Source organism: Polaromonas sp. (genome assembly GCF_029945925.1).
GTDB lineage: Bacteria > Pseudomonadota > Gammaproteobacteria > Burkholderiales > Burkholderiaceae_C > Polaromonas.
Genome location: NZ_JAQSDN010000048.1, coordinates 54580 through 112250, shown reverse-complemented (window position 1 = coordinate 112250; position 57671 = coordinate 54580). Strand labels below are relative to the sequence as shown.

Below are 57671 nucleotides of genomic sequence, written 5' to 3'. Positions count from 1 at the left end.
AGCTTGGCCGCTGCGGGCATGGGTACGCCGGCCATACTGCCCCCAGCCGCGGCGGGCGCGGCTGCCGGGGTGGCTGCGACGGCGGCCGCAGGCGCTGCTGCGGCAGCAGAGGCCTTGCCTTCGGTATCGATTCTGGCAATCAGCTGTTCGGCCGTGACCGTGCCGCCGTCGGCGACCAGGATCTCGGACAGGACACCGGCGGCAGGCGCGGGCACTTCCAGCACCACCTTGTCGGTTTCGATCTCGATCAGGATTTCGTCGATGGCGATGGAATCGCCAACTTTTTTCTTCCACTGCAGCATGGTGGCTTCCGCCACGGATTCGGACAACTGCGGGACCTTGACTTCTACGATAGCCATGTGAATTCTTTCGGGTTGTGGGTTCGATGGGGTGCGCCAGCCGGCGCAGCCCTCTTATTTGGTCAGGACAAAGCCCTTGAGCTTGCCGAAAGCGCCGTCTACCAGCGCTTTTTGCTGTTCCTGGTGCAGGTGCGAATACCCCACGGCCGGGGACGCCGAGGCCGCACGGCCCGAGTAACCCAGCTTCTGGCCTTCGGCCATGTTTTCATGGATGTAATGCTGCACGAAGAACCAGGCGCCCTGGTTCTGCGGCTCGTCCTGGCACCAGACGATGTCGGTGACATTCGGGTACTTCTTCAGCTCGGCCGCGAAGGCCTTGTGCGGGAAGGGATAGAGCTGCTCCACGCGCAGGATGGCGACGTCGTCGGCGCCCTTTTCCTCGCGCTTCTTGGCCAGGTCGTAGTAGACCTTGCCGGAACAGGCGACGACACGCTTGACCTTGTCGGCCTTGAGCCCACCGCTGTCGGGAATCACCGTCTGGAAGCCCCCCTTGGTGAACTCGGACAGTGGCGAGGTGGCATCCTTGTTGCGCAGCAGCGACTTGGGCGTCATGATGACCAGCGGCTTGCGCAGGTTGCGCACCATCTGGCGGCGCAGCACATGGAAGATCTGGCTGGCCGTGGTCGGCTGGACCACCTGCATGTTGGTGTCGGCCGACAGCTGCATGAAGCGCTCCAGGCGCGCCGAGCTGTGCTCCGGCCCCTGGCCTTCGTAACCGTGCGGCAGCATCAGCGTGATGCCGTTGACACGGCCCCACTTGACCTCGCCCGAGGCGATGAACTGGTCGATCACGACCTGCGCGCCGTTGGCGAAGTCGCCGAACTGGGCTTCCCAGATCACCAGCGTGTTGGGATCGTTGGAGGCATAGCCGTATTCGAACGCCAGCACCGCCTCTTCCGACAGGATGGAGTCGATGACCACAAACGGGGCCTGGTTCTCGGCCACGTTCTGCAGCGGCACGTAGGTGCCGGTATCCCACTTCTCGCGGCTCTGGTCGTGGATCACCGAGTGGCGGTGGGTGAAGGTGCCGCGTCCGCAGTCCTCACCGGACAGGCGCACCGGGTAGCCGCTGGCCACCAGCGAAGCCAGCGCCATGTGTTCGCCCATGCCCCAGTCCACCGGGATGTCACCGCGGCCCATGGCAGCGCGGTCGTCGTACACCTTCCTGACGAGCTGGTGGGCGGTGACCGTCGTCGGTATGGTGCTGATTTTTTCGGACAGGCGCTTCCACTCGGCCATCGGAATGGCGGTGTCGCCGGCGTCGGTCCACTTCTTGCCCAGGTAAGGGCTCCAGTCCACCGCGTACTTGCTCTTGAAGTTGGTGATCACCGGGTCAAAGGTGCTTTTGCCGGCGTCCAGCGCGGCGCGCACGGCCTTGACCATGTCGTCACCCAGCGTCTCGCCCATGCCCTGCGCCGCCAGCTTGTCGGCGTACAGCTTGCGGGTACCGGGGTGTTGCGCAATTTTCTTGTACATCAGCGGCTGCGTGAGCGCCGGCGTGTCCTGCTCGTTGTGGCCCAGCTTGCGGAAACAGATGATGTCCACCACGACGTCCTTCTGGAACTCCATGCGGAACTCGAGCGCGAGCTGGGTCGCCAGCACCACCGCCTCCGGATCGTCGCCGTTGACGTGCAGCACGGGCGCCTCGATCATCTTGACGACGTCCGTGCAGTACAGCGTGGAACGGCTGTCGCGCGGGTCGCTGGTGGTGAAACCGATCTGGTTGTTGATCACGATGTGCACCGTGCCGCCGGTGGAGTAACCCCGGGTCTCGGCCAGGGCCAGGGTTTCCATGACCACGCCCTGCCCGGCAAACGCCGCATCGCCGTGCACCAGCACCGGCAGCACCTGCAGGCCCTTGGGGTCGGCGCGGCGGTCCATGCGGGCGCGCACCGAGCCCTCAACCACCGGGTTGACGATCTCCAGGTGCGAGGGATTGAATGCCAGGCTCAGGTGCACCGGCCCACCGGGGGTGGTCACGTCGGAACTGAAGCCCTGGTGGTACTTGACGTCGCCGCTGGGCAGGTCTTCGGGGGCGGTGTGTTCAAACTCGGCAAACAGGTCGGCCGGCACTTTGCCCAGGGAGTTGACCAGCACGTTCAGGCGTCCGCGATGGGCCATGCCGATCACGATTTCCTGCACGCCGATGCTGCCGCCACGCTGGATCAGCTCGTCCATGCTGGCGATGAAGCTTTCGCCGCCTTCGAGCGAGAAGCGTTTTTGCCCGACATATTTGGTGTGAAGGAAGCGCTCCAGGCCTTCCGCCGCCGACAGGCGATCCAGGATGTGGCGTTTTTTCTCCGGCGTGAAATTGGGCTTGCTGCGGATGGCTTCGAGTTTTTGCTGCCACCAGCGCTTCTGGTTCTGGTCCGTCATGTACATGTACTCGGCACCGATGGTGCCGCAGTAGGTCTCGCGCAGCGCATTGAGCAGCTCGCGCAGGCTCATGGTGTCCTTGCCGAAGAAGGTGTTGCTGGTGTTGAACACCGTTTCCTGGTCGGCATCGCTGAAACCGTAGAAAGACGGGTCCAGTTCGGGAATGTTGTCGCGCTCGGCGCGTTTGAGGGGGTCGAGGTCGGCCCATCGGGCGCCGACGTTGCGGTAGGCGGCGATCAGCTGCTGGACGGCCGTGCGTTTGCGGCCCATCTCGGAGTCGGCACCGCTGGCCACCACCACGCGGGTCTGGCCCTGCTTGGCGCGTTCGGCGAAGGCGTTGACGACCGGCAGGTGCGGCACGTCTTTGGCGTTGCTGCCATCGACGGCAGGGACGTTCTGCAGGGCGTCAAAATACTCGCGCCAGTTGTCGGGCACGCTGCCGGGATTGGCGAGGTAGTTTTCGTACATCTCTTCGACATAGGGCGCGTTGCCGCCGAAGAGATAGGTGTTGCCTTGATAGGCCGAATAGACGGACGATGCCGCCGGAATTGAACTCATTACGCTGACCTCCGTTTCCCTTGGGGAAACATTAGCTGGCCACAGCAGGATGTGGCTGGTTGATTAACCTTCCGCAACACGGCTGGACCGATTAGCGGATGCGACTGTGGCAAGGAAGGGCCTTCAGAAACACGCTCGATTGTGCCACCGAATGCCGAAATGCTGAAAACCGGACCGCCAACCGGGCGCCCGGGTTTTGTCGTGAATCTGTCAGTTGACGGCTGGACCGAGACACCAGGCGCCCCAGTCCAGGCCGGTATACCGAAACATCGGCAAGCGTGGCCAAAGTCACCGTAATACATGCTGCCTTTTTGTTACGCGTGATATAAAACCATCGGCGTCCAATGGTTTTTCCTGGGTCAGTTGCCTATGTCATTCAAACGCTTCGTTTTTCTAATGTCCGCCGCCTGGTTTTCCGCAGCGCTTGCCGGCGCGGTGCATGCCGAAGCCGACGTACTGGTTCGTGAATCGCTGACGCTGGTGGAACAAGGCAAGGCGCAGCAAGCGTTTGACCGGCTCGCCGCTGTGGAGGCAGAACGCGCGGGCGACCCTGACTTTGACACCGTCCTTGGCATCGCCGCCAATGACACCGGCCAGTTCACGCGTGCCGTGTTTGCGCTCGAACGGGTGCTGACGGTCCAGCCGGGCAACTCGCGCGCCCGCGCCGAATTGGGCCGCGCCCTGTTTGCGCTGGGCGACTACCAGGCCGCGCGGCAAGTGCTGCGGGACACAAAACGGGACGCCATCCCTGCCGAAGTGGCCCGCAGGATCGACGAATTTCTGCAAGCCATTGACCGCAATGAAGAGGCCGCCAGGTCTTCTGTCAGGACCTATGTCGAAACCGCCGCCGGCATCGACAGCAACATCAACAGCGGTCCCGGCAATGCCAACGTGGCCGTGCCATCGCTCGGGGGACTGGTACTGACCCTGGGTCCGGCGGGTGTCAAACTGAAAGACGATTTTTACAGCCTGGGCGCCGGGGTCTCCGGACGTTTCGTGATCGACCCGCGCCTGTCGCTGATTGCCAGCGCCTCCGGCAATTACCGCTTCAATCAGGATCACAACGATTTCGACACCCGCCAGTTTGACGTGAGCGGCGGGGCCAGCTACCGGATCGGCAAGGACGAGTTCACCGCGGCAGCCCAGATCGGTACCTATGCCGCCGACAACACCACCGTGCGCGACCAGCGCGGCGTGGTGGGCGAATGGACCCACAGGCCGGACGGCGCCAGCCAGTGGACCACCTACCTGCAGCTGTCCACCCTGCGTTACCCCGGCCAGAATCTGCGCGATGCCTACCGCCATGTGCTGGGCACGTCCTACGCCAGGGCGTTCCGTGGCGGCCTGCTGGCCTTCGGCGGCGTGTATGCCGGCACTGAAAACGAGCGCGCGGCCAATGTACCCCACCTCGGGCACCGGCTCGCAGGCCTGCGCGCCGGGCTGCAGCAATCCATCAACGCGGACGTGGACCTGTTCGCCAACGCCGGGTATGAAACGCGCCACTACGGCGGCGCCGACCCGCTTTTCCTGGTGAAGCGCCGTGACCGGCAGACCAACCTGAATCTGGGCCTGACCTGGGTTCCTGTCGTGAGCTGGCGCGTGACACCGCAACTGTCGCTGCTGAGGACAAACTCCAACATCGCCACTTCAGACTTCAGCAAGCGCGTGCTGTCCGTGACCGTGCGCAAGGATTTTTAGGCAGCCGCACCCGCCGTTGCCGTTTTACCCAAGCTCCGCCATCAAACGATCCGCCAGGGCCACACCATGAAACATCCCTTCCAGCTGAAAAATGTCGCCCTGCTGATGGTGCTGGCGGTCGCCTGGCCGCTGCAGGTCCAGGCGCTGGCCGGGATCGCCCAGTTCACTGCCGGTGAAGTCAACGTCCGGCAGGCGGATGGGCGGATCACTGCCCTTGCGAAAGGCGGGAACATAGACAGCGGCCATGCCATCGTCACCGGGGGTGATGGCCGGGCCCAGGTCCGGTTCACCGACGGTGGCCTGGTTTCACTGCAACCGAACACGGAGTTCAGGATCGCCAGCTATGTCGACCAGAACAACCCCAGGGAAGACCGCTTCCTCGTTGACCTGCTGCGTGGCAGCATGCGCGCCATCACCGGCCTGATCGGCAAACGCAACCGCGACAACTACAAACTCACCACCACCACGGCCACCATCGGTATCCGCGGCTCGGGCTTCAAGGTCGGTTATAACCCGGACGGTTCACTGGGCATCACCAGCGAACTCGACAAAATCGAGGTCTGCAACCAGAGCGGCTGTATCGGCCTGGTGGCAGGCGAGTCGGTCAAGGTTCTCGACAACGTGACGCCGCCGGTGCGTACCAGCGAACAGCCCAAGGTCGCGACACCCGACACCCGGAAGGAGCCTGTCGTGGCGGGTGACAAGGTGGACGACGCCGGCAAAGCAAAAATTGTCACGGAGAAGGCGGCAACGACAACGACCACGACCACGACCACGACCACCACCAATACCACCACCACGCAGCCCGTAGAGCGCACCTTCACGGACATCAAGGTCGCCACAGTCGGCGTCAACAGTGGCTCGCCGCACACCCTGTCGACCGGCGCCGGAGCCACGACCGTTTTCAGCGACAACAAGCTGCTCAAGCTGCAGGACACCTCGGCCAACACGCCGAAGTGGTCGGAAGCCGGCACAGCGCAGCCGGTGACCAGTTTCAAGTCTGTCGGCAATGTGAGCGACGCCAACTTTATCGGCTGGGGAATGTGGACCACCGGTCAGAAAGAAGATCCGAGCGTCCTCTCGCTGGCTAACGTGCACTACGTCGCAGGACGGCCCACGGCACAGGCAGAACTTTCATCCCTGTTCTACACCGGCGTTGCCAACTACACGCTGTTGGGCAACACGGCCCCCACGCAAAACGGTGTTGCCGGCACGCTCAACAGCGCGACCTTCTCGGTCAATTTCCAGACGGGTTATGCCATCACGGTGGCCATCAACACCTCGTTCGGCAACTTCACGGACTCGGCATCCGGCAGCACGCCGTCTTTCAATGGCACCTATATCCAGGGCATGTTCGTCGGCACCAATGCAGCCTATGCGGGCCTGACCTATGCCAGGAACCCCGGCGCCGGCATGATCACCGGCGCTGTGGTTTTCAAGAAATAGCCGCGGTCCGGTCGCAGGCGACCGCGACGGCGTGCCTGCACCTGCTCGAGGCCGTTGAAACAGCCGAAGTGCTACATTTTTCATAGCTTATGGCGCACGCACCATCAGCGCCAGCACCACTTTTTGCATCAAAAAGCGCGCCCCGGGCTGTCAGGCTGCGCCCATCAGGTCCCTGATCTGCTGCAGCGCCGCCGGGTCGTCCATGGTGGTCAGGTCGCCTGCGTCGCGCCCCTCACACACAGCCTGGATCGCGCGCCGCAGCAGCTTGCCGCTGCGGGTTTTCGGCAGCACCGACACAAAACGCACACGTGAGGGCCGCGCCAGCGCGCCCAGGTCCTGGTCCACGCGCTTCATGATCTCGCCTTCGAGCTTGAGCGCGGCACCGCTGTCCGTCAGCACGCCGCTGTCCTTGGGCACCACAAACGCCATGGCCACCTGCCCCTTGAGGCTGTCAGCCACACCGACCACCGCCACCTCCGCTGCACCGGCATGGCCGGAAATGCTTTCCTCGATCTCGCGCGTGCCCAGGCGGTGTCCCGCCACGTTGATCACGTCGTCGGTGCGGCCCAGGATGAAGTAGTAACCGTCCTCGTCGCGTATGCCCCAGTCGAAGGTGCTGTAGACCATCTTGCCGGGCACGCTTTTCCAGTAGGTATTGACGAAACGGGCATCGTCTTTCCAGATGGTCTGCATGAAGCCCGGTGGTGTCGGGCCCTCCAGAACAACGACGCCCTTTTCGTTCGGCTGTGTCAGCTCTTCCCCGGTCGATTCATGCAGCAGCTTGACGTTGTAGCCGTACATCGGAATGCCTGGACTGCCGAACTTGCTGGCCTTTTTCTCGACCGCGTTGGCAATCGTCAGAATCGGCCAGCCGCTTTCGGTCTGCCAGTAGTTGTCGATGATGGGTACCTGCAGGCCTTCGCTGATCCAGCGCGCGGTCGGCTCGTCCAGCGGCTCGCCGGCCAGGAACAAGGCACGCAGGCTGGACAGGTCGTATTTCTTGAGCAGCGCCGGGTCCTGCTTCTTTAAAACGCGCACCGCTGTCGGCGCACTGAACATGGCCGTGACCTTGTACTTCTCGACCAGGCGCCACCAGATGCCGCCGTCGGGCTGCTTGTCCAGGCCCTGCGTCGGCAGGCCCTCGTACATCAGCGTCGCCATGCCGGCAATCAGCGGGCCGTAGATGATGTAGCTGTGGCCGACGACCCAGCCAATGTCGCTGGTCGAAAAATAGGTTTCGCCCGGCCGGCCGTCGAAAATGTGTTTCATGCTGGCGGCCAGCGCTACCGCATAACCACCGGTATCCCGCTGCACGCCCTTGGGCTTGCCCGTGGTGCCACTGGTGTAAATCGTGTAGCTGATGTCGGTGGAGTTCATCCACTCGCAAGGCACCTGATCGTCCAGGTGCCTGGCACGCAGATCCGACCACAACTGGTCACGTCCAGCCACCAGCTCCATGGGCGAAAGCCCGCGGTCCACCAGCAGCACCGCCTCGGGCTTGTGGCTGGACAGGCGGATCGCCTCGTCAAGCAGCGGCTTGTAGGGAACAATCTTGCCGCCGCGCGAACCCGCATCGGCACTGACGATGACCTTGGGCGTCGCATCCTCGATCCGCGAGGCGAGCGAGCCGCTGGCAAACCCGCCGAATACCACGCAGTGGATGGCGCCTATGCGCGCGCAGGCCAGCATCGCAAACGCGGCCTCGGCAATCATGGGCATGTAGATCAGCACGCGGTCACCCTTTTGCACACCGAGCGCCTTGAGGCTGGCCGCCATGCGCTGCACTTCGCCGTGGAGCTCGGCAAAGCTGTAGATTTTTTCGATGCCGGTTTCGGTCGACACGTAAATCAGCGCCGCCTGGCTGGCCCGGTCTTTCAGGTGCCGGTCCACCGCGTTGTGGCACAGATTGGTGGTACCGCCTTCAAACCAGTGGACAAACGGCGGCTTGTCGTAATTGCAGACACGCGTGAAAGGCTGCTGCCAGTCAATCAGTCGGGCCTGCTCGGCCCAGAAGGCGTCGGGCTGGTCTATCGACTGGTGGTAAAAATCGGCGTAACTTGTCATGCGTTGTCTCCAGTTTTTTGTTCTACGGTTCAGATTTTGACCACGATGCGGCCGCGAACCTTGCCCGCCATCAAGTCGGCGGCTTTTTCAACCACACGGCTCAACGGCACCTCTTCCACGATGGCTTCGAGTTTGGCCGGGTCCAGGTCCGTTGCCAGTCTGTCCCAGGCCTGCTGGCGGCGCACCAGCGGAGCCATCACGCTGTCAATGCCAGCCAGCGTCACCCCCCGCAGGATGAAAGGCATCACCGTGACCGGAAAGTCCGCCCCTTGGGCCAGCCCGCAGGCCGCCACGACGCCGCCGTAACGCGTTTGCGCGCAGGCATTGGCCAGCGTGTGCGATCCCACTGCGTCCACCACCCCAGCCCAGCGTTCCTTTTGCAGCGGCTTGCCCGGTGCAGCCAGCTCGGCCCGGTCCATCACGGCGCCCGCGCCCAGCTGTTTCAGATAACTCTCCTCACTGGCCTTGCCCGTGGCAGCCACCACGCGGTAACCGAGCTTGCCCAGCAGCGCCACCGCCACGCTGCCGACGCCGCCGGTGGCACCCGTGACCAGCACCTCGCCGTCGCCGGGCTTCAGGCCATGTTTTTCCAGCGCCAGCACACACAGCATGGCCGTGTAACCCGCCGTGCCAATGGCCATCGCCTGCCGCGTGGTGAAGGCGGCCGGCAACCTGACCAGCCAGTCGCCCTGCAGGCGGGCCCGCTCGGCCATCAGGCCCCAGCGCGTCTCGCCCAGGCCCCAGCCGTTGTGGATGAAGGGGTCGCCGGTTTTCCAGCCCGCGTGGCTGGATTCGAGCACCGTGCCCGCACCGTCAATGCCCGCCACCATGGGCCAACTGCGCACCACCGGACCGGTGTTGGTGATGGCCAGCCCATCCTTGTAGTTGAGGGTCGAATACTCGACCTGCACCAGCACATCGCCGACGGGCAGCTCGGCTTCATCGAGGGAAACAAGCGCGGCTGAAAAGCCGGCGTCGGACTTGTTGAGTTGCAGGGCTTTGAACAAGGCTGTCTCCGGTTATTTCAAAACTGAATTCATAATTATTTATAACAGACTTGCATGGGGCTGACAGGGTCTTACAGGACAGTCCGATGACGCCGTCGGTACACCGGAAATGGCCAGCTCCGATAAAAAGCGGGTCCCCGACCACGGCCAGAACAGCAAGGTGCCCTTTGCCGTGGAGAGGCCCATGCCATGGAGCCCGCAACCCTTGGGGCAGACAGGGCCCCTTCGATGACGTTAGAACTCCAGCGCGCCGGCGATCGCCTTGATGCCGGCCTGAGCGCATACCTCATCGACTTCGCCGCCAGGGGCGCCGGAGACACCGATGGCGCCATAAATGGAGCCGCCGCCCTCGATCAGAAGACCACCGCCCACCGCGAGCATGCGCGGCACGCCGCGAATGCCGCTCATGGGCCTGCCCGCCTGGGTTTCCGCCGCCAGCGCCAGGGTGGAGGTGCGGAAACTGACGGCGGTCCACGCCTTGCTCGTGGCAACGTCCACGGTGTGGGGACCCGCGAAACGGTCACGCAGAAAGACCTGGGTCAGGCCGGCACGGTCAACCACGGCAACGCCGACCTGGTAGCCCTGCTTGCGGCAAGCCTCCATGGCGGCGCTGGCCGCGACAAGCGCCGTTTCCGGCGTGAGCGACTTGGTCTGAAACGTTGCCTGTTGTGCAAAGGTGAGACCGGTCAGCCCGAAGAGTACAGGGGCCAGAAGGGTTGAAGTACGCATGGATGTATCTCCTACAGATCGCTGGGTTGACGAATAGACGGAACTTCCATAGGCCTGGCGAGCCGCGCGTGAGAGTTCCAGCTTTTCATCCCCCACGCCGGAAGGACACGTCCACCGCCATCTTAGCGGCCGGAGCCGATTTGGCCAAAGCCGCTTCACCAGCCCCGCCACGACCCTGAACGCTGGCGGCTCCGCCGCCAGGAGTCAGCGTGTCACTTGTGCGCGATGGGCTTGTCCGTAAAGAGATAGTCTTTCATCTCACTGGAAAACTTCGGATCCTTCCTGCGGATCCACTCGAGCACCATGGCCGCATGTTCCTTTTCCTCGTCACGGTTGTGCTGGAGGATGGCCTTGAGGTCGGGGTCCTTGCAGGCATCGGCGCGCTGGTTGTACCAGTCCACCGCTTCCAGCTCTTCCATGAGCGAGACGATGGCGCGATGCATGTCCCGGGTTTCGTCGGACAGTTCGTTGACGGGTTCGTGGTAACCAACACTGGACATGGCGTTTCTCCTGTTGCTATGACTTCTTATAGCAGACCCCGGCCAACGGATGGCGGTCAGGGGTCTCGTTCGGCAGCTTCGCCGGGTGGGTTACGGCGCGCCCTACTTCACCAGCGCCAACACGTCCCTGAACGCCGGATGGTCCGCGGTGCGCAGCCACTCGAAGGCCACCATCTCGGTCGTCACCAGTTCGGCGCCGGCGCCGGCCAGGCGGTCGAAGGCGGCATCGCGGTTGCGTTCGGTGCGCGAGCTGCAGGCGTCGGTGACGACCCAGACCTCGAACTCTTCTTCCAGCAGGCCCAGCGCGGTCTGCAGCAGACACACGTGCGCCTCGCAGCCGGCCATCACAATGACGCCCCGCCCTTCTTCTTCCGCCGGCGCGGCTTTCTGCAGGTGTTTGGGCAGGCTGCGGGCATTGCCTCCCGCGGGGGCCTTGCGCGCGGGTGGCCGCAGCCACTCGGCCAGGCCATCGTCCACGGCGTTGAAATGCATCTTGTCCAGCGTCCGGCCGCCGGCCGCCGCGATGGCAGCGCTGACCCCGGGCACGTTGGGGCCCAGCTTGTCGGGCGTCTGCGCCGTGCCCCACACCGGCACGGCCAACAAGCTGGCCATGCCCGCCAGGCGCAGCGCATTGGCGAGCACAAGCTCACCTTCAAAAATGGCGGGCATCAGGCGGACCTGGTAGTCCACCAGAACCAGTTGGGAGTCATCGGCATCAAGCAACATGTTTATTCCTGAAAGTTTTTGTTCAAAGATGGCTTCCGGCAAACACGGCAAGAGCAGCAAGGCCTCTTCGCCGCAAGCCGGGGAATGTCAGGGCGTCGGCGGTTGTATCGGCAGTTGCGCAAACTTGAGCAGGCGCGTCGCCAGCAGGGTCTCGGCCAGGAAACACAGCAGCGCGAGCAGGAAAAAGAATACGCCGGAGAGAAAACACACGGTGGCGATCTTGAGCGCCGGCAGGTCGCTGGTTTCGCCCAGAAACAGCACCACAATCGTCACCCCGATCAGAATCGCGCAAAAGGTCAGCAGGGCCAGGCAGCCGTTGACCAGCCAGCCGCGGTGCCTGAGTTCGCCCAGTTCCGCATACATCCTCACGGCCCGGGCTTCCTCCACGCCACCACTTTCCAGCCGGTTTTCCAGAAAACGCGCACGGTCGATGATGCGGGCGAGGCGGCCGGCCACGGCGGCGATCATGCCGGAAACGGCCGTGAGCAGGAACACGGGAGCCACAGCGAGCTGTATGCCGTGGGTGACCGTCGCGAGGTCGGGGGCAAAATTCATCCGGGGCTCCATCGGCGTCAGGGGGACCGCCGTATTTTGTCATGCAAAAGGCGAAGCACCCGCAACTGCAACGCCGGGGGCGCAGCCTTCCTACGGCAAACTGTCGCCACTGTCTGACAGGCAGCGCGGGCGGCGCAGGCCACACTGGGCACTCAGCCGCTGCACTGCCACCCTCCCGCGAACCAAGGAAACCCCATGCTGCCCAACCGAGAGGGACAACATGTCCCCAACGTCACCTTCAAGACCCGCCGGAACAACCAGTGGGTGGACGTGTCCTCCGCCGAACTGTTCGACGGAAAAACCGTGGTCCTGTTTGCCCTGCCCGGCGCCTACACCCCGACCTGCTCCACCAGCCACCTGCCCGGCTTCAACATGCTGGCGCCGGTGTTCAAGGCCCATGGCGTGGATGACGTGATCTGCCTGTCGGTCAACGACGCCTTTGTCATGAATGAATGGGCCGCCGCGCAGGAGGCCGACCAGTTGACGCTGCTGCCCGACGGCAATGGCCAGTTCTCCGAAGGCATGGGCATGCTGGTCGACAAGACCAACCTGGGCTTCGGCAAGCGTTCCTGGCGTTATTCCATGCTGGTGAAAAACGGCGTGATCGAAAAAATGTTCATCGAACCCGAGAAGGACGGCGACCCCTTTGAGGTGTCCGATGCCGAAACCCTTCTGCGTTACCTCACCCCCGGCACGCCGCCGCCGGCGCCGGTCACGATGTTCACCAAACCGGGTTGCCAGTTCTGCGCCCAGGCCAGGGGCCTGCTGGAAAAAGCCGGCATGCCTTTCGAGGAAATTGCCCTCGGTCAAGGCATCACCTCGCGCAGCCTGCAGGCCGTGGCCGGCGCCAGCACCACGCCGCAGGTGTTCATCGGCGGACAGAAGATAGGCGGCCATGACGCCCTGCAAGCCTGGCTTGCCGACCAAAGTGCGGCCGGCAAGCCTGCCGCGCAGGCGCGGCCCTGAACCGCCCCGTTGCCGCCAGGTCCTCCAGACCGAAACGCACGCGCAGGCCCGATGATAGGATGCGCGAGTTGCCCCCCGACCTGAGTGAAGTGTGATGACCCCACCTGATGTTCCCCTGACAAGCGCCTCTCCCACCCCGGACCTGCTGCGCGAGGAGGCTGCCCGCTATGCACTGCTACGCCGCATCGCGCCCGCCATCCGTCACCACATGGCCGGCACACTGCAGCCCATCGGCATGATTGCCGCCATTCTCGACCGGCGGCTGCAGGCCGAGGCACCCGACCTGGCCGTGCTGCGCGACAACAGCAAGTCGATCAGCACGCTGTCGCGCTCTGCATCCACCGCCAGCATGAACCTGATCACCTGGGTCGTCCCCAAGGAAAACGGCAGCATCGCGCTGGAAGCCGGCATCGAGGAAGCGCTGGGCATGCTGGCGACCGATCTGGCCTTTCGCGGCTTCACGGTCGCCAATCAGGTCAACGCGCCCGATGTGATCACCTCTGTTTTTGCGCTGCGCACCGTGTTCACCGCCTGCCTGATTGCGCTGACCGACGTGGCGCAGGCCCCCGCCAGCGTGGTGCTCAGCAGCGAACCCGCCGGTGACCAGACCCGGGTGTGCATCACGGTCACCCGCACCGAGGGCACAGCGGCGACGGACGAGGGACGCGGCTACCGCGCCCTGGGCTGGGACGATGTGCAGGCCCTGGCGGACGCCGAGCAGATCAGCATCCACTACAGCGCGGCACACGCCGACATGCTGTTCAGCGGGATCGAGCAGACGCTTGTGATCATCTGAAGAAGGCCTCATTTGCTCTTTTTTTAATAGCTGCCAACGCCCAGTACATAAGGGCTGGAAGCCATTTTCAGCCTTGAATCCTGAAAAGGCAGCTGGCCGGCAGGCCAGTCTGATCGCATGGACGACCGCATTGGCGCCCGCAATGGTTATGCTTGGAGGGAGAGAACCTGGTCCGCACGGCCAGCCGTCATCTTCACCAAGCCCTGCTCCAGCCCTCCCGTCCCCACCCTGCTCCCTGGCTTCATGAACAAAAGCGGCATTCTTCTTCACATCGCCGGCCTGTGGCTGCTCTCGGCCCTCGACGCCTCCGGAAAATGGCTGGTCATGGCCGGCGTGTCGGTCCTGATGGTCGCCTGGATGCGTTATGCCGTGCATACCGCGCTGATGACGGCCGTGGTGCTGCCCTCGCGCGGCAGGGCCATCTTCCAGACCAAGTCGCTGCCGCGCCAGCTGGTCCGCGGCCTCCTGATGATCGCCACCACCGTGCTGTTTTTTTCGGTGCTGGGCCGCCTGCCGCTGGCCGAGGCCACGGCCATCAACTTCATGGCCCCCCTGTTCCTGATGATGATGGCGCCGTGGCTGCTGCACGAGGCGCACCGGCTGCACCGCTGGCTGGGCGTGCTGGCCGGTTTTGCCGGCATGCTGATCGTGGTGCGGCCCGGTGCGCAGCTGGACCCGATCGGTGTGGCGCTGGGCCTGGCCACGGCCCTGGCCTTTGCGTTTTTCCAGATCGCCACCCGCCGCGTGGCTCACGACGATCCGCTGACGACCAACTATTACGGCGGCCTGTTCGGCACCATCGCCCTGACACTGGCTCTGCCCTGGTTCTGGACCACACCCGACTTGTCCTTCTGGGAGTGGGTGCTGCTGGTGTCCACCGGTCTCACCGGCTTTCTCGGTCACTGGCTGCAGATTGCCGCCTTCCGCCACAGCCCGGCCACCCTGCTGGCGCCCTTCAGCTACCTGCAAATTGTGGCCGCTGCCACGCTGGGCTGGCTGGTGTTTGGCCAGGCCCCGGGCCGAACCACGGCGCTGGGCATCGCGCTGATCTGCCTGGCCGGCCTGGGCGTGGCGCTGACCGAGGCACGCCTGGCCTGGGTCCGCTCCCGCGCGCTGCGCGAGGCCCGCTGACGCGTCAGGCCTGAAACAGCGGCAGGTCTGCTTTTTTCAGCGTGCGCAGCACGAAGCTGGACTTGCTGTGGCGTACGCCCTTGATCTTGTAGAGGCGCTCGCGCAGCAGGTAGTCGTAGTCGCCCGAGACCAGGTAGACCTCGATCACCTCGGGAATTTTCGCCAGCGTTTCGCCGAATTTTTCCAGCGTGTTGTCCGAGTGGCTGGCCAGCATGATCTGCACCAGCACCATGTCGCTGAGCCGCTGCCGTCTTCCCGGCTTGAGACTCAAGCAAACTTGCGCAGCGCATCAAGCGCCAGCCCGGCGCCAATGCTGCCGAACAGATCCCCCTCGACGCGGCGCGCCTGCGGCAGCAGCGCCGCGATGCGGGCCCGCAGCAGCGGCACGCTGCTCGAACCGCCGGTAAAAAACACCGTATCCACCGCGTCGGCCGGCACGCCGGCATCACGCAACAGGCCGGTCACGCTGCGCTGCACCGCGCCGACCAGTTCCCCGATGGCGGTGTCGAAATCCGCGCGCTGCAATACCAGCGTTTCGCCGGGGGCGATGCGGCCCAGGTCCATGGACGTGCGGGGCGCGTCCGACAGCGCGATCTTGGCTTCCTCCACCTGCATCGCCAGCCAGTGCCCGGCGCGTTCGCTCACCAGGCGCTGCAGGCGCGCGAGTTTGTCTTTCTCCTGCGCCTCGCGGTGCAGTTCGCCGATCTGCGACCACGCCTGCCGGGTGTAGGCGAAGTTGATGGTGTGCCAGGTCGCCAGGTTGAAATAAATCGACGACGGCATCTGCAGGCCATTCCCGAGCCGGCTGCCCAGGCCCAGCATCGGCATCACGCTGGCCAGGCTCAGGACCTTGTCGAAGTCGGTGCCGCCTATGTGCACGCCGCTGCTGGCCAGGATGTCGCTCCGCCGGTCGGCCCGGCCCGCGCGTTCGGGCGCCAGACGCACCAATGCAAAGTCCGAGGTGCCGCCGCCGATGTCGACCACCAGCACCAGCTCTTCGCGCGTGACCTGCGACTCGTAGTCGAAGGCCGCGGCAATCGGTTCGTACTGGAAGGCGATGTCGCGCAGGCCCACGCCGCGCGCGATCTCCGCCAGCGTGTTTTCCGCCTGCCGGTCGGCCGCCGCGTCGCCGTCGACAAAAAACACCGGCCGCCCGAGCACGGCGCGGCTGAAGTCACGGCCGGCCGCGTGTTCAGCGCGGCGCTTGAGTTCGCCGATGAACTGCGCCAGCAGCGCGCGAAACGGCAGCGCGCGGCCGGCGACTTCGGTCTGCTCGTCAATCAGCGAGGTGCCGAGCAGGCTTTTGAGCGAGCGCATCAGCCGCCCTTCGTCGCCCGCCAGGTAGTCGGCCAGCGCCGCGCGGCCGTAACTGGTGCGCCCGTCCTCTGCATGAAAAAACACGACCGATGGCAGGGTGGGCTTGCCGTCCTCCAGCGGCAGCAGGACCACCTGCCCCGGGGCGGCGCCGCCGCAGCCCGCGGTGGAGTTGGAGGTCCCGAAGTCGATGCCGCAGGCATCGATCCACGCGGGAGAAGCGCCCGCCATCAGGGCTTGGGAAAGCCGCTGTCGGCCCAGGCCGTGGCGCTGGCGCGGCTCAGCTTGAAGGCCGGCGACACGCGCACCTGCGCGAGTTGTTCGCCGGCCTCGTCTCGCGCGGCCAGCACGGCGTAGGGGTTGTCTTCATCGGGCACGATGTCCAGCGACACGGTGATACGCGCGCCGCGCGAGTCCACTTCCAGGCGCTGGTGCAGCGTGGCATGCAGCTGCTGCTCATGCCTGCGCACAAACTCCGACGCGGTCTTGACCAGGGTGCTGAAGGCCGGGCCGTCGAGTGGCTTGGGGTTTTTCTTGTCGCGCCCCATGGTCCAGGGGCCCACCAGCGCGGGCTCGGGTTCGCCATCCTTGATCATGGCCACCGCCCAGCCGTCGTCGTCTTCGTTCTTGAGCACGCGGGCCGTCCAACCGTCGCCGCACCACAGGCGCGGCTGCTGGACAGGGGTGTCGGGATCGGGACGATGGTCGGAGGAGGAAGGGTCGGACGGGAGGCTGGCGGTATCGGTCACAGGGGGTCGTTTCAATCAAAAAAAGAGCGCTGCGGTGCGCTGTCTGCAGGCGTCCATTTTACCGCCTGCATCCCGCGGCCCGGCCCCGCGCCGGCCGGCTGTTCTGCCTTGCAGAATACGCTCCCCGCGTAAACCTTGATGACACGCCGACAGCGGGCCGCTACGCTTGAAACTTCAGATGTTCTGCAACCTCCGGAGACTTATCAATGACCAACCGCCGCGCGTTTATTGCCAGCACCACAGCGGCCGTGGCCGGTGTGGCCCTGCCCTCCCTGGCCCGTGCGCAACAGGCCTTTCCGTCGCGCCCCATCAAATACATCTGCCCCTGGCCGGCAGGCGGCTCCACCGACGCGGTCATCCGTTCGCTGGCCGAAAGCGCCGGCAAGACCCTGGGCCAGACCATCATCGTCGAAAACAAGCCCGGCGCCGGCGGCATGCTGGGCGCCATCGAGATGCTGAGCGCCAAACCCGACGGCTACACGCTGACGCAACTACCGCACGGCGTGTTCCGCATTCCGCACATGCAGAAAGTCGCTTACGACCCGCTCAAGGACTTCACCTGGATCGCCTGCCTGACCGGCTACACCTTTGGCCTGGTCGTGCCCGCCGATTCACCAATCAAAAGCATCAAGGACCTGGTGGCCTACGCCAAGGCCAACCCCGAAAAATTCACCTACGGCTCGACCGGCACCGGCACCAGCCCGCATCTGGCGGTCGAGGAGTTTGCACAACGCGCCGGCATCAAGCTCACCCATGTGCCGTTCAAGGGCAACGCCGACAACATGCAGGCCATCCTGGGCGGCCACGTGATGGGTGCGAGCGACGCCACCGGCTGGGGCCCGCACGTCGAATCGGGCAAGCTGCGCCTGATCGCCACCTACGGCAGCAAACGCACCAAGCGCTGGCCCAACGTGCCCACGCTGACCGAGCTGGGCTACGACACCGTGTCGGACTCGCCTTTCGGTGTGTGCGGCCCCAAGGGCATGGACCCGGCCATCGTGGCGACACTGCACGAAGCCTTCCGGAAAACGCTGAACGACCCGGCCGTACTGGCCACCTTCGACAAATACGACCAGTCGGTGATCTACATGAACACCGCGCAATACACCAAGTTCGCCCGCGAAACCTTTGTCGCTGAAAAAGCGACGATAGAGCGGCTGGGCATGAGCTTCAAGGGCTGAGCCCGGCCGGCCGGCGCTTGCCGGCGCTTAATTGGCAGGCAAACTGTCGCAAGCCACGACTGGCAAGCCTTTCGTGGCTTTTTTACGTGCTTATCCACAGATTCGTGCACAGGATGCGTGGGCAACTGGGTACCGCATTGGCGGGAGCACCCGGCGCTGGGTCTGCCCACGGGAAAAAATGCCATCCTTGGGGGAAAGCCGCTTCGTGTCATGATTTTTGACTCTATTTTCATTTTGTTTCAATTTTGGCTGCGCCTGTCGCCGGACCCTTGTCCCCAGAAGCCGTGCAGCGGCGAGCACGTCCCCAGGATCGGCCTGCGTTATGCTGACTGTCTCCCTTTTTTCCGGTGTCGACATGACCTTTCAAGCTTTCCAGATCCTCCCGGCCATGCTGGTGGCGGCCACGCTGCTGTTGACCGCCTGCAAGGACACGCCCGCGCCTGACGTTCCGGCCAAAGCCGGCACCACCCCGGTTTCAACCGCCGCCGTTGCCGCCGAGGCCAAGGGCTTCAGTGTCGGTTCGACCATGAGCGCACGCACGGTGTATGTGTTCTTCGATGCCCAGTGCCCGCACTGCACCGCGCTGTGGATGGCGGCCAAACCCCTGAAGTCGCAAGCCAAATTTGTCTGGATTCCCGTGGGCTTGCTGAACGCCTCGAGCACCGCGCAGGGCGCCACCCTGCTGGCCGCGAAGGACCCGGTGGCGGCGATGGATGAGCATGAAGCCTCCATGCAGGCCAAGGGCGGCGGCATCAGTGCCGGCAGCAACATCGCCGCGCAAAAAGAAATGGTGGAGAAAAACACCGCGCTGCTGACCCGCCTGGGTTTTGCGTCGATCCCGACCATCATCGGCACCCATGCCCAGAGCGGCGCATTGGTGACCCAGGAAGGCTCCATGCCAACCGCCGCCCTGGCCGCGCTGCTTGGCCTGCAGGTGCCGGCCGCGCCATAGCAACATTTTCTTGCTTCCTCTCCCTATGGGAGAGGGTTGGGGTGAGGGTAGGAGGCATACCTCGAGCTATAACTTATCAATGGGGCGCAGGCCCTCACCCTGCCCTCTCCCACAAGGAGAGGGGGTAAAACCGCGTTCAGCTCACATCAGAACAACACGCGGCTGCGGATGGTGCCCGGCACGCCGGCGAGTTTGGCCAGCGCCATGTCCGAGGAAGCGGCGTCGATGTCGATCACCACATAACCGATGGCTTCGTTGGTCTGCAGGTACTGCGACGCGATGTTGATGTTGTTGTCGGAAAACACGCGGTTGATCTCCGCCAGCACACCGGGCACATTGCGGTGGATGTGCAGCAGCCGGTGTTTGCCCGGGTGCGCCGGCAGCGCCACCTCGGGAAAGTTGACGGACGAGGTCGAGGTGCCGTTGTCGCTGTACTTGACCAGCTTTTCCGCCACTTCGACGCCGATGTTCTCCTGAGCCTCCATGGTGGAGCCGCCGACGTGCGGCGTCAGGATCACGTTGTCCAGGCCACGCAGCGGCGACTCGAACACATCCTTGTTGCTGCGCGGCTCGACGGGAAACACGTCGATCGCCGCACCCAGCAGTTTTTTCTGGCGCAGGGCTTCGGCCAGCGGCTCGATTTCAACCACGGTGCCGCGCGACGCATTGATCAGCACGCTGCCGGGCTTCATCGCGGCAATCTCGGCCGCGCCTATCATCCACTGCGTGGCCTGGGTCTCGGGCACATGCAGGCTGACAACGTCGGACTGGGCCAGCAGATCCGTGAGCTTGCCGGCCTGGCGCGCATTGCCCAGCGGCAGCTTGGTGACCACGTCGAAAAAAACCACCTGCATGCCCAGCGCCTCGGCCAGCACCGACAGCTGCGTGCCGATGGAGCCGTAACCGATGATGCCCAGCGTCTTGCCGCGGATCTCGAAAGCGTTCTCGGCCGACTTGAGCCAGCCGCCGCGGTGGGCGACGGCGCTTTTTTCGGGCACGCCGCGCAGCAGCAGGATCGCCTCGGCCAGCACCAGTTCGGCCACCGAACGGGTGTTGGAAAACGGCGCGTTGAACACCGCAATGCCGCGCTCGCGCGCCGCGTTCAGGTCGACCTGGTTGGTGCCTATGCAAAAGCAGCCGACCGCCGCCAGTTTGGCCGCATGGGAAAACACGTCGGCGGTCAGCTGGGTGCGCGACCGGATGCCGACAAAATGGGCGTCGGCGATCTTGCGCTTGAGCTCGTCGCCTTCCAGGGCGCCCGTGAGGCTTTCGATCTGCGTGTAACCCGCCGCCTGAAGCACCGCCACAGCCGAGGGATGGATGCCCTCCAGCAGGAGAAACTTGATCTTTTTCTTGTCGGTCGAGGTTTTGCTCATGGCACTCAGGCAGGTGGTGGAGCACCGAAGTATGAACCAAGGCCTGCGGGCGGGTCGTTCAGACCGTTTTTGCCCGCCCGCCCAAAAGGTTGTCGCGACCGCCCGGTCGCGCTTTGTCAGTCCACCGGTGCGGGCGCCTCACGGGCCAGGGCCTGCCGCCGGCTGGTGAACTGGGCCAGCGCCACGCCGACCAGCGTCAGCGCCGCGCCGGCCAGCTTGATGGCGGTGTACTGCTCGCCGGCGAACAGCCAGGCCACGAGGCCGGCGACCGGCGGCATCAAATACATCAGCGGCGCGGTGCGGGCCACACCGCGCACCGCGTTGACCCAGCCCCAGACCAGCCAGCCGAGAAAAGCCGACACCGTGACCGACCAGACCAGGCTGGCCCACACCGCCAGCGAGGCATCGCCCCAGGGCGCGGACAAACCGGCCGGCAGCGACAGCAGCAGCACCGGCACGCTGCCGAGCAGGGTCGCGTAGGCCATGGTCACGACGCCGCCATGGCGCTCGATCAGCGGTTTGGCGGCCACCGTGTACCAGGAGAAAAAACTCGCCGCGACCAGCAGGAACAGGTCGCCGCCGGTGGCACGCCAGTTGCCGCCCAACAGCTTGTCGGACAGGAAAATCAGCACGCCGGCAAAAGCCACGGCCACGCCGATGATCTGCGCCTTGTGCAGTTTTTCCACCCCCATGAAACGCAGGATCAGCAGCGTGAAGATGGGGCCGCAGGCCAGGATCAGCGAGCTCGAAAACGCGGTGGACCAGTGGATGCCATAGGTCACCATGCCGACATGCAGGAAATGCCCGGCAAAACCCAGGCGCGCGAGTTGCCAGAACTCCCGGCGCGTGATGCGCGGAAACTGCGTGCCGAAACGCCAGACCAGCAAGGCCAGCGCGCACAGCGGCATGATCAGGTAGCGGGCAAACAGGAAGCCGCCGGGGCCCACCACGTTGAAGACAAACTTCTGCAGCGAAAAGTTGATGCCCCAGATCACCACCAGCACCAGCGCAGCGGCCAGGGCGATGGACGCACGGCGGAGTTTTTTCTGTTCGGAGGTCATCGCGCCGTGTTCCGTGAAAGTTTGGGGTCAAACAGGCCTGCAGCCCAATGGATACGGGCGCAAGCAGCTATCAATTTGGAAGCATACCAGCTTCCGGCCAGGTCCGCAGGGTCGCCGTCACGGCGCCGGGCAGGGCTTCAGAAGTTGCTGCCGACCAGCGCCTCCAGGCGGGCCGGGTCCACCGGCTTGGTGAAATGGTGGTCAAAGCCGGCCTCCTGCGCCTTGCGTTTGTCTTCGGCCTGGCCCCAGCCGGTCAGGGCGACGATGACCGGGGCAGGCGCCTGGCCGAGAGCGCGAATCCTGCGGCAGGCTTCATAACCGTCCATACGCGGCATGCCGATGTCCAGAAAAATGACGTCGGGCCTGAAGGCCGCAGCCGCCTCGATGGCCTCGGCGCCGTCGTGCGCGGTGCGCACCTCGTGCCCCAGCATGCCCAGCAGGCTCGCCAGCGTCAGCGCGGCATCGACATTGTCGTCGGTGACCAGAATGCGGCGCGGCTCGAAAACGCCCGCGGGGTGCGGGACCGGAGCCACCGCCGCAGCCGCGACCGGAACCGCGCCTGACTCTGCTGCGGTCAGCGTGGCTGCGGCGTCGGCCACGGGCAGCCAGACGATGAAGCGGCTGCCGGGGCCGTCACTGCGGCTTTCGGCCCGAATGCTGCCGCCATGCATCTCGACAATCTTGCGCACCAGCGTCAGGCCGATGCCCAGCCCGCCCTGGGCCTTCGGCGTGGCCGGGCTGGGCTCGCCCTGAACGAACATGTCGAAGATGCGGGCGCTCAGGTGCTCCGGTACACCGATGCCGTTGTCCTCGATGCTGATGGTCACGCCTTGTGCGTCGGCGGCCACATGCAGCTCGACCGAGCCGCCTTCGGGCGTGTATTTGGCGGCGTTGTTGAGCAGGTTGGTGAAGGCCTGCGACAGCCGCACCAGGTCGGCCGTGATGGCAATCGGCTGCTCAGGCATGGTGACGGTGAACACATGCTGCCGCTCCAGGAGGACCGGCCGGCTGGTTTCCGCCGCACTGCTGATGGCGTCCGCGAGCCGGATCGGCTCGAGGCGCAGCTCCAGCTTGCCGCGGCTGATGCGGCTGACATCGAGCAGGTCATCGACCAGGCGTGTCATGTGCGCGATCTGGCGCTCCATGATGGCTCGGGTGCGCTCCAGGACGGCCGGATCACCCACCCCCAGCCGCAGGATTTCCGCGCTGGCGCGCAGCGGCGCCAGCGGGTTGCGCAACTCATGGGCCAGCATGGCCAGGAACTCGTCCTTCATCTGGCTCATCTGTTCGGCCTCACTGCGCGCGGCGCGTTCGTTGTCGAGCAGCTTTTCGCGTTCCTGCGCGGCCTGCCTTGCCACTTCATACAGCCGGGCGTTGTCGATGGACACGCCGGCCTGCGCCGCAATGCCGGTCACCAGCCGTTCGGCCCGGTCGTCGAAAACGCCGGCATCCGGGTGACCGAGAAACAGGCCCCCTATCACCTCCGCAGAACCCGAAGCAACCGGCACGGCCAGGTAGCTGCGCAGCGGCACCACCCCCGGCGGGGCCGTCGCTTCATGACGCGTGTCTTTGAGCAGGTCGTCGAGATGGACCAGCGGCGCGCCACTGAGCGTGAGGTTGAACAGCGCACCGGCCTGCGGCAGACCGCAGCTGTCGAAGTCCTGCGCGGCGATGCCAGCCACCGTCCGCAGGAAAGGGCCGTCCCCACCCGGGGCGGCGGTGGTGTAGAAGAAGGCGCCGACCTTCGCGCCGCTGGCCTCGGTGGCCGCGTCAATGACCGCCTGCGCCAGCATGTGCACGTCCAGCTTGGCCGTCAGGATGGTGCCGGTTTTGTTGAGCAGTTCCAGCACGCGGGCCTTCTTGCGCAGGGCATCCTCGGTGCGCCGCTGCTCGGTGATGTCGCGAAAAACCCAGACCCGCCCGACATGCTGGCCTTCCACGATCTGGATCTTGGAAGAACGCTCATAGACCCGGCCATCGAGCAGCTTGAGCAGGTCAAAACTTTCCGCCGGCGAGTGGCGGTAGATCTCATGAACCCGGTCCAGAAAGCCCTGCGCATCCTTGACCTGCCGGCTCGCCACCGGGAGCAGCCTTTCGTGGTCGCGAAAGGCCATGAGTTCGTCGGACAGACCCCACATCCGGACGTACTGCTGGTTGAAGCCGGTGACGTGCGCGTTGTCGTCGGTGACCAGGATGCCGTCGCGGCTGGCCTCCAGGGTGGCCCGGACCATGGACAGCGACAGCGCCAGCTCCGTCGTTTTCTGCTCCAGCCCGTCCCTGGCGGCCACCAGCACACCCTCGGCCCGCTGGCGTGCCCGCAGAATGCTCTGCGCATTCTGCAGGGCGACTGAGCGCAGCAGGCGGTCTTCGTCGTCGTTGGCCTTCATCATCGTCCTTCTTCAGGCATCTGTGCCTCGGGATGAACCGGCGGCACCGCGCCGGCCAATACGTGCCGGGCCGCCCGGAAGTGCAAGGGCCAGAAAATGCTGCCAACAGGCGGGGCCGGAATATGCATGGTGCTTTACTATAAGTAAGTCTGCCCGGCACAGATGTAGGCAAAAGGCGAATTGTGAGGGCAAGCCCCGCTTTTCAGCCATGCGCCCCCAATTCCGGCCCGGCCCGTCCCCTCACCCGAAAGGAAAACCTTGAAATTCAAAATGGCTGAAAAGTCACTTTTTGCCATCCTGCTGCGCTCGCCATGGTGGATCAGCTTTGCCATTGCCGTCGCCTTCGGGCTGGCATCCAAAGCCCTGCTGCCCGCGCAGTATTTTGTGTTTGGCGCCCTCGGCGGCCTCCCCTTTGCGGTAATCGGCGTGATCGCTGCCTGGAGGCAGTTCAGCGCGCCCAGCACCGCCCATGTCGAGGGCACGCTGGCGCAGCTGGAGGCCATGACCTGGCGCGATTTCTCGGCCGCCGTCGAGCAGGCTTTTGTCCGCGAGGGCTACGCGGTGCGGCGCCTGAACGGCGCGGCGGCTGATTTTGTTCTGGTCAAGGCCGGCCACACCACGCTGCTCGCTTGCAAGCGCTGGAAAGCCGCACACCTGGGCATCGAGCCCTTCCAGGGCCTGCAGGCCGCGCTGGGCGGCCATCAGGCCGACAGTGCCCTGTGCATCGCCACCGGGCAGGTGACGGAGAAGGCGCGCCAGTTTGCGGCCGAGCACCGGATCCGCGTTTTGCAGGGCACCGAGCTGGCCCAGCTGCTCAAACCGGTGCTGGCGAAAATCGCCAGGGCCTGAGCCCGGATTTGCTCCTGTTTTGGTAGCTGCCAGCGCAGGTAGCTATTGGGCCAGAGGCCGTTTTCGCTACAAGACTCCAGCCAGCCGGGTTCAGCGCTGCCGCACGGCCTTCATCACCGGATAGGCACTGGCCATCCACAGGTACATCAGCGCGCCGGCCAGCAAGGCCGCCGCGGCGATTTCCAGCGACAGCGTGAAACCTTCGCCCAGGCTGCGGCTGTGCCGCAGCAGCACGGCGACCAGCGGGGGGCCGGCAATCTGGCCGATGCCGTACATGGCGGTCAGCAGGCCCATGTAACTGGCGGCCGCGGCCGGCCGCAGCCGCCGCACCTCCTGCATCGCAAAAAAAGTGATGGCGGTGAACGGAATGCCCAGCAGCAGGCTGCCGATCGCAAAACCGGCCAGGTTGGGACTGAACACGCTGGCCCCAATGCCCAGTGCCTGCACCGTGTAGGCGCCGGCCAGCAGGTAGCGGAAATCGCCGGTGGCCGGGATGCGGGTGGCCAGCAAGGCGCCGGTCACCACGCCGAGGCCGAAGATGGGCCAGAAAAAATCGATCCAGACCGAGCCCGGCATGGCTTCGCGTGCGATCACCGGCAAAAAGGTGGCGGTGATGATGTAGCCGAAACCGGCCAGCCCGTAAGCCAGGGCCAGCAGCAGCATCTGCTTCCTGCCGGCCGGCGCATGGCTGGTGGCTGGCGTGCTGACCGGCGCGTTGGCTGCACTGCCGCCCTGCCCGGCTCCGCGCTCCTGAAAGGTGCGCCACACGGTGGCCGTCAGCACGGCGGCGAGCACGCCAAAAATCAACCAGCCGGTGGCAGCTTTCCACTGCAGCGCCACCATGGCGCTGGCAAACAGCCCGCTCAGGGCGATGCCCGCGCCGGGGCCGGCGTACATGATGCCGCCCAGCGCCGGCGCGCCCAGCCTGGCCAGTTGCGCCAGACACCAGCCCGAGGTGTAGACAAACACCAGCGCACTGGCCACACCGGCCGCAAAACGCAGCAGCGGCCACACGGCCGGCAGGTGCAGGGCCATGCCCAGGGTCAGCAGCGCGGTGGCGACCAGACCCGCACGCACCCAGCTTGAGGCGGCGACGGCCGGCAGAAAACGCAGGTGTTTCCAGATCCAGGGCTGGAAGGTGCACAGCAGCGCGCCGACGAGGTAACCGAGGTAATTGGCGCTGGCCAGCCAGCTGGCCGACGGGAGGTCGATCACGCCATCGCTGAGCATCATGGGCAGCAGCGGTGTGAAGGCAAAACGGCCTATGCCCATGGCCGCGGCCAGCGACAACATGCCGGCGATGGCAATCGCCCAGCGGCTCACGGGCGCCCGGCTCAAGGCTTGCTGCCTGCGGCCGGGTTTTGCGTCAGCGCAATGCGGCGGCGCAGGCGCTCGGCCGCCTCCATGTCACCACCCTTTTCTGCAAGCTGGAGTTGCACGCCCAGCCAGGCCAGCAGCGGCCGGCGCCAGCCCTGGCCGGAAGCTGTGTCCACCGCCTGCTGCAGCACCGCCGGGCTGGCACGGCCGGCGCGAAACAGCACGCCGGCAGCGACCAGTTGCGACAGCGGGTCGCTCATGGCTTTCAGCGCCGCGGCATCCGCACCGGCGGCGGCGGCGGCACGTTGCGGTGCGGGCAACAGGGCCATGTCCTGCGGCTGCAACTGGCCGGCGAGGTAGTCGGCATAGGCGCGCTCGGCGGTCGGTGCGTCCTGCCGCAGAACCTCAAACCCGGCGCAAGGTTCCAGCACCAGGCTGGCCACACGGCTGGCACAACGCAGCAGTTCGGCCCGCGCCATCAGGTCGCTGCGGCCGGTGCTGGAGAGTTCGCTGCGCACGCGCGCAAACTCCTGCGCCTCGACCCGCGAATTGCCTTCGAGGTAGGCGGCGACCGACCGCTCCATCGCGGTCTTGGCCTCCATCTGCCAGTCGGGTGCCTTGGGCCCGCCGCTGCAGGCCGCCAGCAAGAGCAGCGCGAGGACGAACAGGACAGGTGTAAAAAGTCTCATGGCAGCTTGATCTCCGTGTCGCGGGCAAACGGCCACTTGCGGTTGATCTCGTTGATCAGGCCATCCACCTTGCGCAGGCTGGCCTCGACCTCGCCGCGCAGTGCCCCCAGATCGTCGGTGGCGGCCCGGGCGTTGGCGCCCACGGCCTGGGCTTCGACGAGCACCGCGTCGACTTTTTTCAGGCTGGTGCGCGCTTCGCCGAGCAGGGTGTTGAGTTGCACCACCGTGGCCCGGGCTTCAGGCATCACGCCGTTGGCGCCGAACACCTGGGTGTCGGTCTTGGCTGCCAGGCCGTCGAGTTTGGTCAGCAAGGCGTTGGTGCGGTCCAGCGTGGCGATCAGCTTTTTGGCCTCGGCGTCGTTGCCCAGCAGCACGCTGAGCGCCCCGCCGGGGCCGTTGAGCCGCTCTGTCAGCTTCTGGAAATTGCCCAGACTGGCGCCCACGGAGCCTTCGCTGGCGGTCAGGCTGTTGAGGTTTTCCAGCAACTCTTTCGCCGCGGCCATCAGCTTCGGGATCTCCGCGCCCGTGTCGCCGCGCAGCACCTCGCGCACCGCGCCGTCCGGCAGCAGCGGGTCCTGGAGCATGCCGGTGTAAGCGCGGATGTTGGTGCTGCCCACCAGCCCGCGCACCAGGGTGAACACGCTGGACGTGCGCAGCCAGTGCGCGTCCTTGGTCGGCACATCCACGATGATGCGGGCCTTGCCGTCTTCAGCCAGCTCGATGCGGCGCACGCGGCCAATCGGAAAACCCGCAAACGTCATGTCCATGCCGACCACCACGCCTTCGGAGTCGTCGGACAGCAGCACCAGTTTCTGGGTGCTCTCAAAGGCGCCGCGCGCATACAGCACGTAAAGCGCCGAGCCCACCACCAGCACCGCCATGAAGACCAGCAGCAGCAGCGCCTTGAATTCGAGGTTGGCGACGGGCGGCATGGCCACACTGCTGCCGGGCGGCGGTTCCGGCGGCTCAGGCGGGGAGGGGGGTGGCAGGGCTTGGCTCATGGCTTGGAAGGAATGGGGGGGGTCGGGACGAAAGATTGGTCAGTGCTTAGTAGTAGTTGCCCACGAGGGACACCACCTCGATGAGCAGGATGACCGCAAACATGCGCACCAGCATGCGCAGTTCGGCGCTGGCACGAAAACGCAGCTCTGCCGTGTCGTACAGGGCCGAGGCCATCGGGATCAGCGACACGGCCAGGCTGAAAAACAGGGTTTTCAGCACGAAGATCAGGGTCACGGCGGGGTTGAACACCTGGCCGAAGAGCCGGGTGTACACCGCCACGCCCGACAGCGTGAAACCGTAACTGGCCAGGTAGGCCATCACCACCGCCACCACGCAGCTCAGCGCGGCCAGCGTGACGGTGGCGAAAATGCCGGCCGTCACACGCGGCAGCACCTCCTGGCGGACCGGGTCCAGGCCGCGCTGCTGCATGGCCTGCAGTTCACCACGCTGGCGCATCAGCGACAACTCGACCCCGCTGGCAATGGCGCAGCGCAGGGCCACGAACATGGCGGCCGTCAGCGGAATCAGTTCCAGCACCAGCACGCGGATGACGACCTGCAAGGCGTACTGCGACAGGCCGTAACTGAGCGCGGTGACGATGACGATGCGCGTGATGACCACGGTGATCAGCGCACACATCAGCGTGAAACCCAGCAGATTAGGCGCGGTGTTGAGATAGATGTGGCGCGCCAGCGCCCGGCGGTTGTCGCGGGCGTAGCTCGACGGCGACAGGGCCAGAACCAGAATCAACGCGCCGAGATGAATCAGGCGCCACCAGCCCACCAGCCAGTTCCGCGCCCTGTGGTTCAGTTCTGCCATCGTGCCGCGCCGACCAGCCAAGGGAGTCATGCGGCCATGATACTGCGCACTGCGTGCCTCAGCCTATCAGGCCAGCGGCCCCGCTTCAAGCGGGAGCGATCCGTTGGGAATGCCCGCGGACAGCTTGAGTTCCTGCGCGCAACGCGCCACCTCGTCGCGCTCCCCCTGCCACAAGGCGCTGATGTAGGCCCGGTAGGCGGGGTGCCAGTCGCCGGCTTCTTCCAGCATATCCAGCGCACCGCCGGCGGCGATCAGGCCCTGCACATGCGCCGCCACTTCGGTGGCCAGGGTGCAGGCGGTGTTGATGACCTTGTCGACATCCTCGTCCTGCGGCGTCAAGGCGGTGATCCCGAACAGGGAAAAAACCTGCGCCAGCGTCGCCTCGGAAGCGGCGTCGAAGACCTCCTCGCCGGTGGCCGGGTCCAGCGTTCTCTCGGCGGGAAAGGCGGCCTGCCCGGCTGCCGCCAGCAGTTGTTCGCGAAACAGTGCACTCATGCGTGTGGTCTTCCGTGTCCGTGGTTCGCAACCGGAGTGGCGGCGATGGCCGAAAGTTTAGGGCATGCGGGGCATGGCCGCTGGTGAACCCACCAGGGCCCGGCAGTAGGCCAGGAAGTCATCCATCTCGCCGGCCTTGTCGAAGACTGCGTCGGCCCGCAGCGCCAGGCATTTGCGGCGCACCTCCTGGCTCAACTGGCTGCTCAGCACCACCACCCGCTGGTCCTCCCTGCGCGTGATGCACCAGTTGAGCGCCCCCACACCGCTGCCCTGCCTCAAGTACAGGTCAACCACGGCGAGATCCCAGGCGCTGTCATGGGACGAGAGCCAGTTCGTCGCGGAGACTTCGTTGTCGGCATAAAACAGAACCTCCACCCCGGGTATCTCCTGCAGCGCGTCAACCAGCAGGTTTCGAAGGACCGTCTCGTCCTCGATCACGAAGACCTTGAGGGACCGCGATGCGCCCTTGCCGCTGGCATCATCCACCCCGTTCACGCGGGACACCGGTGTACGGGCCCGCGGCAGTGGGATGATGTGCTGGACATGAGCAGTGGTGACCATCAGGCCTCGATCCATGCTGAAAAAATCAGTGTAAGTTGGCGTCAAGCGGCTGCGATTGATCCAGAACAAAGGACAAGGCCGTCCTGCGTGGTGCCTGCGGCCCGTCTATCGATCGCCCCCAGGTTGCAGCACACGGACGTCGATGTAGAGGTCTTCCAGCGCACCGGCGTAGCCTTCGAAAGCGAGCAGTCGTGCGGCAGCTTCCGCACGCTCCCAACGCACGATGGCCTGCTTTTCTTCCAGCGAGAGATCCGGCACCGTCGCCTCGTCCTCCCGGGTCTTGGCCTGCACCCAGGCGCGGCGCGCCTGCGCCACCTGCTCCGGACTGCCGAGCTGCCCGACCAGGGACTGGTCATACCGCTGCTCGATGAGGCGGCATTGTTCCTCCGGAAATTCCTGGTTGTCCACCAACCGTATGAGGTAATTCATCGCATCCTCGTTTCCCGGGAAGCTGCAGGAACGTTCATCCATCACGGCAGGCCCGTTGCCGCCGTTTGCACAACACCCAGTGCTTGAATTTAAATGCTTTGTCCAGGGCGTGCAGCAATACCCCTGTCAACTCTGACAGGGGTGGTGGGTTAACACGAACGCTTTCTGCAGGCTACAGAGCGACCGGGTTTTCAACAGGCGCCGCGCCTCGTGCGCGGTCCTGGCCCGGCCCCCCATCAGCTGGGGCGCAGCCAAGCTGGCCGGAACGCCTGCTTTTTTTAAGCAAAAATGGTCTCCAGCCCTCATGGAATGGGCGTCACCAGCTATGCTATTCATAGCAATAAAGCGGCGCTGCGGCGCAGCGTCAGGGCGCCGGGCGGTTCGCCATCAGTTCCCCGAGCCTGACCGCCGTGCCCGGTGCCCAGTCCGGGTTGAAGTGGCATGGCCCCCGGGGAAACAGCATCACCACGGTGGAGCCGAGCAAAAAGCGGCCCATTTCGTCACCCTGCGCAAGCTCCACCGGCGGCTGGCCCTCGTAGCGCCACTCACGGACCTCTTTCGTCCGGGGCGGGTTGACCACGCCGTGCCAGACCGTGGCCATGCTGCCGACAATGGTGGCACCCACCAGCACCAGCACAAACGGCCCGCGCGCCGACTCGAAAACGCAGACCACGCGCTCGTTGCGCGCAAACAGCCCGGGCACGCCGCGCGCCGTGGCCGGGTTGACCGAAAACAGCTCGCCCGGCACGTAAATCATGCGCTGCAGGCGCCCGCCCATGGGCATGTGGATGCGGTGGTAGTCCTTGGGGCTGAGGTAAATCGTGGCGAAACTGCCGCCCGCGAACTGCGCGGCCAGCGCGCCGTCGCCGCCGACCAGGGCGGTGGTCGAGTAGTGATGCCCCTTGGCCTGGAAAATCCGGTCGCCCTCGATCGCGCCGAACTGGCTGATCGCGCCGTCCACCGGACAGACCAGGTCGGCGGCGGCCAGCGGACGGGCGCCCGGCTGGAGCGCCCGGGTGAAAAATTCGTTGAACGTCGGGTAGCTGCCGATGTCAGGGTTGGCGGCCTCGGCCATGTTCACGCCGTATTTGCCGACAAACCAGCGGATAATGCGTGTCGTGACCGCCCCGCCCCGCATGGAGGCAATGTGGCTGCCGAATTCCGTCATCGCCTGCTTGGGCAGGAGGTATTGCAAAAATACTTCAAATCGTTCGGACACGCGGGCTCACTGTGGTCTGGAGAAGCGCCCATTCTATAGAGGCACACCCTGCATCAGCCGGGTTGCAGCCGCAGCAGGCGGCCGCGCGGGCTGTCGGTCAGCACATAGAGCAGGCCGTCCGGCCCCTGCCGCACATCGCGAATGCGTTCACCGCCGCCATCGAGCAGCTTGTGCTCGCGCACGACCTGGCCCTTGAAGGGCGCGGTCAATTCGATGCGGTTGAGGTAGCCGAACTTCAGCGACCCGACAAACAGGTTGCCCTGCCAGGCCTGGCCATAACGCCCGCTCGTCAGAAACACCATGCCCGACGGCGCAATCGATGGCACCCAGTAATGCAGCGGCTGCTCCATGCCGGCCTTGGCGGTGATGCCCTCGCCCATCTTGCCGCCGCCGTAGTTTTCGCCGTAGGTGATGACCGGCCAGCCGTAGTTGCGCCCGGGCTGCGGCAGGTTGATTTCATCGCCGCCCTGCGGGCCGTGCTCGTGGGTCCAGTAGGTGCCGTCGGGCGCCAGGGCCGCGCCCTGCATGTTGCGGTGGCCATAACTCCAGATTTCCGGCAAGGCGCCGGCCCGCCCGACAAAGGGGTTGTCTTTCGGAACGCTGCCGTCCTTGTGGATGCGGACCACCTTGCCGTGGTGGTTGTCGAGTTTTTGCGCGTCCTGCATGCGTGAATAACGGTCGCCCAGGGTCAGGAACAACGTGCCGTCCGGCTTGCCGTCCTTCTGAGCTTCGACGATGCGGCAGCCAAAATGCGCGCTGCCGGAAAACTTGGGCTTCTGGCTGAAAAGCACCTGCACGTCTTCGAGCCGGCTGTTGTCAGCGGCCAGGGTGGCGCGCGCCAGCGCCGTGCTGTTGCCGCTGCCCGACGCGGCCGGCTCGGAAAAGCAGAAGTAGATCCTGCGGTTGCCTGCAAAGCCGGCATCCGTGATGACATCGAGCAGGCCACCCTGTCCGCCGGCGTCAATGGCGGGCAGACCGGCCACGGGCGGACCGAGCCGGCCATCGGCCTCCACCACCCGCAGGCGGCCTGGCCTTTCTGTAACCAGGAAGCGGCCCTGCGGCAAAAATGCGAGGGCCCAGGGGTTTTGCAAGCCCGTGGCGACGGCCTCCGGTCGCACGGCCTGCGCCTGTGCCGCTGCACCTGTCAATGCTACAAAAACAGTAGCACAAAAAGCAAGAGGTATAAGGGATAGATGCATATTTCTCTCCTTGATTCAGGCAAAAAATCCGCGCGGCGGATAGAGCCGGGCCTCTTGGCAATATGCCACTATCGCCTTCCCGGCACAGGCCTGCGGGTTCCCCGGGGAAGGGGCGGTTTTTCAGCCTCACAATGCACTTTTTGACGTAAATCGTTACAAATCAATGGCTTACCAACGCAATCTAGAAAAAACTTTAGCTTGACGTAGGACTTGTCCTTCAAGTACTCTAGCGCCCATGCGTACCCCCTTGCTCCTCACCTGCCTTCTGCTGGCCGCCACCGTGCACGCTGCACCCGGTCATTCCGGTGACGACATGGACAAATTCCTCGCCGACAAGGGCCTGCTCAACAAAATTGACCAGGTGCGGCAGTCGGTCGGCCACAAGGCCTCCGAGCTGGTGGTCAACGCCATGGGCTTCCTGGGCGTGCCTTACCGGCGTGGCGGCAACACGGCCGAGACCGGGGTGGATTGCAGCGGTTTTGTGAAAGCCATCTACGAGCAGAGCGTGGGACTGGTCTTGCCGCGGCGCGCCGAACAGCAGGCTGCCGCCACACAGAACATCGACAAAAAAGAGTTGCAGCCCGGCGACCTGGTGTTTTTCAACACCATGAAGCGGGCGTTCAGCCATGTCGGCATTTATGTCGGCGAGGGCAAATTCATCCATGCGCCCAAGCCCGGTGCCCAGGTGCGGGTTGAAAGCCTGAGCGTCGCTTACTGGGCCCACCGCTTCGACGGTGCGCGCCGCGTCCAGGGCACCGCCCAAGCCAACGCGTCCGGCGAATAAGCGGCCGTCCGCGGCCCTCTTCTCGCCCCTCCTCGCCCCCCCCCTCGCCCTTCCTCGCCGCTTCTTCTCTTTTCCGTCTTTTTTCCTGCCTGCCCTGCTTCGGCAGGTGTGCCTCAATCGGCCTTGACGCCGGCCTCCCGGATCACCTTCGCCCATTTGGTCGTTTCCAGCGCAATAAATGCGTCGAATTCCTCCGGCGTTCCACCTGCACCGAAGGTTCCCATGGCATCGAGCCGCGCACGCGTTTCATCGCTGCGGATGATGCGCCCGACTTCGTCCGACATGCGCCGGACGATGTCCTTCGGGGTGGCCGCCGGTGCCAGCATGCCGGCCCAGGTGCTGCCGGTGAAGCCGGCAAAACCCTGCTCGATGAAGGTCGGAACGTCCGGCACCGCCGGAAGGCGGCGGTCGCTCGCCACGCCGATCAGCCGCACCCGGCCCGCCTTGCCCTGGTTGATCAGCCCGGTTGGTGCGTCAAAAAACAGCTGGATCTGCCCGCCTATCAAATCCGTCAGGGCCGGCACCGCGCCGCGGTAGGGAATGTGCACCATGTAGGTCTTGGTGATGGCCTTGAGCAGCTCGCTGGTCAGGTGGGCGGCCGAGCCGTTGCCGGAAGAACCGAAGCTGACCTTGCCGGGGTGGGCACGCGCGTAGTCGATCAACTCTTTCGCCGTCTTGAAGGGGGCGTCGTTGTTGACGGCGGCCAGCAGCGGCGACACCCCCATCAGGGACACACCGGTCAGATCCTTGCGCGGGTCGTAGGGCAGCTTGGGGTAGAGCGTGGTGTTGGCGGCATAGGCGGCAATCACCACGGCAAAGGTGCTGCCGTCGGCCGGCGCCTTGGCCAGCAGGTCCACGCCAATGATGCTGTTGGCGCCCGGCTTGTTGTCGATGGTCACGGTTTGCTGCAGCCGGTTTTGCAGGCCCACCTGAACAATGCGCGCCATCTGGTCGGTGAAGCCACCCGGCGTGTAGGGCACGATGATGCGGATCGGCTTGTTCGGCCAGGCGCTTTGGGCCAGCAGCGGCGCACAGACGGCGGCAGCCCCGGCCGTGATGGCCAGGTTGAAACGGCGGCGAGATACAACGCGGGGGAACTTGAATTCAGACATGGCTTCTCCAAAAGAGGAAACCCATTTTGGGCTATCTGTCCAGCGTCAACCCCGGGGTTTGCCCCAAAGACATGCGTCGGCAAGGCCCGGATGGACACCTGCGCGACACTCGGAGTTCTGCAAAGCGGAACAGCGTTCCCCCCCCCCCCAAAAAAAAAAGACCAGACCCAGACCAGGCGAAAGGCCCAAGTCTTGCTGGCCGCCAACTGTAGAGACATCGACGAGATCGTCGCGCGGCTGGACACCCGACGCGAGGTGTCAGCCAGTGGCGCCGGCGCTTCTTCAAGGAGCGATTGGCGGGCCTCGAGGAGAGAGTTCGCCCGGTACGCCCTCGGGTTTTTCCCACCGGAGCTCGCGATTGAGATCAGGGCTCGCATGCGCGTTACCCACAACATTGGACTTTCCGCTATTCGAGTGGAAGTTCATCCGCGCCACTCTCAATGCGTTGGTCGTACGCATGCGTGATCGGTCGGCGCAGAGCCAGCCCCTGAAGATGGCCGCGTGAAAAATACGCGTGCGAATTTCAGAAATGAATTGCATAGCCAACGGATACGCCTCAGGGAGGTCCGTATTCCCAACAGATTCGGACGCCTGATTTTGCAGCGCAAAGCTGCCGACCTCAGGCTAGGCGTGTTGCCATTCCGCGTGAACACCAGACGCTGCCGTCCGCATCGACGATCAGCGCATCCAGGTTCGGAGCCTTCGTTACCCGCGCGCGTCCCGCAGCAGCACCTGCCACCATGATGGCTGCACCCAGGCCGTTGATCGCGTTCAGATCGTCCGCGATCAGGACAACACCGCGAGGGCCCCGTGTCGGGTACCCGGTCTTTGGATCGAGGATATGGTGCAGGCGCCTGCCCTGATGGATCACGAAGCGCTCGTAGTCGCCCGATGCCGCAACAAAGCCATGGTTCAGCGGAACTGCGCCAATCAATCGTTCGGGCTGCCTTGGATCACGCAGGCCCACCCGCCACGGCTGGCCGTTCAATTGGCCTGCCACCAGCACATCCCCGCCGCCATTGATCATTGCGTCGGCCACGCCTTGGCGATGCAGCTGCTGCATGCCCGCCTGCAGAATGGGAAGCTTGGCGATGCCTCCCAGATCCAGGCGCATGCCACGCCTGGAGAGATAGGCGGTTCCGGCGCGCTCATCGATCAGCAGATCCTTGTGGCCGACAAGACTCAACTGCTGCGAAACGCGCTGTGCAGACGGAATGGAAACATTGGCGGGGTCGAAGTTCCAGTCGCGCAGTGAGCCCACCGTGGGATCGAAATCGCCGCCACTGGCGTGAGCAGCGCGGCGCGCCATCAACAACACCTGAAGCAGCTCTGGCGGTACGGACACCGGCTGCAGGCCGGCCATCAGGTTGATGGCAGTGAGGGCGCTGGTGCTGCGGTAACGGCTCATCATGTCGGCCAGCCGCGTCATCTCCGCGAACGCCGCCTGCGCTGCCGCCGCAACGGCTGCGCGGTCGGCGCCCTGCAGCGTCAGGTCCATCTGTGTGCCCATCAGCACCTGCGAGAAGCGGTGAACACCGGGTACGGCATGCACCGGCGCAATAAAGAGACCGAAGGCGGCCAGCGGCAAACCAAATGCAACGCTGCGGCGGCCAAGGTGCAACGCGTCAGGACCGGGAGAACGCACGGGATCGCTTCCGGGCAGATCAGCGCGACTGATCGACCATGAAGGCCACCGCGGCCTTGACGTCGTCGTCGGACAGCGCGGTGGCGCCACCACGTGCGGGCATCAGCCCCTTCGCGCCGGTGAAGCCCTCAATGGCATGCTTGTGCAGGACATCCATACCCTGGGCAATGCGCGGGCCCCAGTCGGCCTTGTCGCCCGGTTTGGGCGCGCCGGCCACGCCGGCTGCATGGCAGAGCGCGCAGGTCTTGCCGTACACCGACTTGCCCAATGTGTTTTCTGCAACCGGTGCTGCTGGTGTTGCAGGCGCAGCGACCGGAGCTGGAGTGTTTGGCGATGCTGCCGTATCGACCTGGGTCTTGTCGCCGCAAGCGGTGAGAGAAAAAACGAGCGCTGCGATTGCAAATGCATTCATTGGTGTGTGCATGAAGGAACTCCGTTGGAAGATGCGGTTTATTTTATGCGCCTGATCGACGAAATACGTGTTACCTGCGGCTCATTTATAAAAAAAGTGTATTACATATACCCCTTTGATTTACATCAATGCCGATCAGACCTGTTCGATGAACCATATAGGCTGTTATCAACGTAAGTGCATCGTGGGCAATCAAGGCCCTGCCTCTACCTCCATTAGGAATTTCTCATGCGCCAGAAAACAGATACACCGTCCGAACAACTCAGCGTGATCGGGCGCCGCAAGTTCATCAACACCGCTGCACTCGCCGGCCTGACGGTTGGCGTTGCCGCATGCACCGACAAGCCCGCGGGCCCGGCAGCCGCAGCGAGTCCGGCAAGTGCCGCAGGACATGGCAGCAGCAACGGGGTGCATCTGAAACCCGGTGAACTCGACACATACTACGGCCTGTGGAGCGGCGGCCATACCGGCGACATGCGCGTTCTGGGAATGCCGTCGGGCCGTGAGATTCACCGCATTCCCTGCTTTGTGCCGGACGCGCTGGTGGGCTGGGGCGTCACGAACGAATCCAAGGCCGTCATGGGCACCAAGCCCGACGGCTCTTTGCGCTACACGGTGGCCGACACGCACCACACGCACGCCTCCTACAAGGACGGCAACTATGACGGCCGCTACGCCTGGATCAACGACAAGATCAACAGCCGCCTCGCTCGCATTCGCCTCGACTACTTCATCTGCGACAAGATCACCCAGTTGCCCAACGTGCAGGGTTTCCACGGAATTTTTCCGGACAAGCGCGACCCGGTCGATCCGGCCATCAACTACACCACGCGTGTGTTCTGCGGCGCCGAGTTCGCCGTTCCCCTGCCCAACAATGCTGGCATAGAAGATGGCAGCAAATACCGTTCGCTGTTCACCTGTGTGGATGCTGAAACGATGGAAGTGCGCTGGCAGGTACTGATCGATGGCAACTGCGACCTGACAGCCACCTCGTTTGACGGCAAGCTGGCAGCCACCAACCAGTACAACGTCGAAATGGGTGTGAAGTACGAAGACATGATGTCGGCCGAGCGCGACGCCTGCCTGTTCTTCAACATCGCCCGTATCGAAGAAGCTGTCAAGGCCGGCAAATTCAAGACCATTGGCTCCTCCAAGGTACCCGTTGTGGACGGCACGCATGAAGGCAACAAGGACCCCAAGACCGCTCTGACCGCCTACGTCAGCGTGCCCAAGAACCCGCACGGCGTAAACGCCAGCCCCGACCAGAAGTACTTCATCTGCGCGGGCAAACTCTCGCCCACCGCCACCGTGATCGAACTGGCCAAGGTGCTCGACTGGTTCGACGGCAAGCTGGAAAAACTCGACAATGCCATCGTTGCCGAGGTGGAAATCGGTCTGGGCCCGCTGCACACCGCCTTTGACGGCCGTGGCAATGCGTACACCACGCTATTCCTGGACAGCCAGGTGGTCAAGTGGAATGTGGAGGCGGCTATCAAGTTCCACGCTGGCGACAAGACCGCCAAGTATGTGGTCGACCGCCTTGACGTGCACTACCAGCCCGGCCACATCAATGCCTCGCAGTCCGAAACCATTGCCGCTGACGGCAAGTACCTGGCGGTGGGCTGCAAGTTCTCCAAGGACCGCTTTCTGCCCGTGGGCCCGCTGCACCCCGAGAACGAACAGCTCATCGACATTTCGGGTGACAAGATGGTGCTGCTGGCCGACCATCCGGTGCGCGGCGAGCCACATGACTTCATCATCTTCAAGCGCGATCTGGTCAAGCCCAAGCAGGTGTACAGCCTGGACGACTTCCCGCTGGCGGTGAAGGATGCCAAGGACTCCGGCGTGTTCCGCAATGGCAAGAAGGTCACGGTGAAAATCACCTCGCAAGCACCAGCCTTCAGCCTGCGCGAGTTCAAGCTCAGGAAGGGTGATGAGGTCACGCTGATCCTGACCAACCTCGACAAGATCGAAGATCTGACGCACGGGTTCGCCATTCCGAACTACAACGTCAACTTCATCGTCAATCCGCTGGAGACGAAGTCTGTGACCTTCATTGCCGACCAGCCGGGCGTGTTCTGGTGCTATTGCACCCATTTCTGCCACGCGCTCCACCTTGAAATGCGTACCCGCATGATCGTGGAAGCCTGATAGCCGGTTTACCGGGAGGCTCGGCGCACGCGCGCAGGGCCTCCCTTGATAGGAAAGCGTGATGACCTTGTTAGGCCAACGGCTTGCGATCCTTGGGGTCGCTTTTTTTCTGGCGCTGTCGCTGTTTGCGCCCCGCGTCCAGGCGGGTGCCTATGAGGCGGAGTTGCCGGCGGAACTGGCCACCGCCAAGGACATGTGCGCATTGCTGCCTTGCGCGGAGGTGTTTCCGGGGGCCAGGCATTTCTCAGAACGCAAGGGCCAGCCACCCTATGTGGAGGCCTATGATAACGATGCCGCCCAGAAAAAACTGCTGGGCTACGTGATGCTCTCAACCGATATCACCGACACGCCCGCCTATTCGGGCAAGCCGGTGGTGACGCTGATCGGTATGGACCTGCAGGGACGTTTCGTCGGCGTCCAGGTGCTCAAGCACTCCGAGCCGATCCTGCTGCTGGGCATTCCCGAATCCGCGTTGATAAATTTCAACAACCAGTACTTGGGCAAGTCGGTCAAAGACACGATCGAGGTTGGCCCTTCCCGGCCCGAAGAAAATGTGATTGGCCTGGATGCCATTTCCGGCGCCACCGTCACCGTGATTGCCCAGAACCAGGTGATGATGATGTCGGGCGCCGCCGTGGCGCGGCAGACCGGCATCATTGAACCCACCGTGCGCGACCCGGCACGTTTCGTATCCAATGGGCAGCGTTACGACTGGGCGCAATTGGTCCGGATGGGCCTGGTGCAGCGGCTGCTGGTCAAACCCGAACAGGTGGGCCTGCCGCGCGGGCCCGAGCCCTTCATTGAGCTGTGGTTTGGAGACCTCAACCACCCTGACTTGGGGCGCAGCCTGCTGGGTGAGCGGGGCTATGACACCCTGCGCTCGCGCCTGCAGCCGCAAGAAAGTGCCTTTTTCGTGATCCGCACGGCCGGCGCGGAGTCATTCAAGGGTTCGGGTTTTGTGCGTGGCGGCATCTATGACCGTGTGCAGGTCAAGCAAGGCGCCGACTCGTTCACCTTCCGCGACCTGGATTCCTACAACCTATACGGCTTGGAGGCGGCCGGTGCCCCGCGCTACAACGAGGCGGCCATCTTCGTCATCCGCTCTCCGGCTTTCTCGGCCGCCTTCCCCTGGAAGCTGGCCTTCCTGGGCAACCGCGTCGACCGCGCGACCGGGCACCGCAGCTTTGCCGTATTCGAGTCCAAATACTGGCTGCCCGCCAGCCAGCTTGAAGGTGGACGACCCAAGGTCGTCGAGCCCGATGCACCCTGGGTGCGCGTCTGGAAGTCACAGGCGATTTCGATTGCCCTGTTCGGGCTGCTGCTGGTGGCCGTGACCGTGGTCTATACCTACCGCGAGAAGCTCACGCGTCTGTCCACCCACAAGAACAAGTGGCCCGTGAACGGCTTCAAGTATTTCTTCTGGGCGGTCAGCATGGTCGTTGTCGGCTTCGGACTCATGGCACAGCCCTCCATCACGCAGGTGCTGACCTGGTTCCATTCACTTCTGTTCCAGTGGAAATGGTCGCTGTTTCTGACCGATCCGTTTATCTTCCTGTTCTGGATCTTTATCATCGTCACCGTGTTCCTGTTCGGGCGCGGCCTGTTCTGCGGCTGGATGTGTCCGTTTGGATCACTTCAGGAATCCATTTACAAGATCGCGCGCTTCGTTGGCCTGAGGCGTTTCCAGACCAAGCTGCCGCAAAAATGGCACGATCGACTCAAGTGGCTCAAGTACGCCATCTTCTTCGGCCTGCTGGTGGTGTCCATGTTCTCCATGGGGCTGGCCGAGAAGCTGGCCGAGGTGGAGCCGTTCAAAACCACTTTCCTGGTGGGCATCAGTAACCGCGCCTGGCCCTACGGCCTGTTCGTGGCTGCGATCCTGGGCGTGTCGATCTTCATCGAGCGGCCATACTGCAAATACATCTGCCCGCTGGGTGCCTCCCTGGCCATGCCCAGCACCTTCCGCTGGTTTGGCCTCAAGCGCAAGCAGGACTGCAATAGCTGCAAGGCCTGTGCCGTGGGCTGTGGTGCCCAGGCCATCGATGCCGACGGCCGCATCGATCACCGTGAATGCCTGCACTGCCTCGATTGCATGATCCTTTCCACAGACACCAAGGGCTGTCCACCCCTGGCGAAGGAACGCAAGCGCCGCGAAAAAGACGGACTGGAGATCACCCCCATTGGTGTCAACGGCTATTTCATACCGATCTACCCGGCCCCCAGCTACACCGAGCAGATCAGCGCCAAAGCGGCCAATGGCCCCGATCCCCGCATGCCTACCGATCCTGTGGCACCGTTCCACAAGGTGGGCGAGTCGCGCCTGAAGTGGATCATGCTGGAGGTGCGTGACCACCTCTGGCCCTGGAGCACGGAAGGCTGGCGCAGCCAGCGCGCCCTCCAGGTAGCAGGCTTCTCGCTGGCGGTGGCCGCCACCGTGGCCTGGGTGATGACCGCGATGGGCGGCCTGTCCTCGGGGGCCATCATCGGCTGGTGGTTTGGCTGGAGCGTGTACGAAGTGCTGATCCGGCTGTCTGGCCGTCGCTATGTGAAAGATGGAGTCTGGTGGCGCGACAACTACCGCACGGCCAACGTGATGGACATGATGAGCTACGTGGGTTTCAAGAATCTGCTGATCGGTGCGGCCCTGTTCCTGGCGCTCAAGGCGCTGGGCCTGCTGAGCTTATGAAGGGCGTCTTACTGCGCACGACGTTTGTCGCGTTGCTGGGGCTGGGTACGGCGTGCCTGTCTTGGGCCGCCACGGTGTCAGTGCAACCGGGCCAGGACCTCGCAGCCGCCGTCAAGGCGGCGGCGCCGGGCGATGTGGTCGAGGTGGCGCGAGGCATGTACCGCGTCAACCTGCTGATCGACAAGCCGCTCACGCTGCGCGGCATCGACCGCCCCACCCTCAGCGGTGGCAACCAGGGTGACACCATCCGGGTCACCGCCCAGGATGTGGTGATCGAGGGCCTGATCGTGCGCGATTCGGGCGACAGCCTGAAACACCAGAACGCCGGCATTTATCTGTATCCTGGCGCTCACCGGGCCGTGGTGCGGCACTGTGACCTGACCTACAACCTGTTCGGCCTCTGGATCGAGAAGGCCGACGATGTGCTCATCGAGCACAACACAATCACCGGCAAGCGCGAGTACAACTCCTCGCAGCGCGGCAATGGCGTGCAGCTGTACAACACCCAGCGCGCGCGCATCCTGAATAACAACATCAGTTTCGTGCGCGATGCGCTTTACGTGGATGTTTCACACCACGCCATCTTCAGGGGCAACAAACTGCATCACAGCCGCTACGGCACGCATTACATGAACTCCTACTACAACCTGTGGGAGGACAACGACAGCTACTACAACCGCGGTGGCCTGGCGCTCATGGAAGTACGCGACCAGGTGGTGCGCAACAACCGGGCCTGGGGAAACTCGGATCACGGCATCATGCTGCGCACGATCCAGGATTCTCTGGTGGAGAACAACATCGTCGCCGGCAACAACCGCGGCTTCTTCATCTACGACGTGGAATATGCCACCTTGAAGAACAATCTGGTAGTCGACAACCACGTTGGTGTGCATCTGGCGGCGGGCTCCACGCGCAATGTGGTGGAGGGCAATGATTTCATTGCCAACCGGGAGCAGGTGCGCTATGTGGGTGCGCGCGACGAGATGTGGGGCGCCAAGAGCGGTAACCACTGGGGCAACTACCTGGGCTGGGACCGCGACGGCAACGGTATCGGCGACGTGCGCTATGAGGCCAACGACATGGTGGACCGTCTCACCTGGCGCTACCCGAGCATCAAGCTGCTGCTGGCCAGCCCGGCGGTGCAGGCTTTGCGTCTGGTGGCTCAACAATTTCCGGTGCTGCGCGTCCCCAGCGTGGTGGACCCGAAACCTCGCATGCACCCGAACAACAAACAATGGAGTGAGTGGCGTGACAAGCACTATCCCGGTCAGTAACCCCACCGTCACCGGCGGTCCCGCGATCCAAGCGCGCGGCGTCGCCAAGCACTACGGCGTCCTGCATGCAGTGGACGGCGTGGACCTGACGGTGCAGCATGGCGAGATCTTTGGCCTGATCGGGCACAACGGTGCTGGCAAGAGCACGCTTTTCAAAATGATGTTGGGGCTTATTGAGCCCAGCGCGGGCGAGATTCTGGTTGATGGCGCTTCGGTGCGGGGGCGCGACTTCCGAAACGTTCGCCGTCACATCGGCTACCTGCCAGAGAACGTGGTTTTGTATGACAACCTGAGCGGCCTGGAGACCCTGCGTTTCTTTGCCCGGCTCAAGGGCGCGCCCAGTTCGCAATGCGAGCCGACGCTGGCGCGCGTCGGCTTGTCGCATGCGGCAAAACGGCCGCTGCGGGAGTATTCCAAGGGCATGCGCCAACGTCTGGGTTTCGCGCAGGCTCTATTGGGCGCCCCACGGGTGCTGTTCCTGGATGAGCCCTCCAATGGGCTGGACCCACAGGCCATACGCGACTTCTACGCCACGCTGCGCGGATTGCGCGATACGGGCGTGACCATCCTCATCACCTCGCACATCCTGGCCGAGTTGCAGGAGCGGGTGGACCGCCTCGCCATCATGGCCGCCGGCAAGATACAGGCACTGGGCAGCGTGCAGGACTTGCGCGATCAGATGAATATGCCACTGGGCCTGGAGCTGCGTCTGGCGCCGGGCGATGTGGCGCCAGCCCAGCAGGCGCTGAGTCAGCTCATTGGCGTGAGCAGTGTGGTCACCGCAGAAGGGCTGCGAGTCAGCTGCCCCCGTGCGTCCAAGATGGCCGTGCTGGGGGCGCTCGCCTGTCTGGGTGCCAGAATGCTGGACTTGAACATCCGTGAGCCCTCGCTCGAAGACGTGTTTTTCGGATTTTCGGATTGAGGTAAAAAAAATGGAATGGACTCAAATCCTGACCCTGGCCGCGAAAGAGTTTCGCGACCGTTTGCGCAACCGCTGGGTGCTGGCGGTAGCCTTGGTGTTCACGGTGTTTTCTTTGGTGATTGCTTACTTTGGCGGCGCCGCGCAAGGCCAGGTGGGCCTGCGCTCCATCGAGTTCACCATCGCCAGCCTGGTCAGTCTGGTGATCTATCTGATCCCGCTGATCGCTTTGCTGCTGGGCTTTGACGCCGTGGTGGGCGAGCGCGAACGTGGCTCACTGGACCTGCTGCTGGCCCTGCCCGTCACGCGCCTCGAAGTGCTGCTCGGCAAATACCTGGGTCTGGCAGCGGCCCTGACGCTTTCCACGTTGGCGGGCTTTGGTCTGGTGGCGCTGCTGCTCTTCAAACAGCATGGCTGGGCGGCGCTGTACCACTACGTGGGCTTCATGATCAGTTCGGTGCTGCTGGGCTTGGCGTTTCTGAGCCTGGCGGTATTGATGTCGGTGATTGCGCGGGAGCGCACGCGCGCTTCGGGCCTGGCGATTGCGATGTGGTTTTTCTTTGTGCTGGTGTTTGACCTGCTGCTGCTGGGCGGGCTGGTAGCCACCGGCGGCGCCTATGGTGGTGATGCTTTCGCCTATCTGTTGCTGTTGAATCCGGCGGATGTGTTTCGCATTCTCAACGTGTTTTCGCTCGAAGATGTTCGCACCCTGTATGGCCTGGCCAGCATCGTGCCACCCGCGCTGGCCAAGCCCTGGCTGATGGGCTCGGTCATGGTGGCGTGGATTGTTGTGCCGCTGGCCCTCGCAAACTGGAGATTCAAACCATGAATTACACATGTTCCTGCCGCCGTACTGGCGCCGATGATCCCTGCGGCGTACGCCGCCAACTGCTTGGTCTGGTCGCGCTGACCGCCCTGAGTGCACTTGTCGGGTGCGGCGAACAATCAGACGACACGGGGGCGCTGGGGCCGGTGGAGATCAACGCTGCCACTTCGTGCGAGCTGGATGGCATGCTGCTCGCCGACTACCCCGGTCCGAAGGCGCAGATCCGCTACGCCGGCCAGGAAGCGCCGGTCTTCTTCTGCGATACGGTGGAGCTGTTCAACACGCTGCTGCGGCCCGAGCAGGTGCGTAAGGTGGCGGCGGTGTACGTACAGGACATGGGCAAAGCCGACTGGGAGCAGCCACGCGGCAACTGGTTCGACGCCAGAAGCGGCTTGTTTGTGCTGGGCAGCAAGCGACATGGCTCGATGGGCCCGACCATAGGCAGCTTCGCCCAGGAGGCTGATGCCAGGAAATTCATCGAACAATGGGGTGGCAAGCTATTGCGTTATGACGAGGTCAAACCCGGGATGGTGGACCTGAGCGGCGGAGCCCTGCACGACAGCAAGATGTAGCCATGATGCTGCGCAGGCTTGCAATCAGGCCGCTGTACATCGCCGGCTTCGCCGGTCTGGTGCTATTGGGTGGCATGTTGCTCGCGTCTTGGCGTTCCCAGCCGTCGCATGAGGCCGTGCTGGTTGAAACGGATGAAATCTGCGTGGTGGCGCCACCCGTGCCCCATGACCCGAAGTCGGGGCTGGGCCTGCATGCGCCCCGACCGGTACCCGCCGATGCGCGCTGCCCCGTGTGCGGCATGTACCCGGCGCGCTCACCCGAGTGGGCGGCGCAGGTCATTTTCGACAACGGTGACACGCAGTTTTTCGATTCTCCGCTCTCTCTTTTTACCTATCTGCAAGACGTGGGTCGCTACACCCGTGGCCGCCAGACCAGTGAGGTCGCGGCGAGTTACGTAACCGACGCCAGCAGCGGTGCCTGGATCCGTGCGACGAACGCGGTCTACGTGAGCGGCTCGTCTGCTGCGGGGCCGATGCGCGCAGGCAACCTACCCGCTTTTTCCAGCGCCGCGCTTGCTCAGCGTTTTGTCAGCGCACGCGGCGGCGTCTTGCTGGAGGCCGGGCAGATCAGCCCGCAGCTTCTGCAAAACCTCAATGGCGAGCGGCGCCATGCCCACGTCGAGTCGCCTCCCTGAAGTCCAGGGACGACGCCAGAGAGTTCAGCGCACAGTGGGGAGGTATCCACGATGGGGACGGCTCGTACCACACCTGCGCCTATCCGCACCCACAAGGCAAAAAAACCCGAACCGGCAAGGGTTCGGGTTTTGCAGGGTAGCTTGGATGCCTGGTCTACTTGCGCGCCGGTGGCAGGTCGGTGCAACTGCCGTGCGCCACTTCCGCCGCCATGCCCATGCTTTCGCCGAGGGTGGGGTGCGGGTGAATCGTCTTGCCGATATCCACCGCGTCCGCGCCCATTTCGATGGCCAGCGCAATCTCGCCGATCATGTCGCCAGCGTGCGTGCCGACGATGCCGCCACCGAGAATCTTGCCGTGGCCATGCGCCTCGGGGGAGTCATCAAACAGCAGCTTGGTGAAACCTTCGTCGCGGCCATTGGCAATCGCCCGGCCGGAGGCGTTCCAGGGGAACAGCCCTTTCTTGACCTTGATGCCCTGCGCTTTGGCCTGGTCTTCGGTCAGGCCGACCCAGGCGATTTCCGGGTCGGTGTAGGCCACGCTGGGAATCACGCGGGCGTTGAAGGCAGCACTGGCCAGCTCCTTGTTGCCCTGCAGCTCACCGGCGATCACTTCAGCGGCCACATGGCCTTCGTGCACCGCCTTGTGCGCCAGCATGGGCTGGCCGACGATGTCGCCAATCGCAAAGATGTGCGGCACGTTGGTGCGCATCTGGATATCCACCGGGATGAAGCCGCGGTCGCTCACACTCACACCAGCCTTGTCGGCCGCAATCTTCTTGCCGTTCGGCGTGCGGCCCACGGCCTGCAGCACCAGGTCGTAGGTCTGGGGCGCCGGAGCGCCCTCGCCTTCGAACGTCACCTCGATGCCCTTGGCAGTCGCCTTGGCGCCGACAGTTTTGGTCTTGAGCATGAGGTTGTCAAAACGCGGGGCGTTCATTTTCTGCCAGACCTTGACCAGGTCGCGGTCGGCGCCCTGCATCAGGCCGTCCATCATTTCCACCACGTCCAGGCGCGCGCCCAGCGTGGAATACACGGTGCCCATCTCAAGCCCGATGATGCCGCCGCCCAGGATCAACATGCGTTTGGGAACTTCTTTCAGTGCCAAGGCGCCGGTTGAATCGACCACACGCGGATCTTCAGGCATGAAAGGCAAACGCACCGCCTGCGAGCCGGCCGCGATGATGCAGCTCCTGAACGCAATTGTCTGCTTCTTGCCGGTTTTGTCCTGTGCGCCACCGGAGGTTTCTTCCACTTCCACATGGTGGGCGCCGACAAAAGTGCCATAACCGCGAACCACCGTCACCTTGCGCATTTTGGCCATCGCGCTGAGACCGCCCGTCAGCTTGCCGACGACTTTTTCCTTGTGGGTACGCAGCTTGGCGATGTCGAGCACCGGCTCGCCGAAGCTCACGCCCAGGCTGTTGAAATGTTTGACCTCGTCCATCACCGCGGCCACATGCAGCAGCGCCTTGGACGGGATGCAGCCGACGTTCAGGCAGACGCCGCCCAGGGTGGCGTAACGCTCGACGATGATGACTTTCAGGCCGAGGTCGGCGGCGCGGAAGGCGGCCGAATAACCGCCGGGGCCGGCGCCCAGCACCAGCAGGTCGCAGTCCAGGTCAGCCTGCCCGCCAAAGCTGGCGGCAGCTGGCGCTGGTACGGGGGCTGGCGCTGCTACTTTTTCAGGAGCTGCCGGCGCAGATGCAGCGGGGGCTGGCGCCTGTTTTTGTTCTGAAACGGGGGCAGCGGCACCTTCGGCGTCCAGCGTCAGCACGACCGTCCCCTGTTTGACCTTGTCGCCCAGCTTGACCTTGAGTTCCTTGACGACGCCGGCATGGCTGGAAGGAATTTCCATCGAGGCCTTGTCGCTTTCCACGGTCAGCAGGCTCTGGTCGGCCGCGATGGTGTCGCCGGGCTTGACCAGCAGTTCGATCACGCTGACCTCGTCGAAGTCCCCGATGTCGGGAACGGTAATGTCTATCAATGCCATGTCTCTTGTCTCCGCTTGATGGTCGGCTTACTTTTTCAGCTTGACCGTGAACAGTTCCACCGGGCCGCCGGAATTCTTGTCGAACTCGCAGCCCGCGTGCACGCCGGCCAGGGCCACTTCGCGCGCCGTTTTCGCCTTGCCCCAGGTGGCATGCATGGCCCCCAGTGCAAAGCTGCGCCCCGAGCCGATGGCCCAGAACTCCTTGAACTCAAAAACCTCACGGTAGCTGTAGAGCCCGTAGATGCCGGTGGCGTTGGCAATCAGCGCGCTGAACTGGCTGGACTCGTAGGGGTCGTTGTCGTCTTCCTTGGTCTGCAGGAAAAAGGTGTCCTTGAGCACGGGATGCAGCTTGTGGAAGGTGTCGAACACCTCGTCCTTGCTGCCCAGCCGGAGCTGGTCCTTGGGCAGTGCCGCCATGGCCTTGCGCAGCACCGGAAAATGCGCCGCCGTGCCGGCGATGCCGATGTAGCTGCCGCCGGCCGGTGTCTCGACCTTGAAGATCTTCTCGTTGGCCTCGAAGCGGCTGGTCAGGCGCGTATCGCCAAAGGTGATCAGCGCGTCGGTGGCGATCACGGCCTGCCCGGCTTTCCTGACAGCGACCAGAGTCGTCACAAAAGAACCCGGCGGAAGTCACCCAGGATCTGGCCCAGGTAGGCGTTGAAGCGCGCGGCCGAAGCGCCGTCGATGACGCGGTGGTCCCAGCTCAGGGACAGCGGCAACATCAGGCGCGGCTGGAAGGCCTGGCCGTCCCACACCGGCTCGGTGCTCGACTTGCAGACGCCGAGGATGGCGACTTCGGGCGCGTTGATGATGGGCGTGAAATAACGCCCGCCTATGCCGCCCAGCGACGAGATGGTGAAACACGCGCCCTGCATGTCGGCCGGGCTGAGCTTGCCGTCACGCGCCTTTTTCGCGAGTTCGCCCATCTCCTGCGAAATCTGCACCACGCCCTTCTTGTCGGCGTCCTTGATGACAGGCACAACCAGGCCGTTGGGCGTATCGGCGGCGAATGCCACGTTGTAATACTGCTTGAGCACCAGCTGATCACCGTCCAGCGAGGCATTGAACTCGGGGAATTTCTTCAGCGCCGCCACCGAGGCCTTGATCAGGAAAGCCAGCATGGTGATTTTCACAACGCCTGCGTTGTTTCCAGCTTTCGCGGCTTTTTCGTATTCCAGGTTCATCAGCACGCGGAAGGCTTCCAGCTCGGTGATGTCCGCATCGTCGTGGTTGCAGACGTGCGGAATCATGACCCAGTTGCGGTGCAGGTTGGCGGCGCTGATCTTCTTGATGCGCGACATGTCCTTGCGCTCGACCGGGCCGAACTTCGTGAAGTCCACCTTGGGCCAGGGCAGCAGGTCCAGGCCAGCGCCGCCGCCGGTCGAAGCCGGGGCTTTGGCAACCTGCGCCTGGGTGCGTGCTTCGCCGGCCATCACGGCCTTGGTGAAACCCTGCACGTCGTCCAGCGTGATGCGGCCCTTGGGGCCGCTGCCCTTGACATCCGCCAGGGGAACGCCGAGTTCGCGCGCAAACTTGCGCACCGACGGCGAGGCATGCGGCAGGTTACCGGTGGGTGCAGACGGTTCGTGCGCCGGCGCCACGGCGGCCGGCGCCGGTGCGCTGGTTTGGCTGGCAGCGGGCGCTGAAGCTGCGGCGGCGGGCGCCGCGGCCAGAGCCGGTGCCGAAGCGGCGGCCGGTGCCGCCGCGCCCTCCAGAATCGCGAGCAGGTCGCCAATGTTGATCTTGTCGCCGAGCTTGACCTTGAGTTCACGGATCACACCCGACACCGACGACGGAATCTCCATCGAGGCCTTGTCGGACTCCACGGTCACCAGCGACTGCTCGGCCTTCACCGTGTCGCCGACCTTGACCAGCACCTCGATGACGGCCACGTCCTTGAAGTCGCCGATGTCCGGCACGCGGACCTCGACCGGGCCGGCGGTGGCAACCGGCGCGGCCGCGGATGCTACTGAATCGGTAGCTGCCGGCGCAGGTGCAGCGGGGGCTGGAGCCTTATTTTGTTCTGCAACGGGAGCCGCAGCAGGCGCAGCGGTCGTCGCAGCGCCCTCGCCTTCGAGCACCAGCACGACGGAGCCTTGCTTGACCTTGTCGCCCAGCTGGACCCTGACTTCCTTGACCACGCCGGCCTGGCTCGAGGGAATTTCCATCGAGGCCTTGTCCGATTCAACCGTGATCAGCGACTGCTCTGCCTTGACGTTGTCGCCCGGCTTGACCAGCAGCTCGATGACCGTCACCTCGTCAAAGTCCCCGATGTCGGGAACCTGTATGTCTACCAATGCCATGTTCTTGTCTCCAGTTCGTCCGTGTTTTTCTGCGCGTGGTGATCAGGCCGGATCAGGCGTAAAGCGGGTTGACCTTGTCGGCATGGATGCCGTACTTCCTGATCGCCTCGGCGACCTTGGCCACCGGCACGGTGCCCTCTTCGCTGAGGGCCTTCAGCGCGGCCACCACGATGTAGTGGCGGTTGATCTCGAAGTGCTCGCGCAGCTTGCTGCGGAAATCGCTGCGGCCAAAACCGTCGGTGCCGAGCACCTTGTAGGTACGGCCCCGGGGAATGAAGGGACGAATCTGCTCGGCATAGGCTTTCATGTAGTCGGTCGAGGCGACCACCGGTCCCGTGTGTTTTTCGAGCTGCTGGCCCACAAAGGGAACACGCGGTGTGTCCAGCGGGTGCAGCAGGTTCCAGCGCTCGGCATCCTGGCCGTCACGCGTGAGTTCGTTGAAGCTCGGGCAGCTCCAGACGTTGGCGGCGACGCCCCAGTCTTTTTCCAGCAGTTCCCGGGCAGCGATGGACTCGCGCAGGATGGTGCCCGAGCCCAGCAGCTGCACGCGCGGCGCCGTCCCGGCCTGCCCCTTGGCCAGCCCCTGGCCGCCTTCCTGGAGCAGGTACATGCCCTTGACGATTTGCGCCTCGGTGCCCGGGGTCAGGCCCGGCATCGCGTAGTTCTCGTTGAGCAGCGTGATGTAGTAGAAGACGTTTTCCTGGCGCTCGACCATGCGCTTGAGGCCGTCCTGCATGATCACCGCCACCTCATGGGCATAGGTCGGGTCGTAGCTGACGCAGTTGGGAATCGTGCCGGCCAGGATGTGGCTGTGGCCGTCCTCGTGCTGCAGGCCTTCGCCGTTGAGCGTGGTACGGCCCGAAGTGCCGCCCAGCAGGAAACCACGCGCCTGCATGTCACCCGCGGCCCAGGCCAGGTCGCCGACGCGCTGGAAGCCGAACATCGAGTAATACACGTAGAACGGGATCATGATCCGGTTGTTTGTGCTGTAGGAGGTGGCCGCCGCGATCCAGCTGCTCATGCCGCCGGCCTCGTTGATGCCTTCCTGCAGGATCTGGCCCTTTTTGTCTTCCTTGTAATACATCACCTGGTCTTTATCGACCGGGGTGTATTTCTGGCCTGCCGGGTTGTAGATGCCGATCTGGCGGAACAGCCCTTCCATGCCGAAAGTGCGGGCCTCGTCCACCAGGATGGGCACCACGCGCGCACCCAGCGCCTGGTCGCGCAGCAACTGCGTGAGAAAACGCACATAGGCTTGCGTGGTGGAAATCTCACGGCCTTCCGGCGTGGGCTCGATCACTGCCTTGAACGTCTCCAGGGACGGCGCCGTGAAGCTCTCGTCGGCCTTGGTCCGGCGGTGCGGCAGGTAGCCCCCGAGGGCCTTGCGGCGCTCGTGCAGGTATTTCATTTCAGGCGTGTCGTCGGCCGGCTTGTAGAACGGGACCTCCGGCAACTGGCTGTCGGGAATCGGGATGTTGAAGCGGTCGCGGAAGGCCTTGATGTCCTCGTCGGACAGTTTTTTGGTCTGGTGGACGTTGTTCTTGCCTTCGCCGATCTTGCCCATGCCAAAACCCTTGACGGTCTTGATCAGCAGCACGGTCGGCTGGCCGGTGTGGTTGACCGCCTTGTGGAAAGCCGCGTAGACTTTTTTCGAGTCGTGGCCGCCGCGGCGCAGGTCGAAGATTTCCTCGTCGCTCATCCTGGAGACCATCTCCAGCGTCTCGGGGTTCTGGCCGAAGAAATGCTTGCGCACGTAGGCACCGTCATTGGCTTTCATGGCCTGGTAGTCGCCGTCGGGCGTGTCCATCATGACCTTGCGCAGCGCGCCGTTCTTGTCGCGCGCCAGCAGCGGATCCCAGTTGCTGCCCCAGACCAGCTTGATCACGTTCCAGCCTGAGCCGCGGAACTCGCCCTCAAGCTCCTGGATGATCTTGCCGTTGCCGCGCACCGGGCCGTCCAGGCGCTGCAAATTGCAGTTGATGACGAAGATGAGGTTGTCGAGGTTCTCGCGGGCCGCCAGGCTGATCGCGCCGAGCGATTCCACCTCGTCCATCTCGCCGTCGCCGCAGAACACCCAGACCTTGCGGTTCTCGGTGTTGGCAATGCCGCGCGCGTGCAGGTACTTGAGGAAACGCGCCTGGTAAATCGCCATCAGCGGGCCCAGGCCCATGGAGACGGTGGGGAACTGCCAGAACTCGGGCATCAGCTTGGGGTGCGGGTAGCTCGACAGGCCCTTGCCGTCGACCTCTTGGCGGAAGTTCAGCAACTGCTCTTCCGTCAGCCGCCCTTCGAGGTAGGCACGGGCATACACACCGGGCGACACATGGCCCTGGATGTACAGGCAGTCGCCGCCGTGCTCCTTTCCAGGCTCGGCGCTTTCGGCATGCCAGAAGTGGTTGAAGCCGGCGCCGAACAGGCTGGCCAGGGAAGCGAACGAGCCAATGTGCCCGCCCAGGTCGCCACCGTCGGCCGGGTGCAGGCGGTTGGCCTTGACGACCATGGCCATGGCATTCCAGCGCATGTAGGCGCGCAGGCGCTGCTCGATCAGGAGGTTGCCGGGAGAAGGCACCTCGTCGCTGGGTTCGATGGTGTTGACGTACCCGGTGGTGGCGGAGAACGGCGTGTCGATGCCCTCCTGGCGCGCCTGCTCGAGCAACTGCTCCAGCAGGAAGTGGGCCCGTGCGCGGCCCTCGTCGTTGCTGGGGCTGTTGGCAATGACGGCACTGAGCGCATCAATCCACTCGCGGGTTTCCTGGGCGTCCGTGTCCTGGACCTCGTTGGCAGCCTTGCCCAATGTGTCGGCACGTGCCTGTTCCGGATTTGCAGCCATGGTTTTGTCTCCTGCTGGTCGCTAGATTCCTAGCTGTTGATTTGGTGGCGTCAACATCACGTTAACGCAATTTGGATTCCAGGCTCCAGTTTCCCACAATTTTCAGGACTTTTCAAATAGTGCCTTTTACTTTCGCATTATGAAATATTGGCAACCTTCGTCAGCCAGGCCCATCGGACGCGCCGCCGACGCCTGCCACGCCGGGACCGCCCTCACCGCCGGTGATGGCGCACGGCCGCAGGGGGAAGTCCCGTAAACTCGACATCCCGCCATGACTCAGCCCACACCCTCCACTTTTGACGCCCCTGCCAGCAGCGCGCCGCTGGCCCGCTGGCGGCGCTGGTGGCGCAAACAATCACCGACCCGCCAGGACCGCTTCGTCACCCTCGGCCCCCTGCTGGCGGTGATGCTTTTCCTGGCCGCGGTGATTGCCGCGTTTGCCTACCTGCGCATCGAGGAAATCGACCGCGAGCAGCAGGCCGTCAAGCGCGATGTGGAGTACGCGCAGCAAAGGCTGCGCCTGCGCCTGCTGGAGCGTCAGGAGCAGTTGATGCGGCTGGGCCGCGACGTGTCCAACAAGGACGTGGACAGCGAGGAGTTCATTGCGCAGGCCGAATCCCTGGTCAACCAGTACCCCGAACTGCTGGCCGTGACCTGGATAGACGCGCGCCGCCGGGTCCGCTCTGCCTATGTCTCGCCGAGCGCGAATTCGTCGCAGCAGCAGGCGCCCGGCGAACAGCTCAAACGCGGGGAAACGGAAAGCACCTTCGGCCTGGCGCGCGACTTGCGGCAGCCGGTCTATTCGCGCCCGCTGACCGTCAAGGACGACCCCAGCTACAACGCCCCCAGCCTGCAGTTGCAGGTGCCGCTCGACGACCAGGGCAAATTCGATGGCGTCATCATGGGCGAATATTCCATCGACGGCCTGCTGCGCTTTGGGGTTCCCAATGAAGTGACCGCAAAATACGCGGTGGCCCTGCTCGACGACCAGGGCAAGGTGCTGGCCGGCAACCTGCCGCCGCCCAGAAACACGGCGGCCAGGCTGCTGCCGCTTTCCGACGAGGCGCAGGAGTACGAGATTCCGGTGTCACCGGTTGGCAATGGCCTGCTGCTCAAGGCCCAGGGCTACCGGGCCTCGCTGGGTGTGGTGGGCAGCGGCTTCTTCTGGCTCGTCAGCGCCCTGAGCGCGCTGACCGTGTGGATGCTGCTGGGCACCTGGCGCCACACGCGCCGGCGCGTGCAGGCCCAGGAAGCGCTGATCTCGGAAACCAACTTCCGCCGCGCCATGGAGAACTCCATGCTGACGGGCATGCGGGCGCTGGACCTGCAGGGCCGCATCACCTACGTCAACCCGGCGTTTTGCCAGATGACGGGCTGGAGCGAAGGCGAGCTGGTGGGCCGCACCGCGCCCTTCCCCTACTGGCCGGAGCAGGACCGCGAAATGCTTGCGGCCCGGCTCGACGACGAGTTGCACGGCCGCTCCACGCCGGGCGGTTTCGAAGTGCGGGTCAAACGCAAAAGCGGCGCGATTTTCGACGGCCGCATGTATGTCTCGCCGCTGATCGACCCGCGCGGCCAGCAGACCGGCTGGATGACCTCGATGACCGACATCACCGAACCCAAGCGCATCCGGGAAGAACTGTCCGCGTCGTACGAACGTTTCACCACGGTGCTCGAGGGGCTGGACGCGGCGGTGTCGGTGGCACCGCTGGGCAGCGAGGAGCTGCTGTTCGCCAACAAACTCTACCGCGCCTGGTTCGGCAGTGAAGTCGCCGGCCACATGAGCCTGATCGCCCAGGCCGGCGTGCCGGCCGCGACACCGACGGACGATACCCTGGACGCGGTCGACGGACTGGCGGGTTTTCCGACCGATACCCTGACCACGGCCCAGACCGAAAACGCCGAGATTTTTGTGCCTGAACTCGGCAAATGGCTGGAGGTGCGGTCGCGCTACCTGACCTGGGTGGACGGTCGCCTCGCACAGATGGTGATTGCCACCGACATCACGCCGCGCCGCCATGCCGAAGAGCAGGCCGCACTGCAGGCCGAGCGGGCCCAGGCGGCCAGCCGCCTGATCACCATGGGCGAGATGGCGTCGAGCGTGGCGCACGAACTGAACCAGCCGCTGACCGCCATCAACAACTACTGCAACGGCATGGTCTCGCGCATCAAGGGTCAGCAGATCAGCAACGAGGACCTGCTGGTCGCGCTCGAAAAAACCGCCAGGCAGGCACACCGCGCCGGGCAGATCATCCAGCGCATCCGCTCCTTCGTCAAACGCAGCGAACCGAACCGCAGCCTGGCCGACGTGGCCACCATGGTCAGCAATGCGATGGAGCTGGCCGACATCGAACTGCGCCGCCACAACGTGCGCCTGAGCCACTACATCGCCGCGCGCCTGCCGCCCGTGATGGTGGACCCCATCCTGATCGAGCAGGTGCTGATCAACCTGATGAAAAACGGCGCCGAATCGATCGCGCAGGCGCAGCGCCCCACCGCGCGGCGCAGTGTGGAGCTGCGCGTGGTGCCCAAAACCATCGCCGAGCAGAACGTGATCGAGTTTTCGGTGCTCGATTCGGGCAAGGGCCTGTCGCCCGAAGTGATGGGACGGCTCTACGAAGCCTTCTACTCGACCAAGGCCGAAGGCATGGGCATCGGCCTGAAGTTGTGCCGCAGCATTGTGGAGTCGCACCAGGGCAGAATGCAGGCCGAGAACCTCTACAATGGGGACGAAGTGGTGGGGTGCCGGTTTACCTTCTGGATCCCCGTGACACCCCTGCTCTCGCCAGCGCCGGCTGCCGCAGAAGCGCCCGCCGCCCCGACTGGCATTTCCTGACAGGGTTCTGAAACCGTTTACGCAAAGGTTTGGCATGAGCTTGATTCCGAAAAAAGGTACCGTCTACGTCGTGGATGACGACGAAGGCGTGCGCGACTCGCTCCAGTGGCTGCTGGAAGGCAAGGACTACCGCGTTCGCTGTTACGACTCTGCCGAAACCTTTCTGAGCCGCTACGACCCGCGCGAAGTCGCCTGCCTGATCGTCGACATCCGCATGGGCGGCATGACCGGCCTGGAGCTGCAGGACCGCCTGGTCGAACGCAAGTCCCCCCTGCCCATCGTGTTCATCACCGGGCACGGCGACGTGCCCATGGCCGTCGACACCATGAAAAAAGGCGCGATGGATTTCATCCAGAAGCCTTTCCAGGAAGAAGCCCTGGTGAGCCTGGTGGAACGCATGCTGGACCAGGCCAAGGAAGCCTTCAGCGAACACCAGCAGTCCGCCAGCCGCGACGCCCTGCTGGCCAAGCTCACCTCGCGCGAGGCGCAGGTGTTGGAGCGCATCGTCGCTGGCCGCCTGAACAAGCAGATCGCCGACGACCTGGGCATCAGCATCAAGACGGTGGAGGCGCACCGCGCTAACATCATGGAAAAGCTCAACGCCAACACCGTGGCCGACCTGCTGAAAATTGCCCTGGGCTCGAGCGCCCCCAAGGTCGCCTGACTCCCACCTTCACTCCTTTTTTTATAGCTGACGGCGCCCGTGGTTCAAGGACTGGCGGGCGTTTTTACTTGAAGACCCGACACCATGACCGCTCACATCATTGATGGCATCGCCCTGTCCAAGCAACTGCGCGCCGACGTCGCAAAACGGGCCACCGCCCTGCGCGCACGCGGTGTGGTGCCCGGCCTGGCCGTGGTGCTGGTCGGCGAGAACCCGGCCAGCCAGGTGTATGTGCGCAACAAGGTCAAGGCCTGCGAGGACAGCGGCCTGCATTCGGTGCTGGAGCGCTACCCGGCGACGCTGAGCGAAGCCGAGCTGCTGGCGCGCGTGGACGCGCTCAACCGCGACCCCGCCATCCACGGCATCCTGGTCCAGCTTCCCCTGCCCGCCCACATCGATGCGCACAAGGTGATCGAGGCGATTTCCCCGGCCAAGGACGTCGATGGTTTCCACGTCGCCAGCGCCGGTGCCCTGATGGTTGGCCAGCCCGGTTTCTGGCCCTGCACACCTTACGGCTGCATGAAGATGCTCGAGAGCATCAACTACGACCTGAAGGGCAAACATGCGGTGGTGATAGGCCGCAGCAACATCGTCGGCAAACCGATGGCATTGATGCTGCTGCAGAAAAATGCCACGGTCACGATCTGCCACAGCGGCACGCAAAACCTCAAGGCCCTGACGCTTCAGGCCGACGTGGTGGTCGCCGCCGTGGGCAAGCGCAACGTGCTGACGGCCGACATGGTCAAACCCGGCGCGGTGGTGATCGACGTGGGCATGAACCGCAATGACGAAGGCAAGCTCTGCGGCGACGTGGATTTCGACGGCGTGAAGGAAGTCGCCGGCTGGATCACGCCGGTGCCTGGCGGTGTGGGCCCCATGACCATCACGATGTTGCTGGTCAATACCCTCGAGGCTGCAGAGCGCGGCTGATTGGCCCCCACGGTTGCTCGCTTCGCGTAGCGCCCTGCCCCCCAAGGGGGCCGCTGCGCCTGCGGGCCGGCAAAGCCGGACCCGCGGCCCCTGCTTGAAAAGAGTGCTGCGGTCCCCGGTTGCGCCGGCTAGGCGGCGCCATCCTTCGTCGAACGGCTCAGGCACCACAGCGTCCAGCTCGCAGCCAGCCATTGGGCCAGGTACATCGCGCTGCCCAGGCCGTGCCAGAACCGGAGGTTGCCGCCGTCGGCGCGTGCATTGACGATGCGCGGCGCCACGCCGAACTCCACCAGCACCGCCAGCAGCAGGCCGGCCACTATGAATTTCATAGCTGCTTGCGCAGGCGGGGCAAGGGCTGGAGCCTCTTTTTTATTCACAACCAGCAGCAGGAGCATGGCGCAGGCCACGCTGAGCCAGGTCTGGGCCGTGAACAGTTTCGCGGCCATGGCACCGGCCGCGGCGGGGCTGGGCAGGTGAATGAACAACATCGGCACCACGACAAAACCCAGACCCGTCAGGCTGCCCCACCAGAGGGCGGCGAGCAAGATGCTGAAGCGTGATCGGGTGTTCATGATTGCTTAAAGGGGTGCCC

At 64.3% G+C, this 57671-nt stretch carries 49 protein-coding genes and 1 pseudogene (1 of these 50 running past the window's edge); 19 read left to right on the top strand and 31 right to left on the bottom strand.

Going from position 1 to position 57671, the window contains the following annotated elements:
* Positions 1-359: the 5' portion of a 2-oxoglutarate dehydrogenase complex dihydrolipoyllysine-residue succinyltransferase gene (gene odhB, locus PSV40_RS16925; protein ID WP_300539962.1), read on the bottom strand. It extends 904 nt beyond the left edge of the window; 359 of the gene's 1263 nt are visible here — the first part of the coding sequence; the start codon lies at positions 357-359; its stop codon lies beyond the left edge, outside the window.
* Positions 360-413: 54 nt separating this feature from the next.
* Complete coding sequence (locus PSV40_RS16920; protein WP_300540079.1) at positions 414-3284, bottom strand: 2-oxoglutarate dehydrogenase E1 component; 2871 nt, start codon at positions 3282-3284, stop codon at positions 414-416.
* A gap of 378 nt (positions 3285-3662) precedes the next feature.
* Here PSV40_RS16920 and PSV40_RS16915 point away from each other — a divergent pair, with 378 nt between their 5' ends.
* Both PSV40_RS16915 and PSV40_RS16910 read left to right on the top strand, forming a co-directional pair.
* Complete coding sequence (locus tag PSV40_RS16915; RefSeq protein ID WP_300539960.1) at positions 3663-4991, top strand: porin family protein; 1329 nt, start codon at positions 3663-3665, stop codon at positions 4989-4991.
* Between the two features lie 66 nt (positions 4992-5057).
* A complete protein-coding gene (locus PSV40_RS16910) occupies positions 5058-6437 on the top strand; it encodes a FecR family protein (protein WP_300539959.1) in 1380 nt (459 codons plus the stop codon).
* A 150-nt stretch (positions 6438-6587) separates the two neighbouring features.
* Here the strand turns inward: PSV40_RS16910 and PSV40_RS16905 are convergent, their stop codons facing one another.
* The 6 genes from PSV40_RS16905 to PSV40_RS16880 form a co-directional block, all read right to left on the bottom strand.
* Positions 6588-8534 carry a propionate--CoA ligase gene (locus tag PSV40_RS16905; RefSeq protein WP_300540077.1) on the bottom strand — a complete coding sequence of 649 codons (1947 nt, stop codon included), beginning with the start codon at positions 8532-8534 and terminating at the stop codon, positions 6588-6590.
* On the bottom strand, positions 8531-9508 hold the full coding sequence (locus tag PSV40_RS16900; protein ID WP_300539957.1) for an MDR family oxidoreductase: 978 nt from the start codon (positions 9506-9508) through the stop codon (positions 8531-8533). The genes PSV40_RS16905 and PSV40_RS16900 overlap by 4 nt, the downstream gene beginning before the upstream one ends.
* A 234-nt stretch (positions 9509-9742) precedes the next feature.
* Positions 9743-10237 (bottom strand): heme-binding protein, encoded by a 495-nt coding sequence (locus PSV40_RS16895; RefSeq protein ID WP_300539955.1) that lies wholly within the window; start codon positions 10235-10237, stop codon positions 9743-9745.
* 212 nt (positions 10238-10449) lie between these two features.
* Positions 10450-10737 carry a ferritin-like domain-containing protein gene (locus tag PSV40_RS16890; RefSeq protein WP_293592198.1) on the bottom strand — a complete coding sequence of 96 codons (288 nt, stop codon included), beginning with the start codon at positions 10735-10737 and terminating at the stop codon, positions 10450-10452.
* A gap of 102 nt (positions 10738-10839) precedes the next feature.
* Positions 10840-11463 carry an isochorismatase family protein gene (locus tag PSV40_RS16885; RefSeq protein ID WP_300539953.1) on the bottom strand — a complete coding sequence of 208 codons (624 nt, stop codon included), beginning with the start codon at positions 11461-11463 and terminating at the stop codon, positions 10840-10842.
* Between the two features lie 87 nt (positions 11464-11550).
* Positions 11551-12018, bottom strand: a complete 468-nt coding sequence (locus PSV40_RS16880; protein WP_300539952.1) for a DUF2721 domain-containing protein — start codon at positions 12016-12018, stop codon at positions 11551-11553.
* Between the two features lie 195 nt (positions 12019-12213).
* Between PSV40_RS16880 and PSV40_RS16875 the strand changes: the two genes are divergently transcribed.
* The 3 genes from PSV40_RS16875 (at position 12214) to PSV40_RS16865 (ending at position 14911) form a co-directional block, all read left to right on the top strand.
* Complete coding sequence (locus PSV40_RS16875) at positions 12214-12984, top strand: glutathione peroxidase (RefSeq protein ID WP_300539950.1); 771 nt, start codon at positions 12214-12216, stop codon at positions 12982-12984.
* Between the two features lie 94 nt (positions 12985-13078).
* Positions 13079-13780 (top strand): hypothetical protein, encoded by a 702-nt coding sequence (locus PSV40_RS16870; protein ID WP_300539948.1) that lies wholly within the window; start codon positions 13079-13081, stop codon positions 13778-13780.
* A 243-nt stretch (positions 13781-14023) separates the two neighbouring features.
* Positions 14024-14911 carry a DMT family transporter gene (locus PSV40_RS16865; protein ID WP_300539947.1) on the top strand — a complete coding sequence of 296 codons (888 nt, stop codon included), beginning with the start codon at positions 14024-14026 and terminating at the stop codon, positions 14909-14911.
* 4 nt (positions 14912-14915) lie between these two features.
* On the opposite strand, the pseudogene PSV40_RS16860 reads toward PSV40_RS16865, so the two are convergent.
* From PSV40_RS16860 to PSV40_RS16850, 3 genes and pseudogenes are all read right to left on the bottom strand, one after another.
* Positions 14916-15152: pseudogene (locus tag PSV40_RS16860) on the bottom strand (Lrp/AsnC ligand binding domain-containing protein); the annotation flags it as partial.
* Positions 15153-15178: 26 nt separating this feature from the next.
* Entirely contained in the window at positions 15179-16456 is a 1278-nt protein-coding gene (locus tag PSV40_RS16855; protein ID WP_300539945.1) for an Hsp70 family protein, read from the bottom strand.
* Positions 16456-16890 carry a hypothetical protein gene (locus tag PSV40_RS16850; protein ID WP_300540076.1) on the bottom strand — a complete coding sequence of 145 codons (435 nt, stop codon included), beginning with the start codon at positions 16888-16890 and terminating at the stop codon, positions 16456-16458. The genes PSV40_RS16855 and PSV40_RS16850 overlap by 1 nt, the downstream gene beginning before the upstream one ends.
* Positions 16891-17180: 290 nt before the next feature.
* On the opposite strand from PSV40_RS16850, the gene PSV40_RS16845 reads away from it, so the two are divergent.
* Positions 17181-18155 carry a tripartite tricarboxylate transporter substrate binding protein gene (locus tag PSV40_RS16845; protein ID WP_300539943.1) on the top strand — a complete coding sequence of 325 codons (975 nt, stop codon included), beginning with the start codon at positions 17181-17183 and terminating at the stop codon, positions 18153-18155.
* Positions 18156-18510: 355 nt separating this feature from the next.
* The gene (locus PSV40_RS16840) at positions 18511-19107 is read left to right on the top strand and encodes a thioredoxin fold domain-containing protein (protein WP_300539941.1); all 597 of its coding nucleotides are present in this window, start codon (positions 18511-18513) and stop codon (positions 19105-19107) included.
* 146 nt (positions 19108-19253) lie between these two features.
* Here the strand turns inward: PSV40_RS16840 and serA are convergent, their stop codons facing one another.
* The 3 genes from serA to PSV40_RS16825 form a co-directional block, all read right to left on the bottom strand.
* Positions 19254-20483, bottom strand: coding sequence for a phosphoglycerate dehydrogenase (gene serA / locus PSV40_RS16835; RefSeq protein WP_300539939.1), 1230 nt, complete (start codon positions 20481-20483; stop codon positions 19254-19256).
* A gap of 116 nt (positions 20484-20599) precedes the next feature.
* Positions 20600-21544 (bottom strand): DMT family transporter, encoded by a 945-nt coding sequence (locus PSV40_RS16830; RefSeq protein WP_300539937.1) that lies wholly within the window; start codon positions 21542-21544, stop codon positions 20600-20602.
* Positions 21545-21681: 137 nt separating this feature from the next.
* On the bottom strand, positions 21682-23934 hold the full coding sequence (locus tag PSV40_RS16825; protein ID WP_300539935.1) for an ATP-binding protein: 2253 nt from the start codon (positions 23932-23934) through the stop codon (positions 21682-21684).
* A 267-nt stretch (positions 23935-24201) separates the two neighbouring features.
* Here PSV40_RS16825 and PSV40_RS16820 point away from each other — a divergent pair, with 267 nt between their 5' ends.
* Complete coding sequence (locus PSV40_RS16820; protein WP_300539933.1) at positions 24202-24780, top strand: restriction endonuclease; 579 nt, start codon at positions 24202-24204, stop codon at positions 24778-24780.
* Between the two features lie 90 nt (positions 24781-24870).
* Here the strand turns inward: PSV40_RS16820 and PSV40_RS16815 are convergent, their stop codons facing one another.
* From PSV40_RS16815 to PSV40_RS16775, 9 genes are all read right to left on the bottom strand, one after another.
* On the bottom strand, positions 24871-26073 hold the full coding sequence (locus tag PSV40_RS16815; protein WP_300540074.1) for a YbfB/YjiJ family MFS transporter: 1203 nt from the start codon (positions 26071-26073) through the stop codon (positions 24871-24873).
* 41 nt (positions 26074-26114) lie between these two features.
* Positions 26115-26786 (bottom strand): hypothetical protein, encoded by a 672-nt coding sequence (locus tag PSV40_RS16810; protein WP_300539932.1) that lies wholly within the window; start codon positions 26784-26786, stop codon positions 26115-26117.
* Positions 26783-27787 carry a mammalian cell entry protein gene (locus PSV40_RS16805; protein WP_300539930.1) on the bottom strand — a complete coding sequence of 335 codons (1005 nt, stop codon included), beginning with the start codon at positions 27785-27787 and terminating at the stop codon, positions 26783-26785. Before PSV40_RS16805 ends, PSV40_RS16810 begins: the two co-directional genes overlap by 4 nt.
* Positions 27788-27833: 46 nt before the next feature.
* The gene (locus tag PSV40_RS16800) at positions 27834-28637 is read right to left on the bottom strand and encodes an ABC transporter permease (RefSeq protein WP_300539928.1); all 804 of its coding nucleotides are present in this window, start codon (positions 28635-28637) and stop codon (positions 27834-27836) included.
* Between the two features lie 36 nt (positions 28638-28673).
* Entirely contained in the window at positions 28674-29102 is a 429-nt protein-coding gene (locus tag PSV40_RS16795; protein ID WP_300539926.1) for a hypothetical protein, read from the bottom strand.
* Between the two features lie 57 nt (positions 29103-29159).
* The gene (locus tag PSV40_RS16790) at positions 29160-29663 is read right to left on the bottom strand and encodes a response regulator (RefSeq protein ID WP_300539925.1); all 504 of its coding nucleotides are present in this window, start codon (positions 29661-29663) and stop codon (positions 29160-29162) included.
* A 105-nt stretch (positions 29664-29768) separates the two neighbouring features.
* On the bottom strand, positions 29769-30092 hold the full coding sequence (locus tag PSV40_RS16785; protein WP_300539923.1) for a hypothetical protein: 324 nt from the start codon (positions 30090-30092) through the stop codon (positions 29769-29771).
* 364 nt (positions 30093-30456) lie between these two features.
* Complete coding sequence (asd, locus tag PSV40_RS16780) at positions 30457-31311, bottom strand: archaetidylserine decarboxylase (protein WP_300539921.1); 855 nt, start codon at positions 31309-31311, stop codon at positions 30457-30459.
* 53 nt (positions 31312-31364) lie between these two features.
* Positions 31365-32510: a PQQ-dependent sugar dehydrogenase gene (locus PSV40_RS16775; RefSeq protein WP_300539919.1), complete on the bottom strand. Its 1146-nt coding sequence runs from the start codon at positions 32508-32510 to the stop codon at positions 31365-31367.
* Between the two features lie 235 nt (positions 32511-32745).
* Here PSV40_RS16775 and PSV40_RS16770 point away from each other — a divergent pair, with 235 nt between their 5' ends.
* A complete protein-coding gene (locus tag PSV40_RS16770) occupies positions 32746-33294 on the top strand; it encodes a C40 family peptidase (RefSeq protein WP_300539917.1) in 549 nt (182 codons plus the stop codon).
* 113 nt (positions 33295-33407) lie between these two features.
* Here the strand turns inward: PSV40_RS16770 and PSV40_RS16765 are convergent, their stop codons facing one another.
* The 3 genes from PSV40_RS16765 to PSV40_RS16755 form a co-directional block, all read right to left on the bottom strand.
* Entirely contained in the window at positions 33408-34406 is a 999-nt protein-coding gene (locus PSV40_RS16765; protein ID WP_300539915.1) for a tripartite tricarboxylate transporter substrate binding protein, read from the bottom strand.
* A 619-nt stretch (positions 34407-35025) separates the two neighbouring features.
* A complete protein-coding gene (locus PSV40_RS16760) occupies positions 35026-36051 on the bottom strand; it encodes an FAD:protein FMN transferase (RefSeq protein WP_300539912.1) in 1026 nt (341 codons plus the stop codon).
* A 19-nt stretch (positions 36052-36070) separates the two neighbouring features.
* Complete coding sequence (locus PSV40_RS16755; RefSeq protein ID WP_300539910.1) at positions 36071-36463, bottom strand: c-type cytochrome; 393 nt, start codon at positions 36461-36463, stop codon at positions 36071-36073.
* A 228-nt stretch (positions 36464-36691) separates the two neighbouring features.
* Between PSV40_RS16755 and nosZ the strand changes: the two genes are divergently transcribed.
* From nosZ to PSV40_RS16720, 7 genes are all read left to right on the top strand, one after another.
* Positions 36692-38614 (top strand): TAT-dependent nitrous-oxide reductase, encoded by a 1923-nt coding sequence (gene nosZ, locus PSV40_RS16750; protein ID WP_300539909.1) that lies wholly within the window; start codon positions 36692-36694, stop codon positions 38612-38614.
* Between the two features lie 61 nt (positions 38615-38675).
* Positions 38676-41300 (top strand): 4Fe-4S binding protein, encoded by a 2625-nt coding sequence (locus PSV40_RS16745; protein ID WP_300539907.1) that lies wholly within the window; start codon positions 38676-38678, stop codon positions 41298-41300.
* Positions 41297-42574 (top strand): nitrous oxide reductase family maturation protein NosD, encoded by a 1278-nt coding sequence (locus PSV40_RS16740; protein WP_300539906.1) that lies wholly within the window; start codon positions 41297-41299, stop codon positions 42572-42574. Before PSV40_RS16745 ends, PSV40_RS16740 begins: the two co-directional genes overlap by 4 nt.
* A complete protein-coding gene (locus PSV40_RS16735) occupies positions 42549-43496 on the top strand; it encodes an ABC transporter ATP-binding protein (RefSeq protein WP_300539904.1) in 948 nt (315 codons plus the stop codon). Before PSV40_RS16740 ends, PSV40_RS16735 begins: the two co-directional genes overlap by 26 nt.
* Before the next feature lie 10 nt (positions 43497-43506).
* Positions 43507-44322 carry an ABC transporter permease subunit gene (locus PSV40_RS16730; protein WP_300539902.1) on the top strand — a complete coding sequence of 272 codons (816 nt, stop codon included), beginning with the start codon at positions 43507-43509 and terminating at the stop codon, positions 44320-44322.
* Entirely contained in the window at positions 44319-44891 is a 573-nt protein-coding gene (locus tag PSV40_RS16725; protein WP_300539900.1) for a nitrous oxide reductase accessory protein NosL, read from the top strand. The genes PSV40_RS16730 and PSV40_RS16725 overlap by 4 nt, the downstream gene beginning before the upstream one ends.
* 74 nt (positions 44892-44965) lie before the next feature.
* Complete coding sequence (locus PSV40_RS16720) at positions 44966-45526, top strand: nitrous oxide reductase accessory protein NosL (RefSeq protein WP_300540073.1); 561 nt, start codon at positions 44966-44968, stop codon at positions 45524-45526.
* A gap of 154 nt (positions 45527-45680) precedes the next feature.
* Here PSV40_RS16720 and lpdA read toward each other — a convergent pair whose 3' ends face one another.
* The 4 genes from lpdA to aceE are packed head-to-tail and all read right to left on the bottom strand — an operon-like array spanning position 45681 to position 52649.
* Complete coding sequence (gene lpdA, locus PSV40_RS16715; protein WP_300539898.1) at positions 45681-47516, bottom strand: dihydrolipoyl dehydrogenase; 1836 nt, start codon at positions 47514-47516, stop codon at positions 45681-45683.
* Positions 47517-47543: 27 nt separating this feature from the next.
* Complete coding sequence (locus tag PSV40_RS16710) at positions 47544-48128, bottom strand: MFS transporter (RefSeq protein WP_300539896.1); 585 nt, start codon at positions 48126-48128, stop codon at positions 47544-47546.
* Positions 48125-49819 carry a dihydrolipoyllysine-residue acetyltransferase gene (aceF, locus tag PSV40_RS16705; RefSeq protein ID WP_300539894.1) on the bottom strand — a complete coding sequence of 565 codons (1695 nt, stop codon included), beginning with the start codon at positions 49817-49819 and terminating at the stop codon, positions 48125-48127. The genes PSV40_RS16710 and aceF overlap by 4 nt, the downstream gene beginning before the upstream one ends.
* Before the next feature lie 52 nt (positions 49820-49871).
* Positions 49872-52649 (bottom strand): pyruvate dehydrogenase (acetyl-transferring), homodimeric type, encoded by a 2778-nt coding sequence (gene aceE / locus PSV40_RS16700; protein WP_300539893.1) that lies wholly within the window; start codon positions 52647-52649, stop codon positions 49872-49874.
* Between the two features lie 271 nt (positions 52650-52920).
* Here aceE and PSV40_RS16695 point away from each other — a divergent pair, with 271 nt between their 5' ends.
* From PSV40_RS16695 to folD, 3 genes are all read left to right on the top strand, one after another.
* Entirely contained in the window at positions 52921-55485 is a 2565-nt protein-coding gene (locus PSV40_RS16695) for a PAS domain S-box protein (protein WP_300539891.1), read from the top strand.
* Positions 55486-55519: 34 nt separating this feature from the next.
* Positions 55520-56149 carry a response regulator transcription factor gene (locus PSV40_RS16690; protein ID WP_096665408.1) on the top strand — a complete coding sequence of 210 codons (630 nt, stop codon included), beginning with the start codon at positions 55520-55522 and terminating at the stop codon, positions 56147-56149.
* Positions 56150-56233: 84 nt separating this feature from the next.
* Entirely contained in the window at positions 56234-57079 is an 846-nt protein-coding gene (folD, locus tag PSV40_RS16685) for a bifunctional methylenetetrahydrofolate dehydrogenase/methenyltetrahydrofolate cyclohydrolase FolD (protein WP_300539888.1), read from the top strand.
* A gap of 128 nt (positions 57080-57207) precedes the next feature.
* Here folD and PSV40_RS16680 read toward each other — a convergent pair whose 3' ends face one another.
* The gene (locus PSV40_RS16680; RefSeq protein ID WP_300539886.1) at positions 57208-57651 is read right to left on the bottom strand and encodes a DUF4149 domain-containing protein; all 444 of its coding nucleotides are present in this window, start codon (positions 57649-57651) and stop codon (positions 57208-57210) included.
* Between the last annotated feature and the right edge of the window lie 20 nt (positions 57652-57671).

Bases quoted from the DNA above. Each gene is read 5' to 3' on its own strand.
- nosZ (WP_300539909.1), top strand. From the start codon at position 36,692: ATGCGCCAGAAAACAGATACACCGTCCGAACAACTCAGCGTGATCGGG.
- PSV40_RS16755 (WP_300539910.1), bottom strand. From the start codon at position 36,463: ATGAATGCATTTGCAATCGCAGCGCTCGTTTTTTCTCTCACCGCTTGC.
- PSV40_RS16820 (WP_300539933.1), top strand. From the start codon at position 24,202: ATGGCTGAAAAGTCACTTTTTGCCATCCTGCTGCGCTCGCCATGGTGG.
- serA (WP_300539939.1), bottom strand. From the start codon at position 20,483: ATGAGCAAAACCTCGACCGACAAGAAAAAGATCAAGTTTCTCCTGCTG.
- PSV40_RS16805 (WP_300539930.1), bottom strand. From the start codon at position 27,787: ATGAGCCAAGCCCTGCCACCCCCCTCCCCGCCTGAGCCGCCGGAACCG.
- PSV40_RS16775 (WP_300539919.1), bottom strand. From the start codon at position 32,510: ATGCATCTATCCCTTATACCTCTTGCTTTTTGTGCTACTGTTTTTGTA.
- PSV40_RS16840 (WP_300539941.1), top strand. From the start codon at position 18,511: ATGACCTTTCAAGCTTTCCAGATCCTCCCGGCCATGCTGGTGGCGGCC.
- PSV40_RS16915 (WP_300539960.1), top strand. From the start codon at position 3,663: ATGTCATTCAAACGCTTCGTTTTTCTAATGTCCGCCGCCTGGTTTTCC.
- PSV40_RS16720 (WP_300540073.1), top strand. From the start codon at position 44,966: ATGTTGCTCGCGTCTTGGCGTTCCCAGCCGTCGCATGAGGCCGTGCTG.
- PSV40_RS16745 (WP_300539907.1), top strand. From the start codon at position 38,676: ATGACCTTGTTAGGCCAACGGCTTGCGATCCTTGGGGTCGCTTTTTTT.
- PSV40_RS16865 (WP_300539947.1), top strand. From the start codon at position 14,024: ATGAACAAAAGCGGCATTCTTCTTCACATCGCCGGCCTGTGGCTGCTC.
- PSV40_RS16770 (WP_300539917.1), top strand. From the start codon at position 32,746: ATGCGTACCCCCTTGCTCCTCACCTGCCTTCTGCTGGCCGCCACCGTG.
- PSV40_RS16875 (WP_300539950.1), top strand. From the start codon at position 12,214: ATGCTGCCCAACCGAGAGGGACAACATGTCCCCAACGTCACCTTCAAG.
- aceE (WP_300539893.1), bottom strand. From the start codon at position 52,649: ATGGCTGCAAATCCGGAACAGGCACGTGCCGACACATTGGGCAAGGCT.
- aceF (WP_300539894.1), bottom strand. From the start codon at position 49,819: ATGGCATTGGTAGACATACAGGTTCCCGACATCGGGGACTTTGACGAG.
- PSV40_RS16870 (WP_300539948.1), top strand. From the start codon at position 13,079: ATGACCCCACCTGATGTTCCCCTGACAAGCGCCTCTCCCACCCCGGAC.
- PSV40_RS16800 (WP_300539928.1), bottom strand. From the start codon at position 28,637: ATGACTCCCTTGGCTGGTCGGCGCGGCACGATGGCAGAACTGAACCAC.
- PSV40_RS16885 (WP_300539953.1), bottom strand. From the start codon at position 11,463: ATGTTGCTTGATGCCGATGACTCCCAACTGGTTCTGGTGGACTACCAG.
- PSV40_RS16815 (WP_300540074.1), bottom strand. From the start codon at position 26,073: ATGTTGTCGCTGGCCGCGGCCATGGGCATAGGCCGTTTTGCCTTCACA.
- PSV40_RS16890 (WP_293592198.1), bottom strand. From the start codon at position 10,737: ATGTCCAGTGTTGGTTACCACGAACCCGTCAACGAACTGTCCGACGAA.
- PSV40_RS16690 (WP_096665408.1), top strand. From the start codon at position 55,520: ATGAGCTTGATTCCGAAAAAAGGTACCGTCTACGTCGTGGATGACGAC.
- PSV40_RS16765 (WP_300539915.1), bottom strand. From the start codon at position 34,406: ATGTCTGAATTCAAGTTCCCCCGCGTTGTATCTCGCCGCCGTTTCAAC.
- PSV40_RS16785 (WP_300539923.1), bottom strand. From the start codon at position 30,092: ATGAATTACCTCATACGGTTGGTGGACAACCAGGAATTTCCGGAGGAA.
- PSV40_RS16845 (WP_300539943.1), top strand. From the start codon at position 17,181: ATGACCAACCGCCGCGCGTTTATTGCCAGCACCACAGCGGCCGTGGCC.
- folD (WP_300539888.1), top strand. From the start codon at position 56,234: ATGACCGCTCACATCATTGATGGCATCGCCCTGTCCAAGCAACTGCGC.
- PSV40_RS16830 (WP_300539937.1), bottom strand. From the start codon at position 21,544: ATGACCTCCGAACAGAAAAAACTCCGCCGTGCGTCCATCGCCCTGGCC.
- PSV40_RS16825 (WP_300539935.1), bottom strand. From the start codon at position 23,934: ATGATGAAGGCCAACGACGACGAAGACCGCCTGCTGCGCTCAGTCGCC.
- PSV40_RS16680 (WP_300539886.1), bottom strand. From the start codon at position 57,651: ATGAACACCCGATCACGCTTCAGCATCTTGCTCGCCGCCCTCTGGTGG.
- PSV40_RS16895 (WP_300539955.1), bottom strand. From the start codon at position 10,237: ATGCGTACTTCAACCCTTCTGGCCCCTGTACTCTTCGGGCTGACCGGT.
- lpdA (WP_300539898.1), bottom strand. From the start codon at position 47,516: ATGGCATTGATAGACATTACCGTTCCCGACATCGGGGACTTCGACGAG.
- PSV40_RS16740 (WP_300539906.1), top strand. From the start codon at position 41,297: ATGAAGGGCGTCTTACTGCGCACGACGTTTGTCGCGTTGCTGGGGCTG.
- PSV40_RS16810 (WP_300539932.1), bottom strand. From the start codon at position 26,786: ATGAGACTTTTTACACCTGTCCTGTTCGTCCTCGCGCTGCTCTTGCTG.
- PSV40_RS16880 (WP_300539952.1), bottom strand. From the start codon at position 12,018: ATGAATTTTGCCCCCGACCTCGCGACGGTCACCCACGGCATACAGCTC.
- PSV40_RS16795 (WP_300539926.1), bottom strand. From the start codon at position 29,102: ATGAGTGCACTGTTTCGCGAACAACTGCTGGCGGCAGCCGGGCAGGCC.
- PSV40_RS16730 (WP_300539902.1), top strand. From the start codon at position 43,507: ATGGAATGGACTCAAATCCTGACCCTGGCCGCGAAAGAGTTTCGCGAC.
- PSV40_RS16855 (WP_300539945.1), bottom strand. From the start codon at position 16,456: ATGGCGGGCGCTTCTCCCGCGTGGATCGATGCCTGCGGCATCGACTTC.
- PSV40_RS16910 (WP_300539959.1), top strand. From the start codon at position 5,058: ATGAAACATCCCTTCCAGCTGAAAAATGTCGCCCTGCTGATGGTGCTG.
- PSV40_RS16725 (WP_300539900.1), top strand. From the start codon at position 44,319: ATGAATTACACATGTTCCTGCCGCCGTACTGGCGCCGATGATCCCTGC.
- PSV40_RS16790 (WP_300539925.1), bottom strand. From the start codon at position 29,663: ATGGTCACCACTGCTCATGTCCAGCACATCATCCCACTGCCGCGGGCC.
- PSV40_RS16695 (WP_300539891.1), top strand. From the start codon at position 52,921: ATGACTCAGCCCACACCCTCCACTTTTGACGCCCCTGCCAGCAGCGCG.